The 57,671-nt window shown below is 45.0% G+C and carries 42 protein-coding genes (1 of these 42 running past the window's edge); 40 read left to right on the top strand and 2 right to left on the bottom strand.

What is annotated here, in order from left to right; all coding sequences use genetic code 11:
* From BLV62_RS06710 to BLV62_RS06570, 29 genes are all read left to right on the top strand, one after another.
* Positions 1-162: the 3' end of a class I SAM-dependent methyltransferase gene (locus BLV62_RS06710; RefSeq protein ID WP_089759984.1), read on the top strand. 582 nt of this gene lie to the left of the window's left edge; only the last 162 of its 744 coding nucleotides appear in the window; the start codon falls outside the window, past its left edge; its stop codon occupies positions 160-162.
* Between the two features lie 2 nt (positions 163-164).
* Entirely contained in the window at positions 165-743 is a 579-nt protein-coding gene (locus BLV62_RS06705) for a phosphatase PAP2 family protein (RefSeq protein WP_089759982.1), read from the top strand.
* Positions 740-1,471, top strand: coding sequence for a ZIP family metal transporter (locus tag BLV62_RS06700; protein WP_089759981.1), 732 nt, complete (start codon positions 740-742; stop codon positions 1,469-1,471). Before BLV62_RS06705 ends, BLV62_RS06700 begins: the two co-directional genes overlap by 4 nt.
* A 21-nt stretch (positions 1,472-1,492) precedes the next feature.
* Positions 1,493-2,785 (top strand): hemolysin family protein, encoded by a 1,293-nt coding sequence (locus tag BLV62_RS06695; protein ID WP_089759979.1) that lies wholly within the window; start codon positions 1,493-1,495, stop codon positions 2,783-2,785.
* 151 nt (positions 2,786-2,936) lie between these two features.
* Positions 2,937-4,472 carry a flexirubin biosynthesis tyrosine ammonia-lyase FlxA gene (locus BLV62_RS06690; protein WP_089759977.1) on the top strand — a complete coding sequence of 512 codons (1,536 nt, stop codon included), beginning with the start codon at positions 2,937-2,939 and terminating at the stop codon, positions 4,470-4,472.
* 67 nt (positions 4,473-4,539) lie between these two features.
* Positions 4,540-5,268: a flexirubin biosynthesis SDR family reductase FlxB gene (fabG, locus tag BLV62_RS06685; protein WP_089759976.1), complete on the top strand. Its 729-nt coding sequence runs from the start codon at positions 4,540-4,542 to the stop codon at positions 5,266-5,268.
* Positions 5,269-5,341: 73 nt separating this feature from the next.
* On the top strand, positions 5,342-6,568 hold the full coding sequence (locus tag BLV62_RS06680) for a beta-ketoacyl-[acyl-carrier-protein] synthase family protein (RefSeq protein WP_089759974.1): 1,227 nt from the start codon (positions 5,342-5,344) through the stop codon (positions 6,566-6,568).
* 104 nt (positions 6,569-6,672) lie between these two features.
* The gene (locus BLV62_RS06675) at positions 6,673-6,930 is read left to right on the top strand and encodes an acyl carrier protein (RefSeq protein ID WP_089759972.1); all 258 of its coding nucleotides are present in this window, start codon (positions 6,673-6,675) and stop codon (positions 6,928-6,930) included.
* On the top strand, positions 6,930-7,805 hold the full coding sequence (locus tag BLV62_RS06670; RefSeq protein WP_089759970.1) for an LpxL/LpxP family acyltransferase: 876 nt from the start codon (positions 6,930-6,932) through the stop codon (positions 7,803-7,805). Before BLV62_RS06675 ends, BLV62_RS06670 begins: the two co-directional genes overlap by 1 nt.
* 74 nt (positions 7,806-7,879) lie before the next feature.
* Positions 7,880-8,305, top strand: a complete 426-nt coding sequence (locus tag BLV62_RS06665; protein ID WP_089759968.1) for a hypothetical protein — start codon at positions 7,880-7,882, stop codon at positions 8,303-8,305.
* Positions 8,306-8,310: 5 nt separating this feature from the next.
* Positions 8,311-9,060 (top strand): hypothetical protein, encoded by a 750-nt coding sequence (locus tag BLV62_RS06660; protein ID WP_089759966.1) that lies wholly within the window; start codon positions 8,311-8,313, stop codon positions 9,058-9,060.
* A gap of 29 nt (positions 9,061-9,089) precedes the next feature.
* Entirely contained in the window at positions 9,090-9,509 is a 420-nt protein-coding gene (locus BLV62_RS06655; protein WP_089759964.1) for an acyl-CoA thioesterase, read from the top strand.
* Positions 9,510-9,519: 10 nt separating this feature from the next.
* Positions 9,520-10,656: a beta-ketoacyl-[acyl-carrier-protein] synthase family protein gene (locus BLV62_RS06650; RefSeq protein ID WP_089759962.1), complete on the top strand. Its 1,137-nt coding sequence runs from the start codon at positions 9,520-9,522 to the stop codon at positions 10,654-10,656.
* Between the two features lie 28 nt (positions 10,657-10,684).
* Positions 10,685-11,746: a class I SAM-dependent methyltransferase gene (locus BLV62_RS06645; RefSeq protein ID WP_089759961.1), complete on the top strand. Its 1,062-nt coding sequence runs from the start codon at positions 10,685-10,687 to the stop codon at positions 11,744-11,746.
* 146 nt (positions 11,747-11,892) lie between these two features.
* Entirely contained in the window at positions 11,893-13,146 is a 1,254-nt protein-coding gene (locus tag BLV62_RS06640) for an NAD(P)/FAD-dependent oxidoreductase (RefSeq protein ID WP_089759959.1), read from the top strand.
* Positions 13,139-13,756: a hypothetical protein gene (locus BLV62_RS06635; RefSeq protein WP_089759957.1), complete on the top strand. Its 618-nt coding sequence runs from the start codon at positions 13,139-13,141 to the stop codon at positions 13,754-13,756. Before BLV62_RS06640 ends, BLV62_RS06635 begins: the two co-directional genes overlap by 8 nt.
* Before the next feature lie 22 nt (positions 13,757-13,778).
* Positions 13,779-14,045, top strand: coding sequence for a phosphopantetheine-binding protein (locus BLV62_RS06630; protein ID WP_089759955.1), 267 nt, complete (start codon positions 13,779-13,781; stop codon positions 14,043-14,045).
* Positions 14,042-15,235 carry a beta-ketoacyl-[acyl-carrier-protein] synthase family protein gene (locus BLV62_RS06625; protein WP_089759953.1) on the top strand — a complete coding sequence of 398 codons (1,194 nt, stop codon included), beginning with the start codon at positions 14,042-14,044 and terminating at the stop codon, positions 15,233-15,235. The genes BLV62_RS06630 and BLV62_RS06625 overlap by 4 nt, the downstream gene beginning before the upstream one ends.
* A gap of 18 nt (positions 15,236-15,253) precedes the next feature.
* Positions 15,254-16,321 carry a beta-ketoacyl synthase N-terminal-like domain-containing protein gene (locus BLV62_RS06620; protein ID WP_089759950.1) on the top strand — a complete coding sequence of 356 codons (1,068 nt, stop codon included), beginning with the start codon at positions 15,254-15,256 and terminating at the stop codon, positions 16,319-16,321.
* Positions 16,311-17,090, top strand: coding sequence for a polysaccharide deacetylase family protein (locus BLV62_RS06615; RefSeq protein ID WP_089759948.1), 780 nt, complete (start codon positions 16,311-16,313; stop codon positions 17,088-17,090). Before BLV62_RS06620 ends, BLV62_RS06615 begins: the two co-directional genes overlap by 11 nt.
* Entirely contained in the window at positions 17,083-17,715 is a 633-nt protein-coding gene (locus BLV62_RS06610; protein WP_089759947.1) for a flexirubin biosynthesis/transport protein LolA2, read from the top strand. Before BLV62_RS06615 ends, BLV62_RS06610 begins: the two co-directional genes overlap by 8 nt.
* A complete protein-coding gene (locus BLV62_RS06605; protein ID WP_139169986.1) occupies positions 17,693-18,316 on the top strand; it encodes a flexirubin biosynthesis protein LolB2 in 624 nt (207 codons plus the stop codon). Before BLV62_RS06610 ends, BLV62_RS06605 begins: the two co-directional genes overlap by 23 nt.
* Positions 18,317-18,319: 3 nt before the next feature.
* Complete coding sequence (locus tag BLV62_RS06600; RefSeq protein WP_089759943.1) at positions 18,320-18,682, top strand: hotdog family protein; 363 nt, start codon at positions 18,320-18,322, stop codon at positions 18,680-18,682.
* Positions 18,683-19,870 (top strand): DUF2062 domain-containing protein, encoded by a 1,188-nt coding sequence (locus BLV62_RS06595; RefSeq protein ID WP_089759941.1) that lies wholly within the window; start codon positions 18,683-18,685, stop codon positions 19,868-19,870.
* Positions 19,871-19,877: 7 nt separating this feature from the next.
* Complete coding sequence (locus BLV62_RS06590; RefSeq protein ID WP_089759939.1) at positions 19,878-23,756, top strand: trifunctional MMPL family transporter/lysophospholipid acyltransferase/class I SAM-dependent methyltransferase; 3,879 nt, start codon at positions 19,878-19,880, stop codon at positions 23,754-23,756.
* Positions 23,743-25,263: a phytoene desaturase family protein gene (locus BLV62_RS06585; protein WP_089759938.1), complete on the top strand. Its 1,521-nt coding sequence runs from the start codon at positions 23,743-23,745 to the stop codon at positions 25,261-25,263. Before BLV62_RS06590 ends, BLV62_RS06585 begins: the two co-directional genes overlap by 14 nt.
* Positions 25,260-26,948, top strand: coding sequence for a C45 family autoproteolytic acyltransferase/hydolase (locus BLV62_RS06580; RefSeq protein WP_225889702.1), 1,689 nt, complete (start codon positions 25,260-25,262; stop codon positions 26,946-26,948). The genes BLV62_RS06585 and BLV62_RS06580 overlap by 4 nt, the downstream gene beginning before the upstream one ends.
* On the top strand, positions 26,945-27,322 hold the full coding sequence (locus BLV62_RS06575) for a holo-ACP synthase (protein ID WP_089759937.1): 378 nt from the start codon (positions 26,945-26,947) through the stop codon (positions 27,320-27,322). Before BLV62_RS06580 ends, BLV62_RS06575 begins: the two co-directional genes overlap by 4 nt.
* Positions 27,323-27,339: 17 nt before the next feature.
* Complete coding sequence (locus tag BLV62_RS06570; protein ID WP_089759935.1) at positions 27,340-28,632, top strand: flexirubin biosynthesis putative acyl-CoA ligase FlxY; 1,293 nt, start codon at positions 27,340-27,342, stop codon at positions 28,630-28,632.
* Here the strand turns inward: BLV62_RS06570 and BLV62_RS06565 are convergent.
* Positions 28,629-29,117: a DUF6702 family protein gene (locus BLV62_RS06565; RefSeq protein WP_089759933.1), complete on the bottom strand. Its 489-nt coding sequence runs from the start codon at positions 29,115-29,117 to the stop codon at positions 28,629-28,631. The genes BLV62_RS06570 and BLV62_RS06565 overlap by 4 nt on opposite strands.
* 68 nt (positions 29,118-29,185) lie before the next feature.
* Between BLV62_RS06565 and BLV62_RS06560 the strand changes: the two genes are divergently transcribed.
* From BLV62_RS06560 to BLV62_RS06550, 3 genes are all read left to right on the top strand, one after another.
* A complete protein-coding gene (locus BLV62_RS06560; protein ID WP_089759931.1) occupies positions 29,186-29,767 on the top strand; it encodes a HupE/UreJ family protein in 582 nt (193 codons plus the stop codon).
* 33 nt (positions 29,768-29,800) lie between these two features.
* Positions 29,801-32,122: a M1 family metallopeptidase gene (locus BLV62_RS06555; RefSeq protein WP_089759929.1), complete on the top strand. Its 2,322-nt coding sequence runs from the start codon at positions 29,801-29,803 to the stop codon at positions 32,120-32,122.
* Between the two features lie 66 nt (positions 32,123-32,188).
* Positions 32,189-33,001: an alpha/beta hydrolase gene (locus BLV62_RS06550; RefSeq protein ID WP_089759927.1), complete on the top strand. Its 813-nt coding sequence runs from the start codon at positions 32,189-32,191 to the stop codon at positions 32,999-33,001.
* 34 nt (positions 33,002-33,035) lie between these two features.
* On the opposite strand, the gene BLV62_RS06545 is transcribed toward BLV62_RS06550, so the two are convergent.
* Positions 33,036-33,362, bottom strand: a complete 327-nt coding sequence (locus BLV62_RS06545) for a hypothetical protein (RefSeq protein ID WP_089759924.1) — start codon at positions 33,360-33,362, stop codon at positions 33,036-33,038.
* Positions 33,363-33,667: 305 nt separating this feature from the next.
* Between BLV62_RS06545 and BLV62_RS06540 the strand changes: the two genes are divergently transcribed.
* The 8 genes from BLV62_RS06540 (at position 33,668) to BLV62_RS06505 (ending at position 57,293) form a co-directional block, all read left to right on the top strand.
* A complete protein-coding gene (locus tag BLV62_RS06540) occupies positions 33,668-34,111 on the top strand; it encodes a hypothetical protein (protein WP_089759922.1) in 444 nt (147 codons plus the stop codon).
* A 392-nt stretch (positions 34,112-34,503) separates the two neighbouring features.
* Positions 34,504-36,693, top strand: coding sequence for a hypothetical protein (locus tag BLV62_RS06535; RefSeq protein ID WP_089759920.1), 2,190 nt, complete (start codon positions 34,504-34,506; stop codon positions 36,691-36,693).
* Between the two features lie 32 nt (positions 36,694-36,725).
* Complete coding sequence (locus BLV62_RS06530; protein ID WP_139169984.1) at positions 36,726-37,799, top strand: hypothetical protein; 1,074 nt, start codon at positions 36,726-36,728, stop codon at positions 37,797-37,799.
* A gap of 50 nt (positions 37,800-37,849) precedes the next feature.
* Entirely contained in the window at positions 37,850-44,368 is a 6,519-nt protein-coding gene (locus tag BLV62_RS06525; protein ID WP_089759917.1) for a DUF5977 domain-containing protein, read from the top strand.
* Between the two features lie 15 nt (positions 44,369-44,383).
* The gene (locus tag BLV62_RS06520; protein ID WP_139169982.1) at positions 44,384-45,616 is read left to right on the top strand and encodes a hypothetical protein; all 1,233 of its coding nucleotides are present in this window, start codon (positions 44,384-44,386) and stop codon (positions 45,614-45,616) included.
* A 4-nt stretch (positions 45,617-45,620) separates the two neighbouring features.
* Positions 45,621-46,355, top strand: coding sequence for a LolA3 family protein (locus tag BLV62_RS06515; RefSeq protein WP_139169980.1), 735 nt, complete (start codon positions 45,621-45,623; stop codon positions 46,353-46,355).
* A 47-nt stretch (positions 46,356-46,402) separates the two neighbouring features.
* Positions 46,403-56,623: an RHS repeat protein gene (locus BLV62_RS06510; RefSeq protein ID WP_139169978.1), complete on the top strand. Its 10,221-nt coding sequence runs from the start codon at positions 46,403-46,405 to the stop codon at positions 56,621-56,623.
* A gap of 10 nt (positions 56,624-56,633) precedes the next feature.
* Positions 56,634-57,293 (top strand): hypothetical protein, encoded by a 660-nt coding sequence (locus BLV62_RS06505; RefSeq protein ID WP_139169976.1) that lies wholly within the window; start codon positions 56,634-56,636, stop codon positions 57,291-57,293.
* Positions 57,294-57,671: the final 378 nt, after the last annotated feature.

The raw sequence follows: 57,671 nt of genomic DNA, 5'->3' as shown, positions 1-57,671 counted from the left end.
CTGGTGTACACCGAAAGTGTGAATGCCTTTACCAAAGCGGATTTCGAAGCGATGTTCAAGAAACAGGGACTTCAGATCACGGAAATATTCGGAGATTACCATTTTAACAGCTTCGATGAACAGCGATCGCCACGCCTGATCATCATTGCTACAAAATTATAGACATGCTGGAAGCAATTCTGAAACTAGATCTGAGATTATTTCTTCATATTAACGGGCAATGGTACAACGGGGTGCTGGATGTGGTGATGCCTTTTTTGAGAGAACCCTATGTTTGGGCGCCACTGTACCTTTTCCTGGCCTTATTTGTTACGATCAACTACGGCTGGAAAGGCGTATTCTGGATAGCATTCTTCCTGCTTTGCTTTGCCCTGGCAGATCAAACCAGCCTCTTCCTGAAGAGCGCAGTTGGAAGGATTCGTCCTTGCCGGGACCCCATCGTTTCTCACTACACCCGTATACTGGTAGTATATTGCCCTATGAGCGGCAGCTTTACCTCTAACCATGCCGCTAACCATTTTGCCCTGGCTACTTTTTGTTTCATAACTTTAAAGTCGGCATTTAAAGGTTATACCTGGTTATTCTACCTCTGGGCCGCCCTGATAGGTTATGCACAGGTATATGTAGGAGTGCATTACCCGCTGGATGTATTGGGCGGCGCAGCAATGGGAATTTTTATAGGTATGCTGGCAGGTAGCTTTTTTCAACGCAGGATCAGACTGGAGCAGCAATTGGTATCATGAACTGGACATTTCTCATATTGATTTTATTGGCCACTATTACCGGCGGGATCATTCCTATGACGGTAAAGCGGGTGAGCGATAATTTTTCCATCTATTTACTCGCCTTCACCGGCGCATTCCTTTTTGGGGTAGTGATCATGCACCTGTTGCCGGAGATCTACCATGAATTGGGGCACCAGGCCGGCATTTATATCGTGCTGGGTTTCTTCCTGCAGGTATTTCTGCAGCAGCTGTCTCATGGCATGGAGCACGGGCATACGCATATGCCGGGCGAACATCATCACCGGATCGCGGTAACGCCCCTTTTGCTCGGTTTATCTATCCATGCGTTCATGGAAGGTTTGCCGCTGGGGTTTAAATACGAGGATCAGTCGGCCCTCCCTTCCCTGATGGTAGGCGTTGCCGCTCACAAGATCCCCGAAGCCCTGACGTTAATAACAGTAATGATCCATGCCGGAAGAAGCAAAGCTTCTTTATGGCGTATCCTGGTCATATTTGCGCTGGTCACTCCTTTAGCCGCATTGGTAGCAGGATGGTTAGGCGGTCGTTTCGAGGTGATTCAACACTACCTCTTATACGTAGTGGCATTGGTGGTAGGCGCATTTTTGCATATTTCCACCACTATTTTTTACGAAAGTGGTACCAAGCACCACGAATTAAGCAGGAAAAAAGTAATGGCAATCGCCATCGGCTTATTGCTGGCTTTTCTTACCCTGATATTTGAATAATTTGTTATTTTTAGGCTAAATATGGAAGTCGTCATTATCCTCATCCTTATTTTATTGAATGGCCTTTTTTCGATGTCTGAAATCGCGCTTGTCTCGGTACGCAAAATCAGGCTGGAAAACCAGGCTAATAAAGGGGATGAAAAAGCAAAAGCAGCTCTTAAGCTGGCTAACAATCCGGACACTTTTCTTTCTACCGTCCAAATCGGTATTACGCTTATTGGTATCTTAACCGGTATCTTCTCAGGAGAAAGCATCAAAGCTGATGTTGTTGCCTGGTTGAATCAATTCTCACCTCTTCAGCCTTACAGCGGCCCTCTCGCTACCATCATCATTGTTCTTGTAATTACCTATTTCTCTATGATTTTGGGAGAACTGGTTCCCAAAAAAATAGGACTGGCAGCCCCGGAAACTATTGCCAAAACAATGGCAGCCCCAATGCGCCTTCTTTCCAGGATCACCTGGCCATTTATCTGGTTGCTAACTGCATCCGCCAATTTCCTGGTTAAAGTATTCAATATAAAATCTGCAGATACCCACGTTACAGAAGAAGAGATCAAAGCCATCATCAACGAAGGAACGACCACCGGCGCTATTGAAGAAACAGAACAGGAGATCATCGAACGGGTGTTTCACCTGGGCGACAGGAATATTACTTCCCTGATGACCTATCGCAACGATATTACCTGGCTGGATATCAACGAAACGCTGGCCGGCAGCCAGGAAAAGATCCATAACAGTCTTCACTCCGTTTACCCGGTATGTGATGGACAGATCGATACGATCAAAGGACTGATCACCATAAAAGACCTGTACCGGGCCAATGGCAAATCCGTTCCCCTGGCCGATATTATCAGGAAACCTTTATTTGTGCCTGAAAACAATACCGCTTACCAGGTGCTGGAAAAATTCAAGGAAACGCATTTGCACGCCGCTTTCATTGTAGACGAATACGGTACCTTCCTGGGGATGATCACCCTGAACGATATCTTGGAAGCCATTGTGGGCGATATCCCGGAAACCGCAGAAGAAGATGATTATGAAATGGTGTTGAGAGATGACGGAACCTGGCTGGTAGACGCCCAGATACCATTCTATGATTTCCTGGAAGAATTTGACAGGGAAGACTGGATGACAGAATTTGAGCAGGATTTTGATACGCTGGCAGGTTTTATTTTGCATCACCTGGAGCATATACCATCGACCGGTGAGAAATTCACCTGGCGTGATTTCACTTTCGAGATTGTAGACATGGATGCGCATCGTATAGATAAAATACTTGTCACACCGCCGCCAACTGAAACAACAGTAGAATAATGAACCGCCCCACTGGCAGTGCATGCGTATTTTCCGTATACGTAGTTTTCCGTAATTCCGCTGGGTGACTACCCATTTATTTGGATAAATCCAGCTTTATGCTAATTTTGAGCACTTTTTTACATATACAAATAATATAATTTAAGATAAAATGGTTGCAATCGGAAGTAAGTCGCTGTCTCTGAATGAAGTGGCCAGCCTCCTGTTCGGAGACGCTGAATTGACCCTGGATGCTGCAGCACTGCAACAAGTAGAAGCAAGCTATTCGTTCCTGAAAGCCTTTTCAGCTAAAAAGCTGATCTATGGCATTAACACCGGTTTTGGGCCTATGGCGCAATACCGCATCAGCGATAAAGATACTTTCCAGCTACAATATAACCTGATCCGAAGCCATAGCTCGGGAACAGGCAAGATCATGTCGCCCCTTCACACCAAAGCATTAATGATAGCCCGTTTGAGCAGCTTTATGCAGGCGCATTCAGGTGTGCATCCTGAAGTGGTGGAACTCCTGAAACAACTGATCAACAAAAATGTATACCCTGTAGTATTTGAACATGGCGGCGTAGGCGCCAGCGGCGACCTGGTACAACTGGCGCACCTGGCTTTGGTATTGATAGGAGAAGGAGAAGTATGGTATGAAGGAAGTTACCAGCCTACGGCTGAAGTTTTTGCTAAACTGAACCTGAAACCGATAGGCATCCACGTACGGGAAGGCCTGGCTATTATCAACGGTACTTCTGCAATGACAGGTATCGGGCTGGTGAACCTGTTGGAAGCCAAGCAACTCTTAGGCTGGTCGGTAGTGTTGTCGGCCATGATCAACGAGATAGTGGAAGCGTTCGACGACCATCTGTCAGCAGAACTGAATGCGGTAAAACGTCATGAAGGCCAGCAGCAGGTAGCCGCCAAGATGCGCGAGATCCTGAAAGGAAGCAAAATGGTGCGTCATCGTCCTGAACACCTGTATAAAGAACTGGAAGAAGAGATCTTTAAAGATAAAGTACAGGAATATTATTCACTGCGTTGCGTACCCCAGATCCTTGGGCCAGTGTACGAAACCATTGCACAGGCGGAAAAGATCGTGGTAGGAGAATTGAATTCCGTAAGCGATAACCCGGTTGTTGATCATCATATGGAGAATGTATTCCATGGAGGCAACTTCCACGGCGACTACGTGTCATTGGAAATGGACAAGCTGAAGATCGCCATCACCAAACTTTCCATGCTGGCAGAACGCCAGTTGAACTACCTGTTGAATGATAAGTTGAATCATAAATTCCCTCCGTTTATGAACCTTGGTAAATTAGGGTTCAACTTCGGTATCCAGGGTGTTCAGTTCACCGCAACTTCAACTGTAGCAGAGAACCAGACATTATCGTTCCCGATGTATGTGCACAGCATACCAAACAATAACGATAACCAGGATATTGTGAGCATGGGATGCAATGCTGCTGTCATTACCAGCAAAGTGATCGAAAATACTTTCCAGGTACTGGCTATACAGCTGATGACAGTATTGCAGGCGGTAGATTACCTGCAATGCCAGGATCGATTGGCCGATTTCTCCAAAAAGGTATATCAGGAAGTAAGAGTGATTTTTCCTAAATTTATTGAAGATAGTCCGCTGTATAAAGACCTGCAACGAATTAAGGAGTATCTTGTAAAGAATATGCCATTGCAGTTTTAAAGTCTGTGTTAACATTTATCGAATAGCCTTTTGAGTCGTTTATTGGTCAATTGTAATTTGTATTTTCATGAAATGTGCTTTAGTAACAGGTGGGTCCAGGGGTATTGGCAGGGCAGTGTGTATAAAAATGGCGTCAGCAGGTTATCATGTGCTGATCAATTATAAAGGGAATGAAGCTGCCGCCAACGAAACATTGGAAGCGGTAAAAGCTGCCGGCAGTACAGGCGAGTTACTGGCGTTTAATGTGGGGGATGCCGCCGAGGTACAGCAGGTGTTGGGAGGGTGGATTGAAGCGCATAAGGAAGATCATATAGAAGTTTTAGTAAATAATGCGGGTATCAGGGAAGATTCGCTGATGTTCTGGATGAACGAGAGCCAATGGTCTAACGTTCTGAATATCAGTTTAAATGGATTCTTCAACGTTACCAAGCAGGTAATAAACGGCATGTTGTTGAAGCGTTACGGACGTATTATCAACATGGTATCATTATCCGGCATCAAGGGATTGCCGGGGCAAACCAATTATTCGGCGGCCAAGGCCGGCGTTATTGGCGCTACAAAAGCGCTGGCGCAGGAAGTGGCGAAACGGGGGGTAACGATAAATGCTGTTGCACCGGGTTTTATCCGTACGGATATGACAGCTGAATTGAATGAAAAAGAACTGGCAGCGCAGGTGCCGATGAACAGGTTTGGAACCGCGGAGGAAGTAGCGGAAGCCGTAGCTTTTCTGGCTTCAAAAGGGGCAGGCTATATAACAGGAGAGGTCTTAAACATCAATGGTGGGTTACACACCTGATAAATAATATTTAACGCTGTAGAATTACGCAAATTTTGGTGAGCTTAGCAGAGCGCCGAAAAGCTAACTGTTTATGAATAGAGTAGTGATCACTGGCATGGGTATTTATTCCTGTATAGGCAGTAACATGCAGGAGGTGAAGGATTCGTTATACCAGGGAAAATCCGGGATTGTGCTGGATCCTGAGCGGAAGGAGTTTGGCTACAGGTCTGGATTGACAGGCTTTGTACAGCGCCCGGAACTCAAAGGATTGTTAGACAGGCGTTCCAGGCTGATGATGCCTGAACAGGCCGAGTTTGCATATATGGCTACCCGTGAAGCGTTAGCCCAGGCGAATATGACGCCGGAGTATATTGACAGTATGCCGGTTGGCTTATTATACGGGAATGATAGTTGTGCCAAGCCTACAGTGGAAGCCAACGATATCATGAGGGCCAAAAAGGACACCATGCTGGTAGGGTCAGGATCTGTTTTCCAGACTATGAATTCTACCGTAAACATGAACCTGGCCACTATTTTTAAACTGAGGGGAGTGAACTTTACCGTGAGCGCGGCCTGCGCAAGCGGCTCGCATGCTATCGGTTTAGGATATATGTTTATCCGGAACGGGATGCAGGATGCAGTCATTTGTGGCGGGGCCCAGGAGGTAAATGTTTATTCTATGGGCAATTTCGATGCAATTGCCGCATTCTCTGTCAGGGAAAATGACCCCACCAGGGCTTCCCGGCCTTTCGATAAGGATAGGGACGGGCTGGTGCCCAGCGGGGGAGCTGCAACTGTGATCCTGGAAAGCCTGGAATCTGCCCAGCGCAGGGGAGCCACAATTTTAGGAGAAGTATTAGGATATGGTTTCTCTTCCAACGGAGCGCATATTTCCAATCCAACCGTCGACGGCCCTGTAAGATCTCTCCAGATCGCATTGAAAGATGCGGGATTGCAACCGGGGGATATTGAATATATAAATGCCCATGCCACGTCTACGGTGGCGGGTGATGCCAGCGAAGCAAAGGCGATACACGAAGTGTTTGGAGCAACAAAACCATACGTAAGTTCAACGAAATCAATGACCGGGCATGAATGCTGGATGGCTGGAGCCAGTGAAATAGTGTATTCTATGATCATGTTGCAGAATGGCTTTATTGCGCCGAACATCAACCTGCAGAACCCGGATGAGGACAGCGCCAAGCTTAACATTGTTACCAGTACGATTAACAAAAATTTTAATGTATTTTTGTCGAACTCCTTCGGCTTTGGAGGTACCAACTCTTCTCTTATTGTCAGAGGATGGAACGGGAAGTAAATAATTTTTTAACTTTGACCCCCAGATAAGGATTGGCAAGACCAAAGAAAGACGTTCACTAATTATTTTTATTAACCAGACCTATATCTGATTTACACACTTTTATGGATATCAATACAATTATCGCTGTCACAAATAAGTTTCTGGTAGAGGAGTTTGAAGCAAACCCCGAATCGATCACACCTGAAGCAAACATGAAATCCACGCTGGATCTGGATAGTCTGGATTACATCGACATGGTAGTAGTCATCGAAGACAATTTCGGATTTAAAGTGAACCCCGAAGATTTCCAGGCTATTGTTACCTTCCAGGATTTCTATGATTATGTAGCTAATCGTGTACAACAAAAAGAACTGGTGTAATGCCATCCTGGCAAGGAAAATCGAAGGGAAGTAAGTTTGGATATAGCTGTTTTGTTTTCCTGCTCAAACACGGAGGAGTAAAGCCTGCATATCTGTTACTGAGATTTGTGGCGTTCTACTACTTCGTATTTTCCTGGAGTTCTTCCAAACCTATCTATTATTATTTCCGGACAAAAATCGGCTTTAGCCGCCGGAAAGCCTTAATAAGCCTGTATCGCAACTATTATATCTTCGGCCAGACGCTGATCGACAAGATAGCGGTGATGGCTGACCTGTCAGGTAATTTCACCTTTGAATTTGAAGGCGAGCATTTCCTCAGGGAAATGGTAGCCGGGGGCAAGGGCGGCATCCTCCTGAGCGCGCACCTGGGCAACTGGGAAGTGGCCGGGCACCTGTTCAAACGCCTGCAAACCAGGGTGAATATTGTCATGTTCGACGGTGAACACCAGCGAATCAAAGAATACCTGTCGGGGGTGACCGGCGACCGCAATATGAACATTATTGTGATCAAGGATGACCTGTCGCATATCTACGCTATCAATGAGGCCCTGAACAAACAGGAGCTGGTATGTATGCATGCGGACCGTTTTCTACCCGGGAATAAAACAGCAACTGTTCCCTTTTTGGGCCAGGATGCCCGTTTCCCCGTTGGGCCGTTCCTGCTGGCAGCTACCTTCAGGGTACCCGTTTCAGTGGTTTTTGCTTTCAAGGAAACGTCTACCCATTACCATTTCTTTGCCACCCAGCCAAGGGAATATCATGGCCGGAAAAACCAGGGCGTTACCACGGCGCTCAACGATTTTGTGTACGAAATAGAGCAGAAAATACACAGGTATCCCATCCAATGGTTCAATTATTACGACTTTTGGGAATAATACGTGTTTATACTGTCAATTTTTTCGTATAATTCTTTTTATTTCGTGTTACATATTATTAATAATTTGTGCAGATGTTTATTCATTCAGACGATATAACCGCATACATTCCTCAGCGCCCGCCTATCGTAATGATAGACGGTATCAAGGCCGTTGATGGCCCTGTAATCCGTACCGGCTTTCATATAGCTGCCGATAATATTTTCGTGGAAGATGGAAAACTGGCTGCTCCGGGGCTGATGGAAAATATTGCACAAACAGCGGCCGCCCGGATCGGTTATATAGCAAGACAAGAAAACCAACCGGTGCCACTGGGGTTTATCGGGGCGGTAAAAGACCTGGAAATATTCGAATTGCCTCCTGCCGGAGCTGATATAGAAACGACCACCGAGATCGGAGGAACCGTTTTCAACGCCACTATGGTTGTAGGAAAAGTGACGCTGGACGGGAAACTGATGGCGCAATGTGAAATGAAAATATTCGCAAACCCCCAATTATAATCTTTATGAACTACAGGTCATTTATCGTACTTCCGCTGATGGTATGTTTTTTTGCCATTAATGCCAATGCCCAGACTCTGAAGAATTTCCTGGATAACAAAGATTCTTCCTTTACCTGGTTAGGTATCGATTTTACTCAAACCCGCCTCATCGGGGATGCAGGTGCAAATGTGGACGACATTGTTCCGCGCCAGTTTGCAGGCATCAACCAGGTAATAGTGAACGAACCTAAAAAATACGACCTGGCGGATGCTTTCCATCACAGCAATTACACCACAGATCTGAGCATTGTTAATAAGCGCAACGAAACTGTCAATAAAGACAATTTCAAATCTGATAACAGCGCTGACTTCAATCGCCTGACTGCAGATGATATTAAACGCCTGGTAAAATCTTACGATTTTAACGGCAAACGCGGCATCGGTATCCTCTTCTTCATGGAAGCGCTGAATAAAACAGAAAAACAGGCATCTATGTATGTTACCATCGTTGACATGGGTAGAAAAAATGTTTTGATGACAGAAAGAATGACCGGGAAAACTGCTATGGCATTCGGTTTTCGCAACTATTGGGTAGTGCCTGTGCGTAAGGTGATGGATGATTTCGATTCTGATTACAGGAAATTCCAGGAAAAATATTCCAACGCTACAGATCCGGAAGAAGAAAAACCGGCAGCGCCTGCGCCAGCATCCAAGAAAGACGCTAAAACCGGCGTAGCAACAAAAGAAAAGAAACAACCTAAAAAGAAAGGCTAACCCATTGGCAAGCCTGAAAAGTATATAGCATGTCGATTACAGCACGCACGGAAATACTAATAAGATTTAATGAAGCGGATCCGTTGGGAATAGTATGGCACGGGCATTATGTGCGGTATTTCGAAGATGGAAGAGAAGCTTTTGGAGAAAAGTATGGGTTACGATACCTCGATATTTTCGCGGAAGGATATACAGTGCCGGTGGTAAATATTCAGTGCGATTACAAACGATCTTTACGCTATGGTGATAAAGTAGTGGTAGAAACAAAGTTTATCGACGACCTGGCGGCAAAGATCAGGTTTGAATATACACTCACTAATCCTGCAAGCGGCGAAATTGTGGCAAAAGGTTCTTCCGTCCAGGTATTCCTGGACAAAGAAACCAATACGCTCCAATTGATCACCCCTGCATTTTTCACCGAGTGGAAAAAACGTCATGGATTGATATAAGGGAGATAATATGCAAGTGTTTGTAGTAGCAGATAATATTGTAAGTCCATTAGGCAGTACTACCCGCGAAAACTTCGATCAGGTATTACTTGGTAATAGCGGGATCGCAAAACACGAGAACACAACGTTTGCGGACGCTCCTTTTTACGGTTCCATTATGGCCCCGGGCCAACTGGAGAACTATACGGAGACCTATAAACTGGCCGGCTACACCCGTTTCGAGAAAATGGTGATCGCCTCTGTGGCAGCCGTTCTGAAAGATACCGGTTGCAGCCTGTCCGACCCGCGTACCGGGTTTATAGTATCTACTACCAAAGGAAATATCGAGCTGCTGGAACAACACACAACAGGCGCTTTGCCTTTACAGGAAATGCAACTGTTCCACACGGCGAAAAAAATTGGCGCTTACTTCAAAGCCGCCAATGAACCAATTGTGATCAGCAGCGCCTGTATTTCCGGTTTGGTGGCCATTTTAACCGGAAGCCGGCTGATTGCTTCAGGGAAATATGATAAAGTGGTGGTAACAGGCGCCGACGCCTTTACCCGCTTCGTATTATCAGGTTTCCAGTCGTTCCAGGCAGTAAGCGCACAACCTTGCCAGCCCTTTGATGCCAACCGTTCCGGTGTTACATTGGGCGAAGGTGCAGCTACGGTGATCTTAAGCAACCGGCCGGTAGGCGCAAAATTCTTATTGGGAAATGGAGGCATCAGCAACGATGCCAATCATATATCCGGGCCTTCCCGTACAGGACAGGAATTGGCTGCCGTTATGAAACTGGCGATCGAAGGAAGCGGGTTAACTCCTGCCAATATCGGCTTTGTTTCTGCGCATGGTACTGCTACCCTGTATAACGACGAAATGGAAGCCAAAGCATTACACCATGCAGGACTGGCAGAAACGCCCGTGAACAGCCTGAAAGGCTATTACGGGCATACCCTTGGCGCTGCAGGGTTGATAGAAGCTATAGTAAGCATGCAGGCAGCAAGTGAAGGAGTAATATTGCCAACGAAAGGATTTGAAACCCTGGGCGTTACTATGCCGGTCAGGGTATCTAACGAGTTGCAACACCATAAAGTAAATCACTTTTTAAAAACAGTTTCTGGTTTCGGTGGTTGCAACGCAGCCATGGTATTTACCAGATTATAATTTTATACAGTATAAATTTTCGAGTCTCGTGTTTAATAAAGAAACTAAAACAGCGCTGGAAGCACAGGAAGCGGCATTACGACTGGCATTTGCTCCAATAGCGTTCCAGGCAACAAGGGCATTGCGCGATATGGGCATTCTCACCGCTGTCAGCAACAGCCGTTCCACCGGTATTACGATCGAAGAAATAATGGAACAGACCAAGTTAAGTCGTTATGCCGTCAGGGTATTGCTGGAAGCTGGCTTGGGAATGGAGCTGATCATTGTGAACAACAAACGTTATACGCTGACAAAAACCGGTTACTTTATTTTACATGACAGACTTACCCGTATAAACATGGATTTCTCCCAGGATATCTGTTATAAAGGGATGAATCACCTGCAGGAAAGCCTGAGAGAAGGCAAACCCGCCGGCCTGAAAGAACTGGGCCCTTGGGATACAATTTATCCCGGTTTGTCTTTACTCCCTCCTGAAATAGGCAAAAGCTGGTTCGATTTCGATCACTATTATTCAGATCTTGCCACGCCGGCAGCCCTGGATATCGTTTTCGAAAAGAAGCCGAAGAAATTGCTGGATATAGGTGGAAACACCGGGAAATGGGCGCTGGCCTGCACGGCCAAAGACCCGGATGTGGAGATCACGATCTTCGACCTGCCCGGGCAAGCCAATATTGCCCAGCAGAAACTGAAAGATGCAGGAGTAGATCACCGCGTGAACTTCCACATCGCCAACATCCTGCACGAGGAAATACCTTTCCCTGCAGGGTTCGACGCTATCTGGATGAGCCAGTTCCTGGATTGCTTCTCCGAAGCAGAAATCGTTTCTATCCTGAAACGCTGCCGTGAAGCGCTCAACGAAGATGGCATCATCTACATCCTGGAACCATTCTGGGACAGGCAGCAGTTCAAATCAGCAGCTTTCTGTTTACAGCAGACATCTCTCTATTTCACAGCCATGGCCAATGGGAACAGCCAGATGTATCATTCAGAAGATTTCCTGCAATGTATCGATGATGCAGGCCTGAAGGTTATCTCAGCCAACGACCAGATGGGAATCAATTATACGCTCTTACAATGTCAGAAGAAATAGTTGCCCGCAAAGAGGGAAAGGAGGCAAAGAAACATAAGATATTTTAAGAAAAACTTATGTCCCTTTGCTTCCCTTGCTACTTTGCGTGAAACAACGCCTTAAACACATAAATCCCAAATCAATAATCCTTAATCATCTTCCTTATTATGAAAACAGAACAAGTAGATGTATTAGTAATTGGAGCTGGTCCTGCGGGAACAGTTGCCGCTTCCATTATTCACCAGGCTGGCTACAACGTATTGGTAGTTGAAAAAATGCAGTTCCCGCGGTTTGTCATCGGGGAAAGCCTGCTGCCGCGTAGTATGGAAGCATTGGAAGAAGCAGGATTTATTGACGCTATAAAAGAAAAAGGTTTTCAACAGAAATACGGCGCTAAATTCGTGAAGGGCGACGCAGTTTGCGATTTCACTTTTAAAGAGCAGTTCACCCCGGGCTGGACATGGACCTGGCAGGTTACCCGCGCCGATTTTGATAAAACGCTGGCCGATACGGTAGAAAAAATGGGTGTGCCTGTTCGTTATGAAACTACGGTAACAAACATCGAATTTAACGGTTCCGATTCTGTTACAACCGTTGTAGATAAGGATGGCAATCAATACCAGATAGCCGCCCGGTTTATTGTAGACGGAAGCGGCTACGGTCGGGTGATCCCGCGCCTGTTCAACCTGGAGCGCAATTCGAACCTGCAGCCGCGTAAAGCGCTGTTTGCTCATACAAAAGATGTTCGCCGCTCCATGGCCGATGAACCTAACCGCATCACCGCGGTTGTACATAAGAAAGGGGTTTGGATATGGATCATTCCTTTTGCCACCGGGGTAACTTCCCTGGGTTTTGTAGGAGATCCTGAATTTTTTGAACAGTATCCCGGCACAGACGAAGAAAAATACCGTGCATTGCTGGAAGCAGAACCTTATACAAGGGAGCGGTTCCGGGATGTGGAACTGGTGTTTGAACCACGGGTATTGCAGTCCTGGTCGGCCACCACAGATAAGTTCTATGGCGATGGCTTCGTGCTGACAGGAAATGTAACAGAATTTTTAGACCCGATCTTCTCTTCTGGCGTAACTTTGGCTTGTGTTTCCGCTCAAACGGCCGCTAAGCTGGTGATCAGGAAACTGAAAGGAGAAGAAGTAGACTGGGAGAAAGAATATATGCAGCCAACCCTGCAGGGTGTGAATACATTCCGCTCATATGTAATGGCTTGGTACGAAGGAACTTTAGACACCATCTTCTTTAAAAAAGACCCGGACCCGTTGATCAAGGGGCAAATATGTTCTGTATTGGCAGGCTACGTGTGGGATATGAGCAATCCGTTTGTACAAAACCATGATACCGCGTTGAAACGCCTGGCCAGAACCATTGAATTAACAGAAAAACTAAAGCAGTCGGAGATTGAATAGCGAGTTGGCATATATCACAGGAAGCGTCGTCATTGCTGAACACCAGGTGTTAAAAAATGGTGAACTGTTATGGGAGCAGGATAGAAATGCAGATTTAAACGCATTTCTTCGCGCAGCGTATGACCAGTTTTCAGGTCACTACCCGAAGTTCCATAAGATGGACGCCCTGAGTAAACTGGGGTGGCTGGCCGCGGAAGTGTTGTTGAAAGATATCGACAACAGCGCATTTCAGCCGGAAGAAACAGGGTTATTGTTATCTAACCGCAGCAGCAGCCTGGATACTGATGTGAAGTATTTTGAGACGGTGAAGGAATTTGCCAGTCCCGCTTTATTCGTGTATACGCTGCCTAACATTGTGATGGGCGAAATATCTATCCGGCATGGATTTAAAGGAGAGAACACCTTCTTTGTATCCGAACGTTTCGACGCAGAATTGATGAGCGCCTACGCCACGCAGTTGCTGGCCACAACGCCCCTGAAAAGATGTTTATGCGGTTGGGTGGAAGTAATGGACCAACAATATGAAACAGCTATGTTCCTGGTGAGCAATGAACCTACAGCACAGCCTTTGACAGCAGGTAACCTGAATGCGATATATCAAATTAAATAGTTAATAAATTAATCCAAATACAGTGGAAAAGTTGATGACCGATCTGAAAGCGCAGATCATAGAACAGTTAAACTTGCAGGAAGTAACACCGGAAAGCATTGGCGACGACCAGCCATTGTTTTCCAAAGAGGGATTAGGACTGGATTCTATCGACGCCCTTGAACTGATCGTTTTGTTGAAGCAGCATTATAACATTAGCATCACCAACCCGGAAGAAGGTCCGAAGATCTTTCAATCCGTGCGTACAATGGCAGAATACATCACTGCTAATCAAACTGTAAAGGCATGAGTGAAAAGGTGTGGATAGCAGGTGGTGGTGTCATCAGTGGAATAGGCCTGAACCTCCGGGCCTGTCTGCAATCGTTCCGGGATAACCAACCCGGCATGACTGCTATGAAATACCTCAGTTCCGTTCATCATGCTACGTTCCCTGTAGCAGAAGTGAAAGCGGATAACGCTACACTGGCTGAAATGGCAGGAATGCCGGAAGAGATCAGCCGTACTGCGTTGCTGAGCATGATCGCCGCCCGCGAAGCCTGGGAATCTTCAGGCCTCGGCGATATTTCGCGCTACCGGGTAGGATTTGTTTCCGGCAATACAGTTGGCGGAATGGATAAAACAGAAGATTTTTTTGCCGGATACCTGAAAGCGCCTAACGGTGGGCGTTTGCGCCAGGTAGTGCACCACGAATGCGGCAGTATTACTGAGCTGGTAGCCGATATGCTGGGTATTCGTCATCATATTGCAACGATCAGTACCGCCTGTTCTTCAGGCGCCAATGCATTGATGTACGGTTCGCGGCTGATCAGATCCAACCAGTTGGATGTAGTGATCGCCGGCGGAACTGATTCGCTTACCCGGTTTACGCTCAATGGCTTTAATACGCTGATGATCCTCGACCAGGAAGCCTGCAGGCCTTTCGATGAAACGCGCGTAGGACTGAACCTGGGAGAAGGCGCCGGTTACGTGGTAATGGTATCCGACAGCCTGGCTGCCCAGGTACAGCCATGGTGCCGGTTAAGCGGTTTCGCCAATGCAAACGACGCTTATCATCAAACCGCTTCATCGCCCGATGGCATAGGTAATTACCTGGCTATGAAAGGCGCGCTTGACAGGAGCGGGTTGCAACCGCAGCAAATAGGCTATATCAATTTACATGGCACCGGTACCCAAAATAATGACGTGGCGGAAGGAACGGCCATCAGTAAACTGTTTGCGCCAACTTACCCGTTAATGAGTTCTACCAAATCATTCACCGGGCATACGCTGGGCGCCAGCGGCGGTATAGAAGCGGTTTTTTCTGCGCTTTCCGTAAAAGAGGGAATTGTATATCCTAACGCCAGGTTTCAGCACCAGATGAAGGAATTGCCGTTTGCGCCCGAAACTGAATGGAGTGAAGGGCACGATCTGCAACATGTAATGTCTAATTCCTTTGGATTCGGAGGAAACTGTTCAAGTTTGATCTTTTCCAAAGTTTAAAAAACAACAGCTTTATTCATGAGTATTTATATCAATGGTACTGGTTGTGTTTCTCCTCAGCAAACTACGCAGGGCGGCCCCCTGCTGGCTGCGCTGAAGGAATATGAACAGGTGCGGCTGGCTGTTGTGGACCCTGACTACAAACAATGGATAGACGTTAAACAGATCCGCCGTATGAGCAGGGTGGTAAAGATGGGTGTTGCTGCCGCCAACTTAAGCCTGGAAGCAGCGGGCCTCACAGCGCCCGACGCCATCATCACCGGTACAGCCTACGGATGTTTGGACGATACGGGTGTGTTTTTAAAGAAGATGGTAGAACAGCAGGAAGAAATGCTCACCCCTACCGCTTTTATCCAGAGCACCCATAATACTGTTGCCGGCCAGATAGCTTTGCTGCTGCAATGCCATGGCTACAACAACACTTTTGTGAACAGGGGATTTTCTTTCGAGAACGCCTTGCTGGATGCTATGATGATCCTCGATGAAGGAGGAGCCGATAACATCCTGGTTGGAGGAATGGATGAGATCACGAATTACAGTCACCAGATCTTATCGCGCTTCGGCATATACAAGAAAGCGCCGGTAAAAACAATGGAGCTGCTGAACAGTCCTGATAGCGGAACTATTGCCGGTGAAGGGGCTGCATTCATGACCCTCAGCAAAACAAAAGGGTCTTTATGCACAACGGAATTAAAAGGCGTTTCCACCCTCTATAAACCGCTTTGGGAAGGAGAGGTGATCGGCCATATTGTCCAGTTCCTGGAAGCGCATAACTGTACCCCGGAAGATATAGACCTGCTGGTAACCGGCAGGAACGGGAATATCGACCAGGATGAAATTTATGAGGAAGTGGCGGAGGCATTGTTCCCTGAGCATCCGGAAGCCTGCTTCAAACACCTGTGCGGCGAATATCCTACCGCCGCCGCATTCGGAGCCTGGATGTCGAATGCCCTGATCGCAGAACAAAGGGTACCTGATGCCGTTATGTTCTATGGTCATCCTCCTGAAAAGATCAATAAAATATTACTATACAACCACCACGAAGGAACGCATCATTCTTTTGTTTTATTAACCTATGCTGAATAACAGGATAGTAAATATCATCGTTATCGTCAGCCTGTTGCTGATCCTGTTCCTGAGATACGGTCTGGGATACCATTTCTCGGCATGGTGGTATGCAATACCTGTACTTATTTACCTGCCCTTTACAATAAATGGGGCAATAAATGTAAGATCGGGGTATTTCATGAAGGTTATTTGCGAGGCCGCTACTTCCGAAAAGGTAGTGGCTTTGTCGTTTGATGATGGCCCGCTGCCGCAGTTCACCCCGGGCATCCTCGACATATTGAAGAAAGAGAATATTCCCGCTGCTTTCTTCTGCATCGGAAAAAATATTCCGGGCAATGAAGCCCTGCTTAAACGCATTTACAACGAAGGGCATACAATAGGAAATCATACTTATTCGCATGCCTTTTGGTTTGATATGAAGCTGCCCGGCGATATGCTGAAAGATATGCAGGAGATGGATGTATTAACTACGCACAGCACCGGGTTGCAACCCCGTTTGTTCCGTCCGCCATACGGGGTAACCAATCCTAACCTGGCCAGGGCGGTAAAAGCAGGAGGGTATATACCGGTAGGCTGGAACATCCGCTCGCTGGATACGGTAGCAAAAGACGAAGCGCAGCTGGTAAACCGCGTAGTATCGCAGTTACAGCCGGGTGCAGTTATTTTACTGCACGATACCTGCGAGATTACAGCCGCTGTACTGCCAACGCTGATCAGCAGGATCAGGGAACAGGGCTATCGCTTTGAAAGAATTGATAAAATGCTAAATCTGCCAGCTTATGTATAAATGGCTCTTATTATTGGTTTGTATTATGGGAAGTATAGCGGTGAAAGCCCAATCAGGGTTTAAGCCGGTAGCTGATCTTGGGCCCCTGAAACAACAGTTTGCAAAGGCGGCTCAGCAGACCCAAAGCATACAATGTGATTTTGTACAGGAGAAGAACCTGAGCATGCTTTCAGATAAGATCACATCCAAAGGCAAGTTCTGGTTTAAAAAAGATAATAAAGTTAGAATGGAATACCTGCAGCCATCTTACTACCTGCTGGTGATCAACGGGAAAGATATCAGGATAAAGGATGCGCAAAAGGAGAATAAGGTTTCAGGTAAAAGCAATAAACTGTTTGAACAGATCAATAAGATAACTGTCGACTGTGTGCGCGGTACTGTGCTGGAGAATGCGGATTTCCGTACCAAAGCCTCTGAAAATGCGCAGTTCTACAGGCTGGAGCTGGAACCGGTGAACAAGGTAATGAAAGACTACTTCAATTCCATTATCCTGCTGGTTGATAAAACAGATTATTCGGTTTCCAAAATAACAATGGGAGAAGCATCGGGCGATGATACTACTATCAGCTTTTTACATAAACAATTGAATGTAAATATTCCAGATGCGGTGTTTTCTGTTAAGTAGTTTGGCGTGCATGGTGTTGCTGAGCAGTTGCAGCAACAGGTACAAATACCTGCAAACAACGCAGGGCGATGCAAGATGTATAGAGAAATTCCGTCCCCGGTTTACTTCTGCTTTATACAGCACCCAGGTAGATATACTGAAGCATCATCTGAGCGGCCTGCTTTTTTTCAAGCAGATGCCCGACAGCAGTACCAGGGTGGTTTTCGCGAATGAAATGGGTTTTAAATTCTTTGATTTCGAATTCAGTAAAGACGGGAAATTCACTAAACATTACCTGCTGGATAAAATGGATAAACCGGCAGTTGTAAAAACACTGGAACAGGATTTTGCACTGGTGCTGTTGAGCCCGGATCTCCGGCAGGCGCATACAGCTGCGGATAACGAATATGGCTACGTGGTGGTGCCAACGGCAAAGGGTAACAACTATTACATAACAGGCAAGGACTGTAATTCCCTGGTGCGTATAGAAAAATCTTCCAGGCGCAGGCCCGCGGTAACCGTATGGATGCAAAGCTATACGAACGGAACACCGGATACCATCAGGATCAAACACGAACATTTTAAATTCAATATTTCACTACAAAAAGTAGTTAAGCAATAGATCATGTTAGCAGGAAATTTTTATACCGTAAAAGAACAACAGCAGGAAGCAGGACAGGTAAATACTACTATTGAACTGAATGCCGGCCACCCCATTTTCGGAGGGCATTTTCCTGAGCAGCCGGTAGTGCCGGGCGTTTGCATGATGCAGATCATTACAGAACTGCTGGGCGGCAGCCTCCAGGCTCCTGTTAAGCTGCAGAAGGCTTCGCAAATGAAATTCCTGACAATGATAGACCCGGTAAAACAGCCGCTGGTAGATGTGGTTGTTGCCTACAAAGCTGAAGAAACTGGAATGTGGAAAGTGACAGCTACATTGAAGCGGGAGGATAAGACATTCATGAAATTCCAGGGATTATTTAAATAAGTGAGCAGTACACCTACACATAACGAGTTATTTGAGCGTCATAAAACTGCCGTGCTGATCCCGACGTACAATAATGCCGGGACGCTGGCGGCCGTGATAAAGGACGCACTGTCGTATACCCATCACGTGATCGTGGTAAACGATGGCGCTACCGATGCAACGCCTGAGATCCTGGGGCAATTTCCAGGCATCCAGGTAGTGTCGTATAGTCCTAACCGTGGTAAGGGAATCGCGTTGCGGCGCGGCTTTGCTTTTGCTGCACAACAGGGGTACGAAAACGTTATCACCATGGATGCCGACGGGCAGCATTTTGCCGACGATCTGCCCAATATGCTGCAGCAGGTGGCAGAAAAGCCGGGAGCGCTGATCATTGGCGCCAGGAACTTGCACCAGGAGAATATGCCAGGCAAAAACACTTTTGCCAATAAATTCTCCAACTTCTGGTTTTATGTAAATACAGGTCTTAAAGCGCCTGACACACAATCAGGGTACCGTGTATACCCGTTGAAACTGATCAACAAGATCCGTTTCTTCTGCACGAAATATGAATTCGAGGTAGAAGTGATCGTGAGAAGTGCATGGAGAGGAATTAAAGTTGACTGGACACCTGTAAAGGTATATTATCCGCCAGCGGAAGAACGGGTATCGCACTTCCAGCCGTTCAGGGATTTTTCCAGGATCAGCGTACTGAACACGGTGTTGGTAACTGTTGCATTGCTCTATATCAAACCCCGTGACCTGGTCCGTTTTCTTTTAAAAAAAGAGAACTGGAAAAAGATGTGGAAGGAAGAAGTATTGAGAGCGGATGAATCCAACGGCCGCAAGGCCGCAGCGATCGGCTTCGGCGTATTCATGGGGATTATCCCGATCTGGGGATTCCAGTTATTTGTAGCCATGCTGCTTTCAATAAGATTTAAGTTAAACAAAGCACTGGTGTTCCTGGCAGCGCATATCAGTACGCCGCCGCTTACACCGCTTGTCATATTTGCAAGCTTCATCACAGGGCGTATATGGATGGGGCAAACGGCCAAAGACCTTTTATTCACAAATGGGTTTAGCCTGGCTTCCATCCGCGACAATATGTTGCAATACGTGCTGGGAGCTATTACGCTGGCCATAGGCGCCGGCATACTGGCTGGCCTGGTAAGCTGGGGCTTACTGGCATCATTCAGGAGAAAGAGAAATTAAACAAACAATGGGAAGTTTTTTTGTAGCAATTTATAATTGGTTTGAAAAGCATAAAATAGCGCTTTGGGGTTTTACCATTGCCTGTTTTGTGCTGGTAAGTTATTTTGCTGCACAAATTAAACTGGAAGAAGATATTACCAGGATATTGCCCCAGGATAAAAAGCTGGATAAACTTCAACAGGTATTCCAGGATTCCCGTTTTGCTGATAAACTGGTTATTACCATCTCGCAGAAAGATACTTCCGCTGCTGCCCAGCCGGATACCCTGGTAGCCTACGCGGCCAGCCTGGCTTCCGCCGCTGGTGAAAAACTGTCTCCCTATATCAAAAACATACAGGCGCAAACAGAAGACAGTACAGTAATGGGGCTGATGCAAACCATCCAGCAACATCTGCCTGTATTCCTGGAAGCGGAAGACTATAAGAAAATAGACAGCCTGTTGCAGCCATCCGTTTTGCAACAGTCGTTGCAGTACGACTATAATACTTTGATCTCGCCGGCCGGTGTAGTGTTGAAGAAAATGATCCAGGCAGATCCCGTAGGCATTTCCTGGATAGGGATCAGGAAATTAAGAAGCCTGCAATACGACGACCAGTTTGAACTCTATGACAACTATGTGATCACCAAAGATCACAGAAATGTAATGATGTTCATCACCCCGGCTAACCCGCCCGGCGCTACCAAGGTAAACTCCCGGTTCCTGCAGGAGCTGGACCTGGTTAAAGATAGCCTGGATAAACAGTACCCGGGCGTGTATGCAACTTACTTTGGCGGTACCGCCGTATCGGCAGGTAATGCCACGCAGTTAAGACAGGATACCCTGCTTACGCAGGGCATCACAGTTGTATTGCTGGTATTGCTGATCGTGCTCTTCTTCAGGAAGAAGCGGGCGCCATTCCTGGTAATGCTGCCGGTAATATTTGGCGCGCTGTTTTCACTTGCCTGCATTTACTTCATTAAAGGTCATATTGCCGTCATGGCCCTGGGTGCAGGCGCTGTGGTATTGGGGATCGCGGTGAACTACTCGTTGCACGTTTTCAATCATTACAGGCATGCAAATGATATCAGGGAGGTGATAAACGACCTGGCCATGCCTATGACCCTGGGCAGCTTCACCACTGTAGGCGGTTTTCTTTGCCTGCAGTTCGTTCACTCGCCCATGTTGCAGGATGTGGGCCTTTTTGCTGCCATGAGCCTTGTAGGCGCAGCCCTTTTCTCGTTGATCTTCCTGCCTCACTGGATCGTTACAGGCAATAAACATAAAGCGCAGCCGGATGCAAACCACCATAACTGGCTGGACAAATTCTCCGAGCTGAAACCGGAAAAGAACAAATGGCTGGTGGCCGGGATCTTTGTTCTCACCATCGTATTCTTCTACACTGCCAGGTATGTAACTTTCGAGAGCGACATGATGCGCATGAACTTTATGCGCCCTGAACTAAAAGCTGCGGAAGCACACTTAAATGCTGTTAATAACTATACTGCGCAAACCGTATACGTAGTTTCTGATGGTAAGAACCTGGAAACAGCGTTGGAACAGGGCGAGCAGCTGCTGCCTGTTATTGCCCGCCTGCAGGCCGGCGGCGCGGTAAAAAAATATGCCGGCGTACAGGCGTTGCTGTTATCTGAAAAAGAACAGGCATTGCGTATACAACGCTGGCAACAGTACTGGACTCCTGCAAAGAAGCAGGAGCTCCTGCGTTTGCTCCATAGTGAAGGAGCAAAAATGGGGTTCAGCGAAAAAGCATTCGATGCTTTCGGCCAATTGCTGGATAAAGATTTCCGGCCGCTGTCGGCCAACGATACCCAACTGTTGCAACAAGGCAACCTGGGAGATTTTATTATCCGGAAGAACGGAAATACTTCCCTGGTCACTTTGCTGAAAGTAGACCCGGCTAAGAAACAGGCTGTCTACAAGGCGCTGGAGGAGCTGCCCGGAACAACGGTGCTGGATAAACAATACGCCGCAAACAGGCTTGTAGAAATTATAAAAGACGAATTCAACAGTATTGCCTGGATGACCTCTTTGCTGGTATTTGCCGCGTTGCTTATCTCTTACGGCCGTATAGAACTGGCGCTGATCACGTTTATTCCCATGGTGCTGAGCTGGGTGTGGATACTGGGAATTATGGGTATGTTCGGTATTTCCTTTAATATTGTAAATATTATTCTTTCAACTTTCATCTTTGGCTTGGGCGACGATTACAGCATCTTTACCATGGACGGGTTGTTGCAGGAATACAAAACAGGAAAGAAAACATTATCATCTTACAAATCATCCATCTTCTTATCTGCCATTACCACGATACTGGGACTGGGTGTGTTGATATTTGCCAAACATCCTTCCCTGAGATCCATAGCGCTAATTTCCATCATTGGTATAGGCACGGTAGTGCTGATCTCGCAGGTAATGATCCCCGTATTGTTTAACTGGCTGATCACGAACCGGGTGAAAAAGGGATATGCGCCATGGACACTGAAAGGATGGTCCTTATCTGTTTTCTCTTTTACTTACTTCACCTTGGGGTGTTTTATCATGACAGGCATTGGTTTCCTGCTTATTAAACTGAAACTGGGCGGAAAGGAAAGAGGAAAACTGCTGTATCACAAGATCTTATCGGCCTACACGCATAGTGTATTGTACATCATGGGTAATGTGACAAAGCGCATTATTAACCCGTTGAATGAACAGCTGGAAAAACCTGCGGTGATCATCAGCAATCACCAGTCCTTCCTGGACATCCTGGTTTCTACCATGCTGCATCCTAAAGTGATCCTGCTTACCAACCAATGGGTATGGCGTTCGCCGGTGTTCGGGGCGGTGGTAAGAATGGCCGAATACTACCCTGTGGCCGATGGCGCGGAGGGAGCCATAGACAAGCTCAAGTCAATGGTCGACCAGGGATATTCTATTGTAGTATATCCTGAAGGCACCAGGTCGCCCGACCCGGTGATCAAACGTTTTCATAAAGGCGCATTCTTTATTGCCGAAGCGCTGAACCTGGATATTCTTCCAATGGTTATTCACGGTACCGCCTATACGATGTCGAAAGGCGACTTCCTGTTAAAAGATGGCACGGTAACGGTGAAATACCTGCCGAGGATTAAGCCGGAAGACAAGGAATGGGGTAACGGGTATAGCGCCAGAACAAAAAGTATAGGAAGATATTTCAGGGCGGAATATGAAAAACTGCGTGAAGAAATTGAAGTGCCGGCTTATTTCAGGGAGCAGCTGAAATATAATTTCATCTACAAGGGACCGGTGCTGGAATGGTACATGCGTATCAAAACCCGCCTGGAACATAATTACGAACTGTTTGATAAGTTGCTGCCAAAACAGGGCAGGATACTGGATATCGGCTGCGGCTATGGCTTTATGGATTACATGCTTGCCTGGACGGCGCCCGGCAGGGAGATCAAGGCAGTGGATTACGACGAAGAGAAGATAGCTACCGCTAACTGGTGCTATAACAAACCGGCGCAGCTTCAATTTGAAGTAATGGATGCCAATAACCCGGAAGAAAAAATTTACGATTCCTATATTCTTAGCGATGTATTGCATTATCTGTCGCCTGATGCGCAGGAAAACCTACTGAAACACTGTATCAATCACTTGTCACCGGACGGTATCATTATCATCCGCGATGGAGACGCCGACAGGAAAGAAAGGCACGAAGGCACAAAGATGACCGAATTCTGGTCGACCAGGATCATTAAATTCAACAAGACACAGGCGCATGGCTTATCCTTCCTGTCTGCAACCCGCCTGAAAGAAATGGTGAACAGGTATGGAGCAGTAGCAGAAGAGATAGATAATACAAGGTTTACATCCAATGTAATTTTTGTTATTAAAAAAGTTACCCTGAAAAATTATGCACAACTATGATGTAATCATTATAGGTAGTGGGCTTGGAGGTTTGGTATGCGGTGCAATCCTTAGCCGGTATGGTTACCGCGTAACTATTTATGAAAAGAACCGCCAGATAGGCGGTTGTCTCCAGACCTATTCACGCGATAAAGTGATCTTCGATTCCGGCGTCCATTACCTGGGTGGATTGGCGGAAGGAGAAAACCTGTGTACGATCTTCAAATATCTCGGGATCTACGATGATCTGAAACTAAAACGTATGGATATGGACGGCTTCGACCATATCCAGTTTGAAGGAGATCCTGAAGTTTACCGTATTGCCCAGGGAGAAGAGAACTTTGTAAATACCCTTTTAAAGCAATTTCCCGGTGAAGAACCAGCCCTGAGGGCTTACTGCGCCAAGATCAGGGAAGTATGCAGCAAATTTCCCCTGTATAACCTGCGGATAGGCGATTATGAAGAAAAACAGCGTGTGTTGCACCTGAATACAGCCGATTACCTGCGGAGCATCACCAGTAATGAAAAACTGCAGCAGGTGTTGGCGGGCAATAACCTCCTGTATGCTGGAGTAGCGGAAAAAACGCCATTCTATGTACATGCCCTGGTTTTAAACAGTTATATGAACAGCTCCTGGAAATGTGTGGACGGCGGTTCCCAGATAGGTAAGCTGTTGTCCCGCAAGATACTGGCCAATGGCGGCACTATTGTGCGGAATATGGCTGTTACAGGCATCGTGGGAGTAGGCGACAAGGTAGATCACCTGGTATTGCAGGATGGAACCAAAGTAAAAGCCGATTATTATATCTCGAACTTGCACCCGGCCCAAACGTTGGCCATTACGCAAAGCGATGTTATCCGGGGCGCGTATCGCAACAGGATGGAGGGGTTGGCGAATTCTGTAGGCGGTTTCGTGTTGAACGTTGCGCTGAAGCCCGGCAGTTTCCCTTACCTGAACTATAATTATTACTATCATGCCGGCAACAATTCCTGGGCGGGTATCGATTACCGGGAAGAAGAATGGCCGCAGACCTATGCAATGTATGTTTCTGCCAGCAGCCGGACTACCGGTTCTGCAGAGGCCCTGGCAATAATGACCTACATGCGGTATGAAGAGGTGGCGCCCTGGCAGCATACCTTCAATACCGACACCCATGCCTGCAGCAGGGGAGCGGATTATGAAGCGTTTAAGCAGCGGAAGGCGGAGCAATTGATCACGAGTGTGGAAAAGCGGTTCCCGGGATTCAGGGAGGCAATTTTATCGTATAATGTAGCTACGCCGTTGTCGTACCGCGATTACCTCGGAACCGGCGATGGCAGTATGTACGGCATTGCCAAGGATTGTGCAGATCCGCTGCGGACCATGGTTTCTGCCCGTACAAAACTTTCTAATTTGTATCTTACCGGTCAAAACCTGAACTTGCATGGAATTTTGGGGGTAACCCTGAGTAGTATTATCACATCTGCCGAATTGCTGGGTATGGAATTCCTGGTAGGTGAAATTAATCAGTCAACAGCTGTAAAGTGAAACAAAAGAAAAGAAGTGGATGGAGAATAGCAGGACGTATCCTTTTATTCGTTTTTGGCGGCCTGCTTGCCCTAATAATAGGTTTGATCATATACCTGGTGGCTATCAGCGGGATGGAACCTCCTGCCGTAAAAGATAAAGAGACGTTAAAACTGCAACGCACACAGATCGACAGCACCTGTTACACCATTGGGAATAACTGGTTCAGGAAAAGCAACTCCGGTCTTTATGAAATGTACGTGGAAGGAGAGCCCTTTGAAAGAGGGGTGATCAACGGGAAATTATCCGGGGAACTGATCCGCAGCCAGGAAGATGTTTTTGTAGCCCAGTTCAGCAAAATTGTGCCTTCGAAAACCTACCTGCACTTCCTTAAATATTTTATAGGCTGGTTTAACAGGAACTTGCCTGATCATGTGGCCGAAGAATTTAAAGAAGAGATCTATGGAGAATCTTTTTCCGCCTCTCCGAATTACGACTATATAGGAACTAACTATGCCCGCCTGATGAACTACCATGCAGCCCACGATATCGGGCATGCATTGCAGGGAATGATGCTGGTTGGCTGTACTTCTTTTGGCACCTGGAACGGGCAATCGGCCGACAGTTCGCTTATCATAGGCCGGAACTTCGACTTTTACATGGGCGACGATTTTGCAAAAGATAAAATGGTTGTCTTCTATAACCCTTCGAAAGGTTATAAATTCATGTTCGTTACCTGGGGTGGCTTCACCGGCGTAGTTTCAGGGATGAACGAAAAAGGACTGACAGTGACTATCAATGCTGCTAAAACCAGCGTCCCGAGCGGCGCTGCAACCCCTGTTTCATTGGTGGCAAGAGAGATCCTGCAATATGCTCAGAATATAGAAGAAGCAAAGAAAATAGCGCAGCGCCGCAAGATGTTCGTATCTGAATCGTTCCTCGTTGGTTCGGCCATGGATAACAAAGCCGTGATAATTGAAAAAACGCCTGAGGGAATGGATATCTATGACCCGGGAAATGATTTTATCACCTGCACCAATCACTTCCAGGGACCGCAACTGGGCGCGCTCTCCTCTAATATCCAGCAAATAAACGAAAGCGCTTCCAGCTATCGTTACGAACGCCTCAGGGAACTGCTGAAAGAGAAAGGGCCCAATACGGTGCAAAAAACTGTAGAGATACTCCGCGACCGGGGCGGCCTGCATAATGCCAATATTGGCGAGGGCAACGAAAAAGCTATTAACCAGTTGATCGCTCACCATTCTATCGTATTTGAGCCGCAGAAACGTTTGGTGTGGGTATCTACCGGCCCATGGCAGTTAGGCGAGTTTGTAGCTTACGACCTGGATAAGATATTCGCTATGCGTGGCCTGCAAACCGACCATGAGATTTATGACAGCGCCAGGATCATTCCTGCCGATACTTTCCTGTTAACGAAAGAATACCGCGATTTCAACGAATACCGTCGCCTGCGTGATGAAATGAAGGAAGGGAAGACAATAGATCCCCAGGCCCTGGTAGCAGCTAACCCTGAGTACTACCACGCTTATGCGCTGGCGGGAGATTACTGCTTCAGGCAGAAAAACTACGCCGCCGCCAGGAAGTACTATGAAACTGCGCTCACAAAAGTAATTGCTACGAAAGGAGAAGAAGAACATATCAGGAAGCAACTGGAATTATGTATCTCTAAATCTGCAAAGCGATGATCCTGGGAATAGGAACAGATATAACAGATGTTTCCCGCATAGCTGCAAAACTGGCTAAGGGAGATGGTTTCCGAAATCTTGTATTCACGCCATTTGAAATTGCCTATTGCGAAAAACAGGCGGTACCGGCGCAGAGTTATGCAGCCCGTTTTGCCGCCAAGGAAGCATTCCTGAAAGCATTGGGAACAGGGTGGGGAAACGGTGGAGTGAACTTCGATGAAATAGAGATCAGGAACAATGACGCCGGGCAACCTGCTATCATACTATTAGGCAAAGCCGCCGGCAGGTATGAAGAACTGGGCATCCGCAAAATATGGGTGTCGCTCTCGCATGAGCACAACGCGGCTGTAGCGATGGTTGTTTTGGAAGGATAAAACTCAATATACTCAACATGTACATACCAGATATAGAATTGCAGTCTAAAGAATCGATCCGCGCATACCAGGAAAAGGAAGTACTACGCCTGCTGGGTTACCTGCGCGAATTTTCCCCTTTCTATAAATCCTGGTTTAAAAAACATGAGATCCATGCGGATACTGTGCAGTCGCTGGATGCCTTATCCCTGATCCCGCCTGTTACCAAAGAAGACCTGCAGCAACATAACTGGGAATTCCTCTGTGTGGATAAAAGCAGGATAGCAGAATATACTACCACCAGCGGTACGCTGGGCAAACCGGTGATTATAGCGCTTACAGAGAAGGACCTGTCACGCCTCGCATACAACGAATACATTTCTTTCAGCTGCGCCGACGGTACCGATAGCGATATTTACCAGCTTATGCTGACCCTCGACAGGCAGTTTATGGCTGGTATGGCTTATTACAACGGCATCAGGAAATTAGGCGCCGGGGTACTGAGAGTGGGACCGGGAGTGCCAAGTATGCAGTGGGAGAATATACAGCGTATCCAGCCTACCACCATCGTAGGAGTACCTTCTTTCATTGTAAAACTGATAGCTTTTGCCAAAGAGCATAACATAGATATCAACAGCACCAGCGTAAAGAAAGCCGTGTGCATAGGAGAGAACATCAGGAATACAGACTTCTCGCTGAATGTATTGGGCAAAAAGATAACGGAACAGTGGAACATTCAGTTGTATTCCACCTATGCTTCCACAGAGATGCAGACGGCGTTCACCGAGTGCAAAGCCGGGAAGGGCGGACATCATCATCCCGAATTACTGTATGTAGAATTGCTGGACGAAAACGACCAGCCGGTTGGCCCGGGTGAAGCAGGAGAAGTGACTATCACTACCCTGGGCGTGGAAGGAATGCCGCTGTTACGCTATAAAACAGGCGATATCTGCGAATACCATCATACCGTTTGCGAATGCGGCCGCCAGACCCTTCGTTTATCGCCGGTGATAGGGCGTCGTAAACAGATGATCAAGTATAAAGGAACTACCTTATATCCCCCTGCCTTATTTGACCTGTTAAACGATATGGAAGATGTGAAAGAGTTTGTGGTAGAAGTGTTTTCAAATGAGCTGGGAACCGATGAGATACTGGTTCATCTTTGGCCCAGGGAAGAATCTGAGGAGATGGACAGGAAGATCAAGTCATACTTGCAGGCCAAGCTGAGAGTGATCCCCCAGGTGAGATATACCACACAGCAGGAGATCATGCGCATGCAGTTCCCTGAGAACAGCCGCAAGCCGGTGAAGTTCCTGGATAACAGGAATTAAAAGCTGAAAGTAGCCAGACTTTTCGGATTATCCAGTTTGGAGCTTTTCCTTGTACCATTCACCATTACATGTATCATATTGATCTGGGTAGGATGCTTCTCGTACAATAAATCATTTTTTACCTGTACTGTCTTCGGTACAGGTATTTTTTCAGCTTCTAAAAAGCTCCATACAGCATCTTCTTCTATTTTATACCCCAGGTAATGCAGGGAAACTGTTTTACCGTCTAACGTAATGACGAGGTGTTGGGAGAGATAGGCGGCAATATATTCATCTACCTTTTTCCTGTTTGCGGGATTGGTAATATCAACAGGCGTTTTAAACTGTGCCCGCAGGGTATTTTCGAGATCGTCTGTGAAAATGCGGCAGGTAACCTGCAACTCTTGCTTGCCGGCATCATGCGCTATTTCAGTCACACTTACATAGAACGGATGCAATACGGTCAGCCAGCACGCCATCCACCATTTACATAATAATACCCCCACTTGACAAAAATTTTTAAAAAATCAGTTTTAACTTCCTATAATTACCAAATTTATAGATTAGTAGGGAAATGGACGCGTTGTATTTTGAATTAGGGTGGCAACATATCGTTAACTGGGATGCTTATGATCACATTTTGTTTGTAATTGCCTTGAGCGCTATTTACCTGTTGCGGGACTGGAAAAAAGTACTGGTACTTGTAACGGCATTTACTATCGGGCATTCTGTAACGCTGGCTTTGAGTGTGTTAAATATCATCCGCATACCAAGTGAAATAGTTGAATTCCTGATTCCTGTCACCATATGTATTACAGCATTATCTAACATTCTCCGTAAAACGGAGCAGCCGCAGAGCCTGCAGCTCAACTATTTTTATGCATTGTTCTTTGGACTGATCCACGGACTGGGTTTTTCCAACTACCTGAAAAGCTTGTTGGGCAGCCAGGCCAATATAGTACAGCCCTTGCTGGGTTTTAATATAGGGTTGGAAGTAGGGCAGATTGTTATAGTAATGGCTATATTAATTTTTTCGACATTGATAGTGAACATTGGAAGGATAAAACGCCGCGACTGGACTATGTTCCTTTCTTCGGCCACTTTCGGAGCCGCTTTTATCATGGTGCTTGAAGGTATCCGGACATTTTCCGAATAAACCAGAATCTGAATAAAAATTTGAACGCTGATTATGAGAAAAAAATGCTACCTCACGGGCTTGTTATGCAGCAGCATCCTTTTACTGCAGGCGCAGCAGAACCCGGGTTCCAACCATGGCAACCGCTTTGAACAGCTGGGTACGATGTTGCAAACGCCTAACATGTACCGCTCTGCTTCAGGAGCTCCCGGGCCTAAATACTGGCAGCAGCGGGCAGATTACGAGATTGAAGCGCAGCTGGACGATGAAAACCAGAAGCTGACAGGTTCAGAAACCGTCACCTATTTCAACAACTCGCCCGACCCGCTTACCTATCTCTGGCTACAGCTCGACGAGAATGAACATGATCCGAAAAGCGAGAGCCAGTTCTTTGACGAGAACAAGATGTCGGGTAAAATGACCATGTATGATCTCCGTACTATCCTGCCCGTTAACCAGGAGTTGGGAGTGAAGATCGTTAAAGTAACCGACGAATCAGGTAAAGCATTGCCATACACCATCAACCAGACGATGATGCGGATCGACCTGCCTAAAACCCTTATGCCGGGCGAGAAATTCCGCTTTAAGGTAGGCTGGTGGTATAAAATGTCTAACCGTACCGTGGAAGGCGGCCGCGGAGGATATGAGTTCTTCCCGGAAGATAAGAACTACCTCTATACGGTAAGCCAGTGGTACCCAAGGCTGGCTGTGTATTCCGACTTCCAGGGATGGCAGAATAAGCAGTTCACCGGGCGGGGAGAATTTGCGCTCACTTTCGGTAACTTCAAAGTAAAGATGACGGTACCTGCCGACCATGTGGTTGGGGCAACAGGAGAATGCCAGAATTATAAAGAGATGTTGAGCCCGGCACAGTACCAGCGTTGGCAGAAGGCGCAGAGCAGCAAAGAACCTGTAGAAGTAGTCACGCTGGACGAAGCTAAAAATGCTATGGCCGGCAAGGCTAAAGCTACCAAAACCTGGATCTACGAAGCCCAGAATGTACGCGATTTTGCATGGGTTTCTTCACGCCGGCTGGTTTGGGATGCAATGGCTGCTAATGTTGAAGGAAATAAGGTAATGGCTATGTCGTATTATGGGCCGGAAGCTTATCCTTTATATCGCCGTTATTCAACCAAGGTAGTGGCTCACACGGTTAAATCTTATTCCAAACATACCATTCCATATCCCTATCCTGTGGCTATTTCTGTAGAAGCGGCCAACGGTATGGAATACCCGATGATCTGCTTCAACTACGGAAGGGCGGATAAAGACGGCACTTATTCTGAAGCTACGAAGAACGGCATGATAGGCGTGATCACGCACGAAGTAGGGCATAACTTCTTCCCTATGATCGTGAATTCCGACGAGCGCCAGTGGACCTGGATGGACGAAGGTTTGAACACTTTCTGCCAGTTTATGGCGGAGCAGGAGTGGGATAACAACTTCCCTTCCTCCCGCGGACCTGCCCATAAGATCGTTGATTACATGAAGATGCCAAAAGACCAGCTGGAGCCGATCATGACCAATTCCGAAAATATTATCCAGTTCGGGCCTAATGCCTATGCAAAGCCTGCCACTGCGCTGAATATCCTTCGTGAAACGGTAATGGGCCGGGAGCTGTTCGATTTTGCATTCAGGGAATATGCGCGTCGCTGGGCCTTTAAACATCCGACCCCGGCCGATTTCTTCCGGACAATGGAAGACGCCTCGGCGGTAGACCTGGATTGGTTCTGGCGTGGTTGGTTCTTTGGAACAGAGCCGGTGGATATTTCCCTGGATTCAGTAAAATGGTTCAGGTTCAGCGGCGATCCGGTTGCTACCAAACAGGCGGCAAAAGAAGTTTACGATAAAGGATTGGATCACATTGCCCGCCAGCGCAACAAAGCGTCGGGAATGAAATTCGCCGTAGATGAAGATACCAGCCTTCAGGACTTCTACAGCAAATGGAACCGCTTCGAAGTGACCCCGGAAGATAAAGCGGCCTACGAGCAGTTCTATAACAACCTGACACCGGCAGAAAAAGCGGTGTATGAAAGCAAAAAGAACTTCTACGAACTGACCTTCTCTAATAAAGGCGGCCTGGTAATGCCATTGATCATTGAATGGACGTATACAGACGGTACAAAGGAGATTGATCGTATTTCGGCCTATATATGGAGGAAGAACGAGAACGTGGTAACGAGGGTATTTGTAAAAGAAAAACAGGTAGCTTCCGTAAAGCTCGACCCGTTGCGTGAAACAGCCGATATTGATGAAAGCAACAACATGTGGCCGAGAGAAACGGCGCCTAGCCGGTTCGAACTGTTCAAAAGCACAAATGCAGTACGTGGCGCTTCAACAGGAGATAATCCTATGAAGAAAGCTGCTGCTAAATAAGCTGTTATTTTATTATTTTGTAGTCTCTACCCGCGGGTAGAGACTTTTTTATTTAAATTCGGTTCCATGAAATTACTAGCCCGTCTTTTGTTTTGCTTATTATTGGCTCAGTCTGCCAGCGCCTCAACTGTGGATACACTGGATATACGCAGCGCGAAAATGAATCGCAGTTATAAATGTGTTGTAATAACGCCCGATTCGTATAAAGAGCATAATCGCCGTTACCCGGTAGTTTACCTCCTGCATGGTTACAGCGGTAACTATGGCAATTGGGTGAACAATGTGCCGGCTGTTAAGGAGCTGGTAGATGCTTACCAGTGTATTGTTGTATGCCCTGATGGCGCATTTGGCAGTTGGTATTTCGATTCGCCTATCGATAGCAGCTGGCGTTTTGAAACCTATGTAGGAAAGGAAATTCCTGAATATATAGATCAGCATTATCAAACGATCCCGGACCGCAAAGCGAGAGCTATTGCCGGTTTAAGTATGGGGGGCCATGGTGCGTTATGGTTGGCCAGCCGTCATCCCGAAACCTTTGGCGCTGCCGGCAGCATGAGCGGAGGCGTGGATTTCCGGCCTTTCCCTAAAAACTGGGATATTGCAAAACGGCTGGGCGCCCCCGGGCCTGAAGGCAGCAACTGGACGGAATGGACGGTCATTAACCAGGTCAATAAACTAAAACCAGGTACCCTGGCTATTATTGTAGATTGCGGCATTAAAGACTTCTTTATTGATGTAAACCGCAAGCTGCATCAGCGGTTAATGGAATTAGGCATCGACCACGACTATACGGAAAGGCCGGGAGAGCATAACTGGAAATATTGGGGTAATGCCGTAAAATACCAGCTATTATTCTTCCACGAATTCTTCAACAAGTAATTTTCCAGGGGCCCGCGAGGCCCCTTTTTAATATCTATTTTAACTGCAAACTGGTGCAGGCAGCATCTATTACGGTAATGCTTCCCTGCCATGTTTTTGTGCTGCAGGCTGCCTGGTAGGTATAAACGCCGGGAGGCAGGTTGAAAGTAGCGGCTTTAGGCGCCCCGCAATCCGGCAGTTCAGGATAAGAGCCGGTAACGGATTGAGTGGTATTGTTACAGGTAACCGTAATAGGTCCGCAACCCAGGTCATGGTCTGTCCAGAACATAGCTTGCGATGGTTCTACATATTCTTTCTTATCAGTAGAACAGCTGCAAAGTAATAAAATGAAAAAAGTGAAGATATGGTTCTTCCGTTGCATATAGATAGGGGTTGATAAGGAAACAAATTTGACGATTTTTTCTGAAAGAATGCGCTCGATTTTCTTTAAGCATATTTCCATTCCTAAAAGTAAAACAGGCTGACCTGGAAGCCAAAATAAAATAGCCTGGGAAGGATAGGGGTAACAATAAAAATATTTATCTTCAAAGCAGGATCATTTGTTATTTGACACAACCAGAATCTTTTTTAAGACCTGTAGGATCAAGTTTAAAACCGGGGCACTACTGCTTCCGGGATATGTATTTATAATCTGTATTGTAGTCGGAATACCTAAACTGTAGTAATATGAAGTATTTTCTGTACCTCTTGCTCTTGCTGCCTATACAAGAGTCGAAGATCAATGCTATTAAAAGCAAAGTGTCGCACACGAACACGCAATTAACAAATTACAGGCAACAACAATTGCAACACGAACCAGGATCAGCAACCGAAGGCGCTGTTTCCGTTGCTTATTTCTCCAATGATTCGCTGAAGTTGATCACTCACGATCTGTATGGAGAAAGAGGAAAGGAAATTGCGCATTATTATTTCGATGACCAGCAGCTTATTTACGCACATGTTATCACGCATGCTTACAACGCGCCGATTTCAGACAAACAGTTTGATTATAAGAAGAGCCGGAAGAATGAGGGCAGGTATTATTATCATAACAACAGCCTGATCAAAGGAGGTAAGAACGGGAATGGTGCGATGGCGGCAGCGAAGGAGCTGGCTGCGAAGGTAAGATAGGGTTGCATATCCTATGAAAAACCATTGATTTCGTGTAGGTGTTTGCGTAGGTGCGCGACATGATAAATTGACAACACGGTTTAAAATAAATTTTTTATCGTCTTTCCTGCTACAGTTACTAACCTTTCATTTCTTTCTTACTTTTTGTTTATCATCCGGTTGAAAAATATTTTGATCTAATTGAAAAAGAAATATATTTGTTCTTGTCTTTGAGAACGCGAACTTAAAGTTTGTTTTTACCCGTAAATCCTATACCATGAATAGAATTAATATAGTCATTTTCCGAACGTCTTACATTTAAGTGTATACCTGTCTTTTTAGCGGATAGTATTAACCATAATTGTAATCATGTTGTCGTGAGGTTCCATTTATTGTTGTTGCTTGTTACCCTAATGTCCGCTGTATCTGTATCAGCCCAGGTATTGTCTATGAGCCCGAAGAATATTACAGATACAGGTTACCTTTTTATCCGTCACAATTCAAAGGTAAAGACCAGGATAGCAATTGCCCTATACTCGAAACCGGATTCTGCGAAAGTAGCGGTGGTCCGTGCGCGTGTGCGCAAAGAAAATATCGTTCCCGTACCTGTACATACCCCTTTCCTGGTAGTGCACGGGAATGTTATGTACGATTATTTCTACCAGTCTAATATCGATACGCCCTATGTAGAAAGAGATATCCAGCAACATACTGTTCAGACGAACCTGAGTATTACCATAAGGAACCGTTACCCGTTGCGGGTTGCGTTCAGTACGCAACAGGGAAATTCTGCGTTGTTCAGGAACCTGACGGGAGCGAGGCTTTCTTATAATAATATGGATTTTAAGAACCAATTACTCGCGAATGCACGCGGCTGGGCGGCGGGAAGGTTGAAGCAGTTGAAGGAGATGGATTCGTTGAAGAATTTTGTTGATAGTTTGCAGCAATCTCTTTCCCTTCTCAAGTATACCTATGATGATGCGTATTACAGGCAACGATTGATAGAAGCAAAAGAAAAGGCCTTCAGGTTACGATTGGATTCGCTGGCGGGCAAATACACGCAAAGCGGCCCTACAGATTCTTTGTATCAAACCATCATAGCCGAGAAGGAACTCCGGCTTAAGAAGATCGATTCGTTGGAAGGACTGATAGGAGGAGTAAAAAAACGATACCAATCGTTGTTGGATAAACAGGCGAAATTGAAGTCGGGCTTATTAGATGCTTTACAAAACAGCCGGAATAACAAAGAATTGTCTGATGCTTTGGAAAGTATGAACCTGCCTGATAGCGTTCTTCCAAAGGGATTCAGAACAATGCTGGCAATCAGGAGTTTTGGCATCGGGAGGACCATGGCTGACTATTCTGAGCTGACAGCGAGGAATATAAGTATAACAGGGGTACAGGTTGAGTACAATCCGTCTTACTACCTTGCTGTTGCTACAGGTACTGTAGATTACCAGTTCAGGAATTTCATTGTGAAGGAAAAAAGGAATCCCCAGTATTTAAGCCTTATCAGGGCAGGTTGGGGAATGAAGGAATCCAATCATATCTATCTGACCTATTATACCGGCAGGAAACAACTTTACGGTACCAATGCAGTGACGGATACCGGAGGAAGGGTGGATAATCACCTGATGGGAATTTCGCTTGAGGCGCAATGGAAACTTGGCCAGCAAACCTATCTTACCGGTGAGGTAGCACGTTCTTCCATGCCTTATAATAGCAGAAAACCACATGGAGAAACCAATTTCGGGAGCATGATGAATTTTTCCAGTCGCTCTAATGAAGCCTATACTGTTGGATTTAATACAACTATACCTCAAACCTATACGCGATTGACTGCTATGTACAAAGTAATGGGCAACGATTTCCAGTCGTTTAGCTTCTATACGACCGGATCGCGGCAGATAGCGTGGAATATACAGGCAGAACAGCCTTTGTTTAAACAAAAAGTAGTGCTGGCGGGGGCAATAAGAAAGAACGATTATGCTACATTTTATGCCCCATCGAATTACCAGAGCAATACCGTGTTTAAGAGCGTACAGGTGACGGTAAGGATACCAAAATGGCCGGTGCTGAGTGTAGCATATCAGCCCACTTCGCAGTTGATAAAATTGGGTGAAGGACAATTCAGCGAACAACTATTTTATATGTTAACAGGAACGGCTTCTTATACCTATACCTATCACGATATTATGATGAACAGCATGTTCACTTATTCAAGGTTTTATAACAGGCAAACTGATACTGCTTTTGTTTACTTCAATAGCAGGAATATTATGGCAGGTCATACACTGTTCCTGAAACGATTCACCATAGCAGGTCAAGCTTCGGCAGCGCTGACAGAGGAATATTCGCTGTATGGGCTGACGGGGGAGACAACCTGGCGAATGCTCGATTGGTTTGAAATAGGAGGAGCGCTGAAATATAATCACCAGTCCCAAACGAATAACATACAATGGGGCTATGGCGCCAACGCAAGGATCAATATCAAGAGAATCGGGGAAATCGCGTTGCGGGCAGATAAAAGTTACCTGCCTGGAGTAAATAAACAATTAGTATCAAATAAGACCGGAAGATTAACCTATACCAAGATATTTTAATTATGAACCGAGTTAAAACCCTTTTCAATAGTATGGCACTAATACTATTGATATCCATGAAATCACAGGCACAGGTAACTATGTCGGCTCAGGTGCCTCCTGCGGGGATATTACAGCAGTCACAACTCTGGAATATCATTGCAACCAACATCAGCAACTCACCGGCTACTGCCACATTTATAATGCGGTTAATGGATGCAACTACCGGTCAGCCAGTGTTGTCAGGTACTTCAAGGCCGGTAACATTGGGAGCTGGCGCCCGGCAGTTACAGGTAAAAGACCTGGGCCCTATCACTTACGAATATCTATCGCCGGTTGCCGATAGAAGAGATAACGCCCTGCTCCCGCCAGGTAAATTTCGTGTTTGTTACAGCGTTGTGGTCATGGGCGATAAAAGCATGAACCCCCAGGCGGAAGACTGTTTGAATTTCGTTGTCGAACCTGTGTCGCCTCCGCAACTAAGCAACCCTGTTGATAAAAGTATTTTGGAAGAAGCATTGCCTCACTTTACGTGGATACCGCCTGCTCCAGTCAGCCTCTTCGCTGATCTGAATTATGATATGGTATTGGTGGCATTATATGAAAATCAGTCGGCTGCTGAAGCGATACAAACGAATATACCGGTTTACAGGGCATCAGCATTACGTCAACCTTTTATGAGCTATCCTGCAGGAGCGCCCGTTCTGGATACCGGTATTACTTATGCCTGGATGATCACCGCCAATAATGGGAGGCAATATGCTGCACAAACGGATGTATGGACGTTTAAGATGAAATCTGTCAGCCGGGCGAAACAGGTAGATCTGACCACATACATAGAGTTAAAACGAAGCAGTAACCAGGTTGTCAACTGTAGTAGATCTCTGAAATACAGTTACGTAAACGACGCCGGCGATTCTAAAGTGAGATATGAGATTATCTGCCTCGATCAAAACAGCAGGGCAGTAAAACATGGAAACATTAACCTGCAACAGGGTAATAACATGGGAGAATTGTCGCTTGACCGGGGCGGCAAATTATCGGATGGCCAACTATATGCTTTCCGTTTGTATAATAGCAGGAATGAAATATGGGAAATGAAATTTATTTACCGTACCCCTCAATGACTTTGATATAGAAATAGAATATTGTCCCTATACCTTTTAAATAGTTTTACATGATTTTGGCTTTTGTAGCAAGAGGGAAAAAATGTATTGCCTCCTGTTTGTTAGTGGTGATATATCTGCAAATACTGCTTCCTTTGCATTTACGTGCGGAAACAATTTCAGCCGGTTTGATAGAAAATAAGCATCTTAAAACTCCGGCTTCCACTTATGTTAAAGTACCTGCTTTGCCTACGGGTATAAAAACTACCAACAGAAAGTCTGCAATACCTGAGATTGTAGGAGTGGAAACCGATGGCGGCCCAACTCAACCCGAGATGGAAGCATTTCATTCGGTAGGCGCTGATAACATGGTTGATCTTTTTACCGGTGATTTCTCTTATTCAATTCCATTACTGGATGTAGGTGGTTACCCGGTTACCCTGGGGTATAACAGCGGAATTTCTATGGACCAGGAAGCCAGTTGGGTTGGGCTGGGGTGGAATGTTAACCCTGGTAGTATCACCCGCAACCTTCGTGGCTTACCAGACGATTTTACCGGTTCATCTGACTTTGTAACCAAGGAGGTTACTATGAAAAAAAACAAAACCATGGGTGTCAATGCAGGGTTGGATCTGGAGGTAGCAGGACTGCCTACAGAAAGTTTCGGAGTTGGGTTAGATGTCGGATTTAAGTTTGGCATCTTTCACAATACCTACAGGGGCTTTGGTATGGAAACGGGATTTAACGCGGGGTTAAGCGTTGGTAACAAGTCTAAAGGCCGAATGACCTACGGGTTGTCATTCGATAATAATTCACAAACTGGTATAACGCTGGGAACATCCTTGTCTCATACTTTTGGTGAAAGTAAAGCCAGTGAAAATCCTTATGTGGGTAGTGTGAGTATATCAACCGGCTACAACTCACGGGCTGGTATGACTTCTTTGCAGGTATCAGGAGGAGTAAGGAAATACGTAACGAATAAGAAAAATGAAACATCGATAACCAGGTCCTCGGGCCCTTCGGCGAGTATTTCATTCGCTAACCCGGCTTTTACTCCAACGATGAACGTAGCGTACACGAATAAGATGATGACAGTTACATTAAAAATTGGTAGTGAAGCTACAGTATTGCACCCAAGTGTGTCACTCTCAGGCTACATATCAGAACAATATATCGCGGATAAGGATAAGAGGCTAACGTTGCCAGCTTATGGTTATTTGAATTATGAAGCCGCCAATGGCGATTATGGTGCGTTACTGGATTTTAACAGGGAGAAAGATATCCCCTACCGGGATGCCCCACCCGTTCCCACTATCGCTATCCCGTCATATACCTACGATGTATTTAGTATGACAGGAGAGGGAGTAGGCGGAAGTTTCCGCGCTTACAGGAATGATATAGGTTATGTATATGATCATGAAATGACAACCCGGGATGTCTCCGGCGCCGCAAGTCTTGACTTTGGCGCTGGTTTTATAGCACATGCTGGTGCAGACCTGTTTTACACCCGCGCTTATACTAAATCCTCGCTTTGGGATGATCAGAATTTTATGAGAAATGTACTGGGATTCAGAACGGCCAATGGAAAGTTTGAGCCGGCATATTTCAGAAGTCCTGGAGAAAAAACCATTAATGCTACAAGCTTTTATGATGCCATGGGAGGCGACCGGGTGGTAACTGCAAAACTTAGCCAACCTTTGGGATTTAACACAGGTATCATATACAATACGCCTTACCTGACCCCTTATGCAAAGGCAGAGCAACAAGATGATATTTTACTGACACCGGCCAATACCATAAAACCCGAAAGAGAAAAACGAACCCAGGTTATTACTTATCTCACAGCTAAAGAAGCTAGTGAAGTAGGATTGTCGAAGTATATTGAATATTACCCGGAAGACACTTTTACAGTAAAGAGAAATAAGGCAGAATATAAGGATGAATATATTGGAGATGGAGATGGTCTTCTGGCTAAATACTATTATACGTCCTGGTTTCAAACTTATAGCCACGATACCTGGCATAAAGACATTGCCTTCTTTAATAAAGACCAGTTTCAATCATACTCCGACAAGAAAGAATATTTTTCGCTTAAGCTGTTGGGTAAACTAAAGGTACCTTTTTCAGGTATTTATAACTTTAAGCTGCGGGCTGATGATGGTATGAAGCTGTTTATAAACGGTGTTGAATTTATTAGTGATCTGAATGAAGGGAAGGCCAGAGACCAATATGCTACAATACCCCTGGAAGGAGGGAAGTTATACAATATTGAAACACAATATAATAATGTTACTGCTGATGCCGAATTGCAATTAAGCTGGCAGTCGGACAAATTCGGGGATAATGAATATAAATTGATTCCACCGGCTTTCTTCTTCCTGGAAAAAGATAGGGATGTTTTCAGGGCGGATAGCATGTATAAGGAGAAGCGAGTAAACAGGATGAGGAAAGAGAACCATATTTCCGAAATTGATGTACTAAACCCGGATGGGCGCCGATATGTTTATGGAATTCCTGTTTACAATATCAGCCAGAAAGAAACTACTTTTTCCGTGGATAAATCTGGAGCCAGCCCTGATGAAGGATTGGTTAGTTATACACCGAATGTTGATGATACGCTGAGTAATACCAAAGGAAAAGATTGGTATTACAATGCCGAATTTATGCCGGCTTATGCACATTCTTTTTTGTTGACAGGTATTTTGTCACCCGATTATGTTGATGTAACTGGGAATGGAATTTCGGACGACGACGCAGGAAACGCCATCCGTTTCAACTACACTAAAACTGCGGATCTGAACAATCCTTATAAGTGGCGGGCGCCATACACTAATAAGGCTACTTATAACGAAGGATTTAAAACAGATAACCGGGATGATAAAGGAAGTTATGTAAGCGGAACCAAGGAGCTTTATTATCTGCATTCAATTGAGTCAAAGAGCATGGTAGCAGTTTTCAGGTTGGAGAAAAGAAAAGACCTCCTGCAAATGGATGCGCAGGGTAATAAATCAGACGGAGGTGCAAGGCGTTTAAAGCGGATAGACCTTTATATAAAGGCCGATTTTATTAAGAATGGCTCCGAAAAGGCCATTCCTGTGAAATCCGTGCATTTTGAGTATAGTTACGAATTGTGTAAGGGTATTAACCATAGCATTACTGCGGGGGATACAACCAGTGGTAAACTTACCCTTAAAGAAGTTTGGTTTAGTTACAATGGTAATGAGAAAGGTAAAAAGAATCCCTACCGCTTCAGGTACAATAAGCTTAATCCAAACTATGCTTTCAATAAATACGACAGGTGGGGCAATTATAAAGACCAGATTGATAACCCAGGCTCTACTCCAGGAAACCTTGTGAACAACGCCGATTATCCTTATGCCTTGCAAGATAGTGCATTGGCGGCGGCGAATGCGGCTGCATGGACACTGGACACTATTATTCTCCCTTCCGGCGGAATGATAACTGTCGACTATGAAAGTGATGATTACGGGTACGTGCAGAATAAACATGCAACCCAGATGTACCAGTTGTATGGTTTTGCTAATAAAGATCCGCTTAATATAGATGCATTCACCCCAAAATTATATGATAATGGACTCACTGGTGATAACTTATATGTAGCAGTTAAAGTGCCTTATGTAGTTAAATCATCCGACGAGATTATTTCAAGATACTTGGATGGACTTGATAAAATATATTTCAGGCTGGCTGTAAAGATGCCATCCGATAAATATGGCAGCGGAATAGAATATGTACCATGCTATGCTAATATAGCGAGCTATGGTGCCTATTTCCCGAAAGGTGCTTCAACAATCATTTACTTTAAAGTTGAAGGTATTACACAGGCGGGGCTGACTCCTGGAGATGTGAGCCCGCTTACTAAAACCGCGTTACAATACCTGAAACTAAACCTGCCGTCAAAAGCCTATCCGGGTTCAGAGGCGGCAGACGATCTGGGGCTGGAGGCTACAATTAAGATGCTGTATGCTCAGGTAGACAATGTTAACAGCATGTTGGCCGGTTTCGACAAATATGCCAGGATTAAACAATATGTGAGAGACGTGGATACTACCAGATCACTCGTTAGGCTGAATAACCCGAATTTCAAAAAATATGGGGGAGGATTGAGGGTGAAGAGGATTAAAACATACGACAACTGGTCCAAAATGACGGGACAACGGGCGGCTGTCTATGGAAAAGAATATTCTTATACAACTACTAAGGAAATAGATGGCGAAAAGATCGTTATAAGCAGCGGGGTGGCCTCTTATGAACCGTTGTTGGGGGGAGAAGAAAATCCCTGGCGTAAACCTATTGAATATGTGGAAAGAGTAGCTGCACTGGCCCCAACTACCGTTGGCTATGTGGAGGAGCCGTTGGGGGAATCGTTTTTTCCTGCTCCTTCCGTTGGTTATAGCAAGGTCAGGATTCGAACCATCAATGCAAAAAATAACCGGTCTGTTAACGGATATGATGAAACCTGCTTTTACACAACAAAGGACTTCCCGACTATTACGGAACGTACCGTCATAAATGACCACAATAAAAAAAGATACCGGGAACCTTTGAAGGAACTTTTACGGGTTAACAGTAAACATTTTATTGCTGTTTCACAGGGGTTTAAAGTTGAGCTGAATGATATGAATGGTAAGCTTAGGTCCCAGGCTTCGTATGCAGAGGGCGATGACGAACACCCTATCGCATATACGGAGAACTTCTACCGGGTAGATGACCCGAGTCAACCTGCAAAACATCTGAATAATAAAGTATTAACAATTAATCCAAAAGGGAAAATAGAGACTAGTGAAGTCGGAAAGGACATGGAGTTGATGTTCGATATGCGCCAGGAGAAATCCGTTACAATAGGTGCAAATGTGAGCGTGAACGTGGATTTCTTTACTGCGGGAATCTGGCCTATTTTAATTCCGTCACTTATCCCGTTGCCTCAATATGAAGAAAATATCTTCAGATCTGTAGCAGCAACTAAAGTCATTAACCGCCATGGAATATTGGATAGCGTGATGGTTGTAGATAAGGGAAGCAGGGTCGTTACCCACAATCTGTTGTATGATACCGAAACGGGCGATCCTGTTCTGACAAGCGTACAAAATGAGTATAACGACCGCGTATACAATTTTACCTATCCTGCCGGTTGGATCTACGAAGGAATGGCAGGCGCCTACAAGAACATTGGTACCGTATTGTCAGGTCTCACCATTAAAGAAGGGAGAATAACCGGTGGTTTAACAGGGAAAGTGGGCGACTATTTTTTCAATGGGGACGAAATACTGGCTTATACAAAAATTAAGGTGGCGGGAACGGAGTGCGCCCCAACGCCCGCTTACTGGCCAGGGACCTACAAAGTATGGGCTGTGGATGCCAACATGCTGAACGGAAAGAGTCCTGACATCTATTTTGTGAACCAGGATGGAACGCCATTTACCGGTAACGATGTGAAAATGAAAATCGTCCGTTCAGGGCGAAGAAATATTGCTGCTGTTGCAGGTACAGTGACGATGTTAAAGAATCCGTTGGTCGGGAATCAACTGGTGCTGGACGACAATTCGCAAGTTGTAAATGCATCGATGGTCGACTTTAAACAGTTTTGGAAAGTTCCTGACAGGCAAATGCCTGCTATTATCATTGACACTTTCAGGAACGTTGCAAGAACAGATACATTTACCGTTACCTGTGGTGCCAATACCCAAAGGGTACCGGTAACAATCGCTGCGGGCAAGTTTACAAGTGTAGAAAGCCAGGAGAAAGCGAATGAAATGGCCCGTAACTTCCTGCAAATAAGTGGACCCGCGACGGCGCTTCGCCAGATTGGATGTACTTATTACTATAATACTGAGGTCTCGATGAGCTTCCGGAAGCAATGTAGCGATCCAAATGCAATCGGAGAATGGGTACAATTTGTGGTAAAGGCGAAAACGGATTCTTCTTTGATAAACGTAGAAGATGCAAACCAAAAGGCAAAAGCAAGACTACAAGCTGAGGGCCCCGCTTATGCAAATTCTCATGGCCGGTGCTATTATTTAAGCGATCCTGTTAGTGGACCATTTACAAGATCCTGTCCTCCGGGAAAAAGCGCATTCCCCGTTACATATTCTCTTCCGAGAGGAGCAGATACTTCCTATATCAGTCAAAGCGACGCTAACTCAAAAGCTGCTGCGAGGCTGGCAGTTGAAGGACCAGCTTATGCTCAGACGCATAGCTACTGTACTTATTATGCTAAGTTGAAATTGGAGAACATGGTGTCAGAGGATAGCGATTTAAATAATACGGCAACGTACATTGATGTAGTAGTGTATTTTTATGAAGATGAGGCTTGCACTATTGCCGCTTCGGCAGATAGTTTGCCTGTTACAATCCAGGTAACGGAAACAATCAACAATGATTATAATTCAGGAACGTTCATAGAGAACTATGAACGTGTAGCTAACGGAACCAGGGCCGAAATACTAAAGCATGCGCCGAAGTTTCAACGGATCTTCAAGCCGCAACGCGGCAAGTTGGGGAGCATAACCAATATCAGTTATGGGTACAAATTAATTATCGACAGCAACTATAACGTCATCGTAAAATAATTCAACATCATACCAATGATTAAAAAATATTTCCTGCTAACATGTTTTGTATTTATTGGCATATTTACAGGGATGCATTCTGTAGAGGCCAGGTCAGGATATTGGCATTTAGATACGAGTGGTACCTGTTATAGTGCAGTCCTTGATACTGGAGTAAACCCTTTTACATTGGGGATTGCTGGTAACTGGCGCCCTTCAAGAACTTATGTATATTATAGTTCAAGGAAGGAGGCTGATGTTACAGGTCCTGAAACTAATATAAGAAAGGATGGCGCTTTCGCCTCATTCCTGCCATTCTTTAAACGGAATACAGACAGTATTTATAAAGCGGATCCTGACACCAGTGTCTGGGTTTGGAATGCTCAATCCACCCTTTTCAATATCAAAGGGTTTGAGATAGAAAATAAAGATCCATTGGGAAGATACAACGCTGGATTATATGGGTATGATTATACTATGCCTACGGCTGTTGTACAAAATGCCCGGTTCAGGGAATCGCTTTACGAGGGCTTCGAAGATTACGATTTTGCTACTAATGGCGACTTGTTGTGCCAGGCAGCGAGGAGCTTCGACTATTCAGCTAACAAACAAGACTTTGATGCGCAAAATGCACATAGCGGTTTGCGGTCCCTCAGGGTTAAGAAGGGTAAGCCTGTGGCTGCGGGAGCTACGGTTACAAACTCGGATGACGAAAATTTTAATTTCGTAATTAAAACCTTCCAAAGCCCATGTGTAATTACCGATACCTTGCTTAAAGCAATAAGGGCTGATGCAAAAGTTGTTCTTCCCTCTTTTTCTCCCTATGCCGGGAGGAAAATGCTGGTTAGTGCTTGGGTAAAGGAAGAAAATCAATGCAACTGCACCACCTATTCACAATGCAATGTTTCCATCAAAACGGGAACCGTTTCTATGGATGTTTTACCCACCGGCAACATTATAGAAGGCTGGCAGCGTATCGAACAGGTGATAGATATCCCTGCGGGTGCAACCACCTTCACGGTAACATTTAATGCTACAGGTAATACGGATGTCTTTTTTGACGATTTAAGAATTCATCCGTACAACGCCAATATGAAGTCATTTTCCTATAACCCGGTCAACCTACGCTTAATGGCACAACTGGATGAAAACAACTATGCAACCTTCTATGAATATGATGATGATGGAACATTAATACGTGTGAAAAAAGAGACCGAAAGAGGCATCAAAACAATTTCAGAAACCCGTAGTGCACTGATTAAAGAATAAAGAGATGAAGAGAATATTTATAATTAGCTGCTGCATACTTATTGTCTGCCAGGTTAGCGCACAAAATAATAGTAGCCTGGAAAAAGCCCACGAAATACTCGCCGAATCGAGTGCCTTGTTCAACAAGGAAGATATAGCAATGGATATAGTTTATACCTACGCCGATGAACACAGCCCTGGTATTATTACTGACTCGCTCAGAGGATATGTATTAATATCGGGGAATAATTACCGGGGAGAGATTGGCAATACACTTACCGTAAAAAATAGCCGGTATAGTATTATGGCCTTTAAAGATGATAAGCTGCTATATGTAGCGGCGCCTACAGGTAAAAATAATATGCCGGACGCCGCAGCGCCGTTACAACTGATCACTGACGCAATAAAATCGGCCGGGGTAAATACCTGCGCCATTAATGAGGTTGGCGATGTTACAGAATTGAGATTTGATTTTCCTGCCGGGATGACTTATAAGCAGATGAGGATAATAGTGGAGAGTAGAGATAAAAGGATTAAGGAGGTCAATTATGTGATCAGGAAATCCTTATTGCCGGAAGAAGAAAAAACGACGAAGGATCTTTATGCCCAGGTAAGAACCCTGTTCATTTACCGGAAAACTAATGCTGTATCGGCATCGGAATTTGATGAACGCCAGTTTTTTACCCAGAAGGCGAATTCACTGCTTCCCACTCCGGCATACAAGGATTATGAAGTATTTATTGGATCCCCTAGCAACTAATTAAGATGAGAAAAAGCCCTATACCTGTTAGAATTTTTTTATTGTTTGTGGCAGCTTTGCTTGGATTGGCAACTGCGTCCCAGGCCCAAAACACGCTTACATTAACAAAGACATTAAGCAAAAGTGAGCTGGTGCCGGGCGGAGCGGTAATTGTGACGGATGACGTCTATTACGATAATGCGCTCAAGGCAAAACTGGAGCCTTCATATCCAACCAAGAACATTATTACGTTGTCTTTAAGTGAGACAAAAGCCGATTATCCGACAAGCTCCTTTTCTGCAACAGCTATTGTAAAAATTTCCTATAAAGGAACGGATGATAATACATATTCAATCCAGGATACATTATCTATAAATTATGATACATCCGCCACCTACAAATCCAGGAACAGCTTTGTATTTGCTAATTCCCACTGGGTAAAACTGGAGTTGGTTAGTCTTGCCTCTACGAATGCGGCATTCAATAAGTCGCTTGTTCTCACAAACGAAATGCAAATTAGCCGGGTATATAAGTTTGATCCGGGCAGGGATACAGCGGGCGGAATTAAATTTCAACCTGCTATCATTTCTTTAGGGGCAGACCAGGTCCAGGTAACGTGGAATGCCGTAATAGGTGCAGATGAATATGACCTGGAATGGGCATACGTCGATTCGTCTGCTATCCTTAATGGTGTATATGGCAACCCCATTGATCCTGTACGCGTGTTCCGGAATAATGCCAGCAGGGTTACTGTAACAGACAATAAGTATGACATTCCATTGATGTACGATAATGGAGGAGTTCTGTTTGCCAGGGTTCGGGCAGTTCAGGTGAAGGTGGGGAATAAGCGTACAGAAAGTTACTGGTCGCCGTCCTTTGCACGAGCCGGATTCCGGGGGCATGAAAATGCGCTTAACTGGCAATCCACTATCAGTTTTGCTGAAGAAGGTAAACGCAAGGTGATAATGCAATACTTTGATGGTATTATGAACAGCCGGCAAACGGTAACAAAAGATAATACCACTAATAAGACAATTATTGCGGAAACATTCTATGATAAGCAGGGACGGCCCGCTATCCAGGTTTTACCAACTCCGTCATTAAGTAATATTATTTCCTATACAAGAGGTTTCAATACAGGAGTAAACGGTACTTATGATGTTTCCAAATACGATACGCTCAGTTCGCCAGCCGAATTTTTATCTACTTCCGCTGCGCCTATGGACAGCAGTTCCGGTGCTTCCAGGTACTATAGCGGGCGAAACGACTCTGCTGCCAGCGGTATTAACAGATATATTCCCAATGCCGGTGGTTACCCGTTCGCTGAAACTGTTTATACACCTGATAATACCGGGCGCATTAGCCGTCAGAGCGGCGTGGGACCTGACCATACTATTAACAGCAATCACGAAACCAAGTACTTTTATGGAACTCCATCCCAGAATGAGCTGGACAGGTTATTTGGTACGGAAGCGGGAGATGCCTCTCATTACTTTAAGAATGCAGTGCGGGATGCAAATGGACAGTATAGCGTTACCTACCTGGATATGCATGGCAGAACTATTGCGACTGCCCTGGCAGGACGAGCTGCCGCGGCTAATTTAGATAAGTTGCCGTCTGATACTGCACTTCCGGTGGTAGATACAATAAGCGGGTATGACAGGAATGACATTAGTTCGGGAGTAATGACTATTCATAAGTCACTTGTTGTACCGGTGGATGGACAGTACGATTTTATTTATGCAGTTCCCACAAGAAATTTCGCCTTACCGGTTTGTAACTATGACGGTGGAAATACTTCGCTGCTTGTTCCAGTATTCTTCAAATTGGAAATTAAAATAACCGATGATCAATTTAACCAGTTGTTGCCCGGAAAGCAGCCGTTAATTTATAATGCAGTTAATAATGACGGTTACCAGGATACGTTGCGTCTCAACTTTTCTGTTTACCTTAAGGCTGGAACCTATGAAATTACAAAAACATTAAAGGTTAATCAGGAACGTTTTGAGTTTTATCGTAATTCTTATTTAAGAGAAGCCGTTTGTTATACACTTGAGTCACTGATCGATGAGCAGCGGAGACTGCAATCTCATCAGAATTGTATTCCCGACTGTCAGAGTTGTATAAGCGCATTAGGCGACAGGAAAAGTTTTGCCACCAATTTTATGCAGAAAATGGGGCAGCCGCTTTCAGATTCGGTCAAATACCGGGGAGAGATTGATAATGCCTATCTTACATTACTGGCCGATTGCGATAAGCTCTGTGGTAAAAACACACTGGCAGATTCGAGACGTTCGGCAATGTTGGGAGATATGACTCCTCCAAGCGGGCAATATGCTAACATTTATGACCAGCAATTTAAATACTCTATCTTTTATACAGACGGGAACAATATTTCTCCGATTTATAAAAGGGACGAAATTAACTACCTGGGATCTGATGGTAAACCGGCGTTGGTGTATGACGAAACAACAGGCCAATACGTAAGACCCCAGGCGCTGTTGCCACAGCAGTTTATAGAAAAATTCCAACCATCTTGGGCGACGGCTTTACTACCTTATCATCCGGAATACTGTAAACTGGTCACTTTCGAAACATTTAAACCAAGCCTGACCTGGGACTTTAAATTCAGATCAACAGACACATACCAGGAAGCCCTGACTGCCGGATTTTTGAATCCCGCTGCCGGCCAGGGAGGCATATTCGCTCCATATCAGCAATCCATGGTATTGGACTCTCTGGCGATTATCTCAACACAATTGAGAACTGAGATACTCGACCGGATGAAGGAGGATCCTAATAATATGAAATGGTCGCTCTACAAAGTGGCCGCTGTTTCAACATTTTGCCGCGACTCTGCTGATACCGAATGCCCGTCCCGTTACCCGGATTCTCAAAGTATTTTTGGTTCGGGGTTGTGTAAAGGGGATCTTGATATGTTATGGCGGAACTTCAGGGAGCAATACCTGTCACTAAAACAATCCGTTATCGACAAACAGTTATCAAATGTTGTTTGCCAGCAGAATGGCGGTAATGTGAATATTAAAATGCTTTATGATAGCGGAAAAGTAGTACACTTTGCCACAACGGCGGATGCTTTTGCCAGTGAGGGATTGAGCGAGTATCTGAACAAAGACAATAAAGACAGGATTAAAGACTCTGCCAGGGTAATCCCGGGTCGCCTATACGAGGAAAATTGTAAAACTTATATAAGTACCTGGACAAAACAACTGCAACAGGGAGGGTATTCTGAAAATGAAATTAGTTTAATTATTCCCCAGTTGTTGGAAATCTGTAAGGCAGGTTCTGATGTTAATCACCCTTATGGAGCCAGCTCAGTTCCAAAAAGCAATACAACGCTTTATAACCGGTCTTTTGAAGATGTAATTCGAAACCATAACAATACACATCCGGGACATGCGCCTACCACACAGTTCCTGATTACAGTGCCAGCTCCTTATTATGCGCAATCTGGGACTTCTGACAGGCCTGTATTTACAAAGCCTGAAGATTGTGAATGTGCGAAGCTCGATAGCGCCAGAACAGAGTATGCCTGGGCGAAAGTTGGCCAGGAAACTTTTGCAGAATATTTATTCAGGACATCGAAAGTGAAAATATCACAAATCGACCTGGAAAATATGATAGCGGCATGTCATCCAACGTCCTCTTCCTGCGTTTTCCTGGAAAAAGTATTGAGTATACCTCCGGTGTTTCAATGTTATACCCCTGCGCCATGTACCAACTGTAAAGTGATTAATCAGTTGATTACGAGTTATCAACAGAATTTTGGCGATGCGGCATTACCCGTATTGCCGGGTAAACCAAATGCGCCGGTTCTGGACTCCGTTCAGCAGGTAAAGGCTGACATGTTTGCAGCGTATATGAATAACCGGTTAGGGTATGCCTTGTCATATATTGAATATCTGAATTTTAAAGACTCCTGTGATATCCTTCAATTTACAGATAGCGTTATCACCAAACGAGGTAACACTATTAATATATTCCAACTGACATACCAGGGAACAAAAGTTCCGGTTTATATAACTGACGTAAAGGCAACAAAGGACAGCAATTTTGTGCTTGCAGGAATTACCAAGTCCGATATGAAGCCGGTTCTTGTTAAAGTGAACAGCAAAGGAAGCTTGCTTTGGAGCAAAATCTACAATTCTTTCGACAAGTCTTATATCACCAATGTTGTGCCTTTGCACGACGGTGGGACACTGGTTGCCGGGTACGTATACCAGGCGCCGGTTACAGGAACACCTAATTTGCTTGGTAGTGTTCAGGCTAAAAGTACAATGAAGAGCGTGGCCGATTCCTCGGGAGTTTTGACTCAAAGAACTGATTCCTCCGGCCTTTCCAAGATGATACTTAATGCGGAAGTGCCGTCAGCTACGCCTGAGGATAACCTTGCTACGATATTCATCAAAGTAAGGAAAGATGGCTCGATAGAATGGAACAAGATACGGTTGAACGAGGGAACGCATACAGGGTATAACGTAAGAGATATTATAGAATTATCGAACAATGATATCGCATACATAGGAGGATATGATGCTACCTCTTTTAGCATTAACTCAACAATGGGGCTTCTTGATAGTAATGGAAATGAAAAGTGGATGAAGCATATCGAAGCAGCCAAGATCACCCAGAATATTATTGAGGATGGGAACGACCTGGTTGTTTCTGCTCTTAATCACAGCGGCTCCTATTTCAGTCCGTTAATAATGAAATTTAACAAGGTTACTGGTGCGGCATCTGGAAGCGGGCAGTCTTATGATTTTGGTTCTCACACGGTAATGAACGACCTGTATGTAGGAGCAGCCGGTGGATATGTTGCAGTGTTAACCAAGTATCCAGACATTAGTGTTGATACAGGTAAGATTGTAGTATTTAATCTTAATTCAAATTTAAGCGTCAACAGTGCTTATGAATTATCCAATCCACTTGGAAAGGGAATTGTTGGCGCCAAATCAGTAAGACTCGCAGATGGCAGTTTGTTAATATCACAGTTTCCCAGAGATGGGATAAATGGTGGATATGTGCTTAAGTGGAATAGTAACAACACAGTTGCCTGGGCACGCAGACGTTTGTCTACCACCGCAAATTCGGTTATAAGATTAATGCCGAACTATGACGGAACACTAGTTGGAGCAGGCGATTTTGATAATAACCCGGCAGTTTACCTGTACGACAAGGACGGCAGGCTTATGTGTGATGATATCGATGATAACATCCAGTCGAAATCCATTACAGCTTCCTCCGTTCCTGTAACATTGCAGCCATCAGACATGGGTGCAGGAGTGAGCGTATATTCAACGCCGGAGAAAATCCTGGCAGCGTCAACTACGATGATCGACTGCGTTGGAAAAGGAAAGGCTAAAACAAAGTACCTGGAACTGGCTTTGGCATCTGAGCGTTCCAGCGTTTTAATGACGGTAACGGATGTTAAAAAGACCTTCGATAATAATTATGTAATAGCAGGTAACACCAAATCGGGCAGCCGGCCGGTGCTGGTGAAAAAGAATGCAAATGGAGATTTGCTGTGGGCCAGGATTTTTGATCCTGGATATGAAGGATATATAACTAATGTACTTGCTTTAAAGGATGGTAACCTATTATTAGCGGGTTATATTAATAAGGCCGCTACATCCACCACTTCAGCAACCAGCATGAAGATGGCGCAGCAAAAAGCAGGCGACACCAGCTTTATGACCCGTGCTGCCGCTGCTGCCGCTTATGACCAGTCTGCTGTTTTTATTAAGGTAAGTAACGATGGGCAGGTAATCTGGAGTAAAATGAGGCCAAACGCCGAATATACAACAGGAATCAATATCAGGGATGTGACGGAGTTGTCGAATGGCGACATTGCCTATATTGGCGGCTATGATGCTGCAAGTTCCTCTTTGAATGGTGCTGTCGGGGTACTGGATCAAAATGGTTCAGGAAAATGGATGATGAGAATGACGGGACTCAACATTACCCAGCAGATTATTGAAGATGGTAATAACCTGGTTATCTCCTCGCTTTGGTTTAACAACTATTACTTTAATCCAGGATTTGTTAAACTTAGTAAGCAAACTGGCAGTCTCATCTCGCATAAAGAGTGGAGTGTTGGGCAACATACTGAGATGAATGGATTATATCTGAATCCTGCGGGCGGATATAAGGTAGCGGTAACGAGGTTTAATCATATAAATACCAAAGACGGCATTGGCGTTATTCTGAATCTGGATACTTCCCTGGCACTTTCGTCCGCTTATATGATTTCCAAGCCCGGGAAATTTATCAAAAAGCTAGGCACTTCCATGAATAGCGATGGAAGCATGTTTATATCGCAATTGGCAACAGACGATATTAATGCAGGGTTTGTACTAAAGCTCAACAGCAATAATACTGTTGCCTGGTCAACCACCAGTGTAGTGGGAGACACCAGCCTGATTGTAAAGCTTTTGGCACATAGTGACGGATCTTTAATTGGTGTTGGACACCGTAGGTTTAATCCTGCTCTATTTGCGTATAACGGGCAGGGAAGGCAACTGTGTGATGATCAGGTGGATACTGTCAAGGCGTATGCATTTGCCACTGACCAAGGGGCTACGACCCCAAGCCTGTCTGCGCTATCTGCAGCTACTACAAACTGCCCGGTACTTGCTAAGGATTGTATTGGTACACTTAAGTTCATTGAGTGTACTAATACAGGCGAAGGTGGAATTCCGACAACGGTGGCATCGCTTTACCGCGGTCCGTTACTTTGTCCTCAGGCCACCCCATCATTCCCGAAGGCGGAAGGTAATACCGTGACGAGTTGTACGGACAGTTCATTCTTCTTGGTTAGTACAGCGACAGAAATTCTTAAAGCGAAAAAAGATTCCGTCGGTGCAAACTTTAATACAGCTTATCAACAGGAGGTACTTAAACAATTACAGAAGGAACGGTTTACGGTTTCTTATATCAAAAATGAATATCACTATACCCTATATTACTACGATCAGGCGGGCAATCTTGTTAAAACAGTACCGCCGGCAGGAGTTGTGATTGATACAAGCAGGCAATGGCTAGATGATGTTGTGAATGCAAGGAAAACCGGAACGGTTAAGGTGCCGGCACATTTCCTGGCTACATCTTATAGGTATAACACGCTTAACCAGGTTGTAAGCCAGCAAAGCCCAGATGGCGGAAAATCCAAGTTCTGGTATGACCGTTTGGGTAGAGTGGCTGTGTCGCAAAATGCAGAACAACGAAAAGCGAATAACTATAGTTATACTTTATATGACGAGTTAGGCAGAATTACAGAAGTCGGACAGCTTAGATCAGCAACTGCAATGACTGATATAATCAGCCGTAACAGCGCCCAGTTGCAACAGTGGGTCAATGCAGCGGCTAATACAAAGGAGCAGGTTACTGTTACTGTGTATGATAAGCCCAACCAGTTCGATTTAGGGGTATATATCACAGGCGCCAACCTGAGGAATCGGGTAAGTTACCACCTTGTTTATGATGGTAACCCGGCAGCTAACATCCTGTCATACAATAACGGTACCTTCTATAACTATGATATACACGGTAATGTGGATACGCTGATCCAGGATTTTAAGTTAACCGGTTTGGGAGCTTCTACCAGGAATCGTATTAAAACGATAGCGTATAATTATGATCTTATCTCGGGCAAAGTAAATAAAGTATCTTATCAACCTGGTTCGCTGGATGCATTTTATCACCGTTATACTTATGATGCAGAAAACAGGCTTACAGATGTGGAAACAAGCAGGGATGACGTTTATTGGGAGAAGGAAGCCTTTTACAAGTATTATGCTCACGGTCCTTTAGCCCGTGCTGTAATTGGTCAGCAGCAGGTGCAGGGTATCGACTATGCCTATACGCTGCAGGGTTGGCTGAAAGGAGTTAACGGTAGTGCTTTGTCTCCCGTTTTTGATATGGGAGGTGATGGGGCAAGCAACAGCAGCATTGCCAAAGACGCCTTTGGTTACTCATTGCATTATTACGGAGATCGTGATTATAAGGCCATAGGCGGAGTAAATCTATTGGGTGCAGGAGCGGCGGGACCCGGTAATAACTTGTTTAATCCACTATACAACGGTAACATAGCGGCGATGGGTGTTAATATAGCAGGGGTAGATAAGCCGTTGTTGTATAATTACCAATACGACGTATTAAACCGTCTTACAAAGATGACTGCCGCCAGCGGCTTAAATACTACTACTAACCAGTGGTCGCCTGTCGCAACGAGCGACTTCAAAGAGCAGGTAACTTACGATGGGAATGGCAATATACAGTCATATCTCCGTAATGGTAATGGCACCGCTACGGGTAAGCTGGCGATGGACAACCTGACATACAAATATTTGCCGGGTACAAACCAGTTGGATCATATCCGGGATGTCGTTGCGGCTAATAGCTATGCAACGGATATAGACGACATGTCGGCCGGCAATTATAGCTACGACGCAATAGGCAACCTGGTGAAGGATGTTTCCAGTGGTCTTGACTCCGTTAAGTGGACTGTATACGGTAAGATTAAGCGGATTTATAAGAAAGGCGGTACAGTTATCGATTACACTTACGATGCGGCTGGCAACCGGATTGGCAAAAAGGTTAACAATGTTGAAACCTGGTATGTAAAAGATGCGACCGGTAACACATTGGGCATCTATACCAAGAATCCGGCGATTAATAGCGGTACTTTAACCCTGACAGAAACCTCTTTATATGGAAGTAGCAGGTTAGGTACCCAGAACGAACAGATTAAAGTCGAGAACGTCACTACCGGTTATTTACATAATTTGCCTACATTAGGGGTAGGAATTAATACCGATTTTAACCGGGGGAATAAGATCTTTGAATTAAGTAATCACCTTGGTAACGTATTGGCTACTATCTCGGACCGTAAACGTCCTATAAGTTTAAACGGAACGGATGTAGACCATTTTGAGCCAGTTATTACTACCTCGCAGGATTACTATCCTTTTGGTATGCTGATGCCCGGCCGCAGCGGCTATGCTATTAAAGGAGGATGGATCAGTGGTACCAACGACGTTAACGGGTATACTTTACCGGTCACTTTGTCGATCGACACCCGGACCACCGACAAGCCTGTAGAATACGTAGCCAGCGGCGCTATTGAATTTAAGCCAGGATTTACGACTGGGGATAATGATGCATTTCAGGCGTATATAGCGGATGGAAGTTATGCAGGAGGCAGCGGAGGGGCAAATGTGCTTGAAGGTGGTGCTGGTTATAGGTTCGGATTTAATGGAAAGGAGAATGATAATGAGGTGAAGGGAGAGGGGAATGAGATTGCATTCGAAGCGAGAGTGTATGATCCGAGAGTGGGAAGGTTCTTAAGTGTGGATCCGTTGACTAAGAAATACCCAGAATTTTCGCCATATCTTTTTGCGAATAATAGCCCTATATCATTGATTGATGTTTTAGGTAAAGAAGGAGGTCCAGGTGGTGGTGTTGCGACTCTTCCAGAACCACCGACTGTAGGAGGACGGGTTTATCTTAATAATACAATCGATGGGGTTAGGTTTGGAAGCTATGCACCACAACGTTATACTTTAGGAAGTGCTTCACAAGGTGGTTTTGATGTTGATTCGAGAAATTACTTAATGCCGCTTATTGATAGGGTGCCTCCATATGGATCAATTACAATGAATCCTGATGGTAATTCTATAACAGTATGGGGTGCAAATGGTAATTCTTGGATAGAATCACTTGGTAAAAGAGATAAAATAACTACTACAATATCAAGTGCACCGAAGGCTTTAAACCCGAACATTGTTTATACGAACAATATTGAAGAACTAGAGAAACAGGATTCTAGATACGAATATTATTATAGAGCAATGTCCTTGACTGAATTTAAAAATACAAAAGGTTTTATATCAGTTAGTGGTGATAGATCTGATAAGATCCCTTTTATAACTGCTAATATGGATTATGTGAGAAATTCTAAATCCTTTGTCTGGAGCCAAATAAAAAAATATGATATACTTATTAGATATAAAGTTGATGCTGGAACATTTGATAGGTTGCTAAATGCGTCTGGAGATGCGCATGCACCAAATATGATTTTTCAAGCCCGTTCCAATAATTTTCCAATCATGAAATATGAAGCATATAATGTGATGATTGGGAATAAGCTTTATAAAAATGACCAAAATATTAATTTCGGTTTTCCAGGATATTCAGGATCAATTTATTTTAATTGGGCAATAAAGGAAATGACTATAATTGATATGTCATCTCCAGGCGTTAAAAAATAACTACTATAATATGAGAATAATTGATTCAACTGCATTTAAAAGGTATATTGAAGAGTATAATAATTATCAAGAATATTCTAGGCAACGTTTTCTAAGGCTTAAGGATGCTCCTAGTGAAGGATATAATAGTGAGTTTAAGAGCCCTATTGAATACATGAAGTTAAGAAAGATAGCCAAGGATGAGTATATCGACGAAATATCGAAATCAAGTAATTTAAATCAGCTTTTTCTTGAAGATTTGGATACTGCTTTGAAAAATAGGAATTGGTTTCAATTGGAGATTTTAATTGATGCTCGTGATGTAGTGACAGATGTAGATTTACGGACTCAACAAGAATTAAGAATTTTAGATTTTCTATGTACATACATTAAGGAGAAGGACGATCCGAAAGCATTTGACTTTGCTGAGTATTTATTTGAGCAGGTATTGGACACCGCAGAACATAACGTTGAGGGATATTCTGATATAATTATAAAATTAGCAAAATTGAATAAACCTCTAGACTGGTATTATAATTTTCGGGACCAAATAATAAAGCTTATTTATATAGCGGTAATTAATCAAAAAACGCTAATTGCAGTGAGAGTATTAAAAGAAGTTCTGCCAGATGATATGAAGGAGATAATAGATGAATATATCATGGATAAATATCAAGGTACAAATCAATAATGATGAGCTACCAAAGGTTAGTCCCCCTGATCCACCAGCGGTAGAACAAGCCGCGCGAACACTAGCGGCGGCCCTTCGATCATCGTTGGACAATCTTGCTTGCGTCCGGGTGGGCGCTCACGCCGTGAGCGCCCACCCGGATTTTTTTCTTTCATCTGAAGAAACAAATGAGGGAAAAGGAATATATTTATGGGAGTTCTTTGAGTAAGCATCTGGACAGAGCGACAGTGCACCTGGTGAAGGCGGCAGTGGAGGTATGGATGGTACAGCACGGGGTTATAGGTATGGGTTTAATGGGAAGGAGAATGATAATGAAGTGAAGGGAGAGGGGAACCAGCAGGATTATGGGATGCGGGTGTATGATCCGAGGATAGGAAG

The sequence above is a fragment of the Chitinophaga terrae (ex Kim and Jung 2007) genome, from assembly GCF_900107795.1.
Lineage (GTDB): Bacteria > Bacteroidota > Bacteroidia > Chitinophagales > Chitinophagaceae > Chitinophaga > Chitinophaga terrae.
The sequence above is the reverse complement of the archived record's forward strand: the minus strand, read 5'-3'. Positions and strand labels throughout refer to the sequence as shown.

Excerpts from the sequence above, each read along its gene's own strand:
- BLV62_RS06705 (WP_089759982.1), top strand. The coding sequence starts at position 165 with ATGCTGGAAGCAATTCTGAAACTAGATCTGAGATTATTTCTTCATATT.
- BLV62_RS06700 (WP_089759981.1), top strand. The coding sequence starts at position 740 with ATGAACTGGACATTTCTCATATTGATTTTATTGGCCACTATTACCGGC.
- BLV62_RS06695 (WP_089759979.1), top strand. The coding sequence starts at position 1,493 with ATGGAAGTCGTCATTATCCTCATCCTTATTTTATTGAATGGCCTTTTT.
- BLV62_RS06690 (WP_089759977.1), top strand. The coding sequence starts at position 2,937 with ATGGTTGCAATCGGAAGTAAGTCGCTGTCTCTGAATGAAGTGGCCAGC.
- fabG (WP_089759976.1), top strand. The coding sequence starts at position 4,540 with ATGAAATGTGCTTTAGTAACAGGTGGGTCCAGGGGTATTGGCAGGGCA.
- BLV62_RS06680 (WP_089759974.1), top strand. The coding sequence starts at position 5,342 with ATGAATAGAGTAGTGATCACTGGCATGGGTATTTATTCCTGTATAGGC.
- BLV62_RS06675 (WP_089759972.1), top strand. The coding sequence starts at position 6,673 with ATGGATATCAATACAATTATCGCTGTCACAAATAAGTTTCTGGTAGAG.
- BLV62_RS06670 (WP_089759970.1), top strand. The coding sequence starts at position 6,930 with ATGCCATCCTGGCAAGGAAAATCGAAGGGAAGTAAGTTTGGATATAGC.
- BLV62_RS06665 (WP_089759968.1), top strand. The coding sequence starts at position 7,880 with ATGTTTATTCATTCAGACGATATAACCGCATACATTCCTCAGCGCCCG.
- BLV62_RS06660 (WP_089759966.1), top strand. The coding sequence starts at position 8,311 with ATGAACTACAGGTCATTTATCGTACTTCCGCTGATGGTATGTTTTTTT.
- BLV62_RS06655 (WP_089759964.1), top strand. The coding sequence starts at position 9,090 with ATGTCGATTACAGCACGCACGGAAATACTAATAAGATTTAATGAAGCG.
- BLV62_RS06650 (WP_089759962.1), top strand. The coding sequence starts at position 9,520 with ATGCAAGTGTTTGTAGTAGCAGATAATATTGTAAGTCCATTAGGCAGT.
- BLV62_RS06640 (WP_089759959.1), top strand. The coding sequence starts at position 11,893 with ATGAAAACAGAACAAGTAGATGTATTAGTAATTGGAGCTGGTCCTGCG.
- BLV62_RS06625 (WP_089759953.1), top strand. The coding sequence starts at position 14,042 with ATGAGTGAAAAGGTGTGGATAGCAGGTGGTGGTGTCATCAGTGGAATA.
- BLV62_RS06620 (WP_089759950.1), top strand. The coding sequence starts at position 15,254 with ATGAGTATTTATATCAATGGTACTGGTTGTGTTTCTCCTCAGCAAACT.
- BLV62_RS06615 (WP_089759948.1), top strand. The coding sequence starts at position 16,311 with ATGCTGAATAACAGGATAGTAAATATCATCGTTATCGTCAGCCTGTTG.
- BLV62_RS06610 (WP_089759947.1), top strand. The coding sequence starts at position 17,083 with ATGTATAAATGGCTCTTATTATTGGTTTGTATTATGGGAAGTATAGCG.
- BLV62_RS06605 (WP_139169986.1), top strand. The coding sequence starts at position 17,693 with ATGCGGTGTTTTCTGTTAAGTAGTTTGGCGTGCATGGTGTTGCTGAGC.
- BLV62_RS06600 (WP_089759943.1), top strand. The coding sequence starts at position 18,320 with ATGTTAGCAGGAAATTTTTATACCGTAAAAGAACAACAGCAGGAAGCA.
- BLV62_RS06590 (WP_089759939.1), top strand. The coding sequence starts at position 19,878 with ATGGGAAGTTTTTTTGTAGCAATTTATAATTGGTTTGAAAAGCATAAA.
- BLV62_RS06585 (WP_089759938.1), top strand. The coding sequence starts at position 23,743 with ATGCACAACTATGATGTAATCATTATAGGTAGTGGGCTTGGAGGTTTG.
- BLV62_RS06575 (WP_089759937.1), top strand. The coding sequence starts at position 26,945 with ATGATCCTGGGAATAGGAACAGATATAACAGATGTTTCCCGCATAGCT.
- BLV62_RS06570 (WP_089759935.1), top strand. The coding sequence starts at position 27,340 with ATGTACATACCAGATATAGAATTGCAGTCTAAAGAATCGATCCGCGCA.
- BLV62_RS06560 (WP_089759931.1), top strand. The coding sequence starts at position 29,186 with ATGGACGCGTTGTATTTTGAATTAGGGTGGCAACATATCGTTAACTGG.
- BLV62_RS06555 (WP_089759929.1), top strand. The coding sequence starts at position 29,801 with ATGAGAAAAAAATGCTACCTCACGGGCTTGTTATGCAGCAGCATCCTT.
- BLV62_RS06550 (WP_089759927.1), top strand. The coding sequence starts at position 32,189 with ATGAAATTACTAGCCCGTCTTTTGTTTTGCTTATTATTGGCTCAGTCT.
- BLV62_RS06545 (WP_089759924.1), bottom strand. The coding sequence starts at position 33,362 with ATGCAACGGAAGAACCATATCTTCACTTTTTTCATTTTATTACTTTGC.
- BLV62_RS06540 (WP_089759922.1), top strand. The coding sequence starts at position 33,668 with ATGAAGTATTTTCTGTACCTCTTGCTCTTGCTGCCTATACAAGAGTCG.
- BLV62_RS06535 (WP_089759920.1), top strand. The coding sequence starts at position 34,504 with ATGTCCGCTGTATCTGTATCAGCCCAGGTATTGTCTATGAGCCCGAAG.
- BLV62_RS06530 (WP_139169984.1), top strand. The coding sequence starts at position 36,726 with ATGGCACTAATACTATTGATATCCATGAAATCACAGGCACAGGTAACT.
- BLV62_RS06525 (WP_089759917.1), top strand. The coding sequence starts at position 37,850 with ATGATTTTGGCTTTTGTAGCAAGAGGGAAAAAATGTATTGCCTCCTGT.
- BLV62_RS06520 (WP_139169982.1), top strand. The coding sequence starts at position 44,384 with ATGATTAAAAAATATTTCCTGCTAACATGTTTTGTATTTATTGGCATA.
- BLV62_RS06515 (WP_139169980.1), top strand. The coding sequence starts at position 45,621 with ATGAAGAGAATATTTATAATTAGCTGCTGCATACTTATTGTCTGCCAG.
- BLV62_RS06505 (WP_139169976.1), top strand. The coding sequence starts at position 56,634 with ATGAGAATAATTGATTCAACTGCATTTAAAAGGTATATTGAAGAGTAT.